At 71.0% G+C, this 57,671-nt stretch carries 49 protein-coding genes and 1 pseudogene (2 of these 50 only partly in view); 26 read left to right on the forward strand and 24 right to left on the reverse strand.

All coding sequences use genetic code 11. The features are described 5' to 3' along the window. Positions 1-1,108: the 5' portion of an ABC transporter substrate-binding protein gene (locus OG766_RS03795; protein ID WP_266378287.1), read on the reverse strand. Its footprint begins 185 nt before the window's first position; only the first 1,108 of its 1,293 coding nucleotides appear in the window; the start codon lies at positions 1,106-1,108; the stop codon falls past the left edge of the window. A gap of 281 nt (positions 1,109-1,389) precedes the next feature. Here OG766_RS03795 and OG766_RS03800 point away from each other — a divergent pair, with 281 nt between their 5' ends. Both OG766_RS03800 and OG766_RS03805 read left to right on the forward strand, forming a co-directional pair. Then, positions 1,390-3,441, forward strand: coding sequence for an NPCBM/NEW2 domain-containing protein (locus tag OG766_RS03800; RefSeq protein WP_328724557.1), 2,052 nt, complete (start codon positions 1,390-1,392; stop codon positions 3,439-3,441). Between the two features lie 338 nt (positions 3,442-3,779). Continuing rightward, positions 3,780-4,643 carry a DUF4394 domain-containing protein gene (locus OG766_RS03805; RefSeq protein WP_266376347.1) on the forward strand — a complete coding sequence of 288 codons (864 nt, stop codon included), beginning with the start codon at positions 3,780-3,782 and terminating at the stop codon, positions 4,641-4,643. Between the two features lie 201 nt (positions 4,644-4,844). Here the strand turns inward: OG766_RS03805 and OG766_RS03810 are convergent, their stop codons facing one another. After that, positions 4,845-5,804 carry an ROK family protein gene (locus OG766_RS03810; RefSeq protein WP_266376345.1) on the reverse strand — a complete coding sequence of 320 codons (960 nt, stop codon included), beginning with the start codon at positions 5,802-5,804 and terminating at the stop codon, positions 4,845-4,847. Between the two features lie 264 nt (positions 5,805-6,068). On the opposite strand from OG766_RS03810, the gene OG766_RS03815 reads away from it, so the two are divergent. Next, entirely contained in the window at positions 6,069-7,052 is a 984-nt protein-coding gene (locus OG766_RS03815; RefSeq protein ID WP_266378284.1) for a LacI family DNA-binding transcriptional regulator, read from the forward strand. Between the two features lie 285 nt (positions 7,053-7,337). Here the strand turns inward: OG766_RS03815 and OG766_RS36685 are convergent, their stop codons facing one another. The 7 genes and pseudogenes from OG766_RS36685 to OG766_RS03845 all read right to left on the reverse strand — a co-directional run bounded on the left by OG766_RS36685 (position 7,338) and on the right by OG766_RS03845 (position 12,711). Beyond that, a complete protein-coding gene (locus OG766_RS36685; protein WP_266376343.1) occupies positions 7,338-7,529 on the reverse strand; it encodes a hypothetical protein in 192 nt (63 codons plus the stop codon). Between the two features lie 158 nt (positions 7,530-7,687). Then, positions 7,688-8,050: pseudogene (locus tag OG766_RS36690) on the reverse strand (protein kinase domain-containing protein); the annotation flags it as partial. 74 nt (positions 8,051-8,124) lie between these two features. Then, on the reverse strand, positions 8,125-9,414 hold the full coding sequence (locus tag OG766_RS03825; RefSeq protein ID WP_328724558.1) for a DUF6986 family protein: 1,290 nt from the start codon (positions 9,412-9,414) through the stop codon (positions 8,125-8,127). Between the two features lie 152 nt (positions 9,415-9,566). Beyond that, on the reverse strand, positions 9,567-10,529 hold the full coding sequence (locus OG766_RS03830; RefSeq protein ID WP_266376339.1) for an electron transfer flavoprotein subunit alpha/FixB family protein: 963 nt from the start codon (positions 10,527-10,529) through the stop codon (positions 9,567-9,569). 58 nt (positions 10,530-10,587) lie between these two features. Next, entirely contained in the window at positions 10,588-11,373 is a 786-nt protein-coding gene (locus tag OG766_RS03835) for an electron transfer flavoprotein subunit beta/FixA family protein (RefSeq protein WP_266376336.1), read from the reverse strand. A 212-nt stretch (positions 11,374-11,585) separates the two neighbouring features. Continuing rightward, the gene (locus tag OG766_RS03840) at positions 11,586-12,092 is read right to left on the reverse strand and encodes a flavin reductase family protein (RefSeq protein ID WP_266376335.1); all 507 of its coding nucleotides are present in this window, start codon (positions 12,090-12,092) and stop codon (positions 11,586-11,588) included. A 205-nt stretch (positions 12,093-12,297) separates the two neighbouring features. Continuing rightward, positions 12,298-12,711 (reverse strand): TlpA family protein disulfide reductase, encoded by a 414-nt coding sequence (locus OG766_RS03845; protein ID WP_266376334.1) that lies wholly within the window; start codon positions 12,709-12,711, stop codon positions 12,298-12,300. A gap of 76 nt (positions 12,712-12,787) precedes the next feature. Here OG766_RS03845 and OG766_RS03850 point away from each other — a divergent pair, with 76 nt between their 5' ends. Both OG766_RS03850 and OG766_RS03855 read left to right on the forward strand, forming a co-directional pair. Beyond that, complete coding sequence (locus OG766_RS03850; RefSeq protein WP_266376333.1) at positions 12,788-13,204, forward strand: DUF4395 domain-containing protein; 417 nt, start codon at positions 12,788-12,790, stop codon at positions 13,202-13,204. 189 nt (positions 13,205-13,393) lie between these two features. After that, positions 13,394-14,116 carry a lysophospholipid acyltransferase family protein gene (locus tag OG766_RS03855; RefSeq protein ID WP_266376332.1) on the forward strand — a complete coding sequence of 241 codons (723 nt, stop codon included), beginning with the start codon at positions 13,394-13,396 and terminating at the stop codon, positions 14,114-14,116. Positions 14,117-14,144: 28 nt separating this feature from the next. On the opposite strand, the gene OG766_RS03860 is transcribed toward OG766_RS03855, so the two are convergent. The 5 genes from OG766_RS03860 to OG766_RS03880 form a co-directional block, all read right to left on the reverse strand. Continuing rightward, the gene (locus OG766_RS03860; RefSeq protein WP_266376331.1) at positions 14,145-14,837 is read right to left on the reverse strand and encodes a B3/B4 domain-containing protein; all 693 of its coding nucleotides are present in this window, start codon (positions 14,835-14,837) and stop codon (positions 14,145-14,147) included. A gap of 13 nt (positions 14,838-14,850) precedes the next feature. Next, a complete protein-coding gene (locus tag OG766_RS03865; protein ID WP_266376330.1) occupies positions 14,851-15,429 on the reverse strand; it encodes a transglutaminase-like domain-containing protein in 579 nt (192 codons plus the stop codon). Between the two features lie 78 nt (positions 15,430-15,507). After that, positions 15,508-16,587, reverse strand: coding sequence for a threonine aldolase family protein (locus OG766_RS03870; RefSeq protein WP_266376329.1), 1,080 nt, complete (start codon positions 16,585-16,587; stop codon positions 15,508-15,510). Then, on the reverse strand, positions 16,584-17,339 hold the full coding sequence (locus OG766_RS03875) for an SDR family NAD(P)-dependent oxidoreductase (protein WP_266378281.1): 756 nt from the start codon (positions 17,337-17,339) through the stop codon (positions 16,584-16,586). Before OG766_RS03875 ends, OG766_RS03870 begins: the two co-directional genes overlap by 4 nt. 26 nt (positions 17,340-17,365) lie before the next feature. Next, on the reverse strand, positions 17,366-18,763 hold the full coding sequence (locus tag OG766_RS03880) for a DUF6421 family protein (RefSeq protein ID WP_266376327.1): 1,398 nt from the start codon (positions 18,761-18,763) through the stop codon (positions 17,366-17,368). 396 nt (positions 18,764-19,159) lie between these two features. Here OG766_RS03880 and OG766_RS03885 point away from each other — a divergent pair, with 396 nt between their 5' ends. Next, positions 19,160-19,843, forward strand: a complete 684-nt coding sequence (locus tag OG766_RS03885) for a glycerophosphodiester phosphodiesterase (protein ID WP_266376325.1) — start codon at positions 19,160-19,162, stop codon at positions 19,841-19,843. Positions 19,844-19,847: 4 nt separating this feature from the next. Here the strand turns inward: OG766_RS03885 and OG766_RS03890 are convergent, their stop codons facing one another. Further along, a complete protein-coding gene (locus OG766_RS03890; RefSeq protein WP_266376323.1) occupies positions 19,848-20,414 on the reverse strand; it encodes a GNAT family N-acetyltransferase in 567 nt (188 codons plus the stop codon). A 162-nt stretch (positions 20,415-20,576) separates the two neighbouring features. Between OG766_RS03890 and OG766_RS03895 the strand changes: the two genes are divergently transcribed. The 6 genes from OG766_RS03895 (at position 20,577) to OG766_RS03920 (ending at position 25,044) form a co-directional block, all read left to right on the forward strand. Continuing rightward, a complete protein-coding gene (locus OG766_RS03895; protein ID WP_266376321.1) occupies positions 20,577-20,963 on the forward strand; it encodes a VOC family protein in 387 nt (128 codons plus the stop codon). Positions 20,964-21,068: 105 nt separating this feature from the next. Next, complete coding sequence (locus OG766_RS03900) at positions 21,069-21,638, forward strand: DUF5134 domain-containing protein (protein ID WP_266376319.1); 570 nt, start codon at positions 21,069-21,071, stop codon at positions 21,636-21,638. Between the two features lie 104 nt (positions 21,639-21,742). Further along, on the forward strand, positions 21,743-22,678 hold the full coding sequence (locus tag OG766_RS03905; RefSeq protein ID WP_266376317.1) for a M56 family metallopeptidase: 936 nt from the start codon (positions 21,743-21,745) through the stop codon (positions 22,676-22,678). Positions 22,679-22,711: 33 nt separating this feature from the next. After that, the gene (locus OG766_RS03910) at positions 22,712-23,422 is read left to right on the forward strand and encodes a phosphatase PAP2 family protein (RefSeq protein WP_266376315.1); all 711 of its coding nucleotides are present in this window, start codon (positions 22,712-22,714) and stop codon (positions 23,420-23,422) included. A gap of 18 nt (positions 23,423-23,440) precedes the next feature. Continuing rightward, positions 23,441-24,139, forward strand: a complete 699-nt coding sequence (locus tag OG766_RS03915; protein WP_328724559.1) for an HAD family hydrolase — start codon at positions 23,441-23,443, stop codon at positions 24,137-24,139. A gap of 248 nt (positions 24,140-24,387) precedes the next feature. Next, complete coding sequence (locus tag OG766_RS03920; protein ID WP_266376311.1) at positions 24,388-25,044, forward strand: TetR/AcrR family transcriptional regulator; 657 nt, start codon at positions 24,388-24,390, stop codon at positions 25,042-25,044. On the opposite strand, the gene OG766_RS03925 is transcribed toward OG766_RS03920, so the two are convergent. Continuing rightward, on the reverse strand, positions 25,017-26,531 hold the full coding sequence (locus tag OG766_RS03925; protein WP_266376309.1) for an LVIVD repeat-containing protein: 1,515 nt from the start codon (positions 26,529-26,531) through the stop codon (positions 25,017-25,019). The two genes, OG766_RS03920 and OG766_RS03925, sit on opposite strands and share 28 nt — an antisense overlap. 100 nt (positions 26,532-26,631) lie before the next feature. On the opposite strand from OG766_RS03925, the gene OG766_RS03930 reads away from it, so the two are divergent. Both OG766_RS03930 and OG766_RS03935 read left to right on the forward strand, forming a co-directional pair. Next, a complete protein-coding gene (locus tag OG766_RS03930) occupies positions 26,632-27,264 on the forward strand; it encodes a DUF305 domain-containing protein (RefSeq protein ID WP_266376307.1) in 633 nt (210 codons plus the stop codon). A gap of 61 nt (positions 27,265-27,325) precedes the next feature. Then, entirely contained in the window at positions 27,326-28,702 is a 1,377-nt protein-coding gene (locus OG766_RS03935; RefSeq protein WP_266376305.1) for an FAD-dependent oxidoreductase, read from the forward strand. 61 nt (positions 28,703-28,763) lie between these two features. On the opposite strand, the gene OG766_RS03940 is transcribed toward OG766_RS03935, so the two are convergent. Both OG766_RS03940 and OG766_RS03945 read right to left on the reverse strand, forming a co-directional pair. Further along, a complete protein-coding gene (locus tag OG766_RS03940; RefSeq protein WP_266376303.1) occupies positions 28,764-29,114 on the reverse strand; it encodes an ArsR/SmtB family transcription factor in 351 nt (116 codons plus the stop codon). A 213-nt stretch (positions 29,115-29,327) separates the two neighbouring features. Further along, entirely contained in the window at positions 29,328-29,741 is a 414-nt protein-coding gene (locus OG766_RS03945; RefSeq protein WP_323137260.1) for an organic hydroperoxide resistance protein, read from the reverse strand. 117 nt (positions 29,742-29,858) lie between these two features. Here OG766_RS03945 and OG766_RS03950 point away from each other — a divergent pair, with 117 nt between their 5' ends. The 3 genes from OG766_RS03950 (at position 29,859) to OG766_RS03960 (ending at position 32,809) form a co-directional block, all read left to right on the forward strand. Continuing rightward, positions 29,859-30,362, forward strand: a complete 504-nt coding sequence (locus OG766_RS03950) for a MarR family winged helix-turn-helix transcriptional regulator (RefSeq protein WP_266376299.1) — start codon at positions 29,859-29,861, stop codon at positions 30,360-30,362. A 125-nt stretch (positions 30,363-30,487) separates the two neighbouring features. Beyond that, the gene (locus OG766_RS03955; RefSeq protein ID WP_328724560.1) at positions 30,488-31,567 is read left to right on the forward strand and encodes an NADH:flavin oxidoreductase/NADH oxidase; all 1,080 of its coding nucleotides are present in this window, start codon (positions 30,488-30,490) and stop codon (positions 31,565-31,567) included. A gap of 156 nt (positions 31,568-31,723) precedes the next feature. Next, complete coding sequence (locus tag OG766_RS03960; RefSeq protein WP_328724561.1) at positions 31,724-32,809, forward strand: WD40/YVTN/BNR-like repeat-containing protein; 1,086 nt, start codon at positions 31,724-31,726, stop codon at positions 32,807-32,809. A 29-nt stretch (positions 32,810-32,838) separates the two neighbouring features. Here OG766_RS03960 and OG766_RS03965 read toward each other — a convergent pair whose 3' ends face one another. Beyond that, entirely contained in the window at positions 32,839-33,516 is a 678-nt protein-coding gene (locus tag OG766_RS03965; protein WP_328724562.1) for a uracil-DNA glycosylase, read from the reverse strand. Positions 33,517-33,624: 108 nt separating this feature from the next. Here OG766_RS03965 and OG766_RS03970 point away from each other — a divergent pair, with 108 nt between their 5' ends. Then, positions 33,625-34,704 (forward strand): N-acetylglucosamine kinase, encoded by a 1,080-nt coding sequence (locus tag OG766_RS03970; RefSeq protein WP_328724563.1) that lies wholly within the window; start codon positions 33,625-33,627, stop codon positions 34,702-34,704. A gap of 88 nt (positions 34,705-34,792) precedes the next feature. Next, positions 34,793-35,713, forward strand: coding sequence for a sirohydrochlorin chelatase (locus OG766_RS03975; RefSeq protein ID WP_266376289.1), 921 nt, complete (start codon positions 34,793-34,795; stop codon positions 35,711-35,713). A 78-nt stretch (positions 35,714-35,791) separates the two neighbouring features. On the opposite strand, the gene OG766_RS03980 is transcribed toward OG766_RS03975, so the two are convergent. The 4 genes from OG766_RS03980 to OG766_RS03995 all read right to left on the reverse strand — a co-directional run bounded on the left by OG766_RS03980 (position 35,792) and on the right by OG766_RS03995 (position 40,747). Continuing rightward, positions 35,792-36,844, reverse strand: coding sequence for a lactonase family protein (locus OG766_RS03980; protein ID WP_328724564.1), 1,053 nt, complete (start codon positions 36,842-36,844; stop codon positions 35,792-35,794). 75 nt (positions 36,845-36,919) lie between these two features. Next, positions 36,920-38,215, reverse strand: a complete 1,296-nt coding sequence (locus OG766_RS03985; RefSeq protein ID WP_266376285.1) for a nitric oxide synthase oxygenase — start codon at positions 38,213-38,215, stop codon at positions 36,920-36,922. Positions 38,216-38,439: 224 nt separating this feature from the next. Beyond that, entirely contained in the window at positions 38,440-39,957 is a 1,518-nt protein-coding gene (locus OG766_RS03990) for an FUSC family protein (protein ID WP_328724565.1), read from the reverse strand. A gap of 235 nt (positions 39,958-40,192) precedes the next feature. Continuing rightward, on the reverse strand, positions 40,193-40,747 hold the full coding sequence (locus tag OG766_RS03995; protein ID WP_328724566.1) for a DUF6328 family protein: 555 nt from the start codon (positions 40,745-40,747) through the stop codon (positions 40,193-40,195). Between the two features lie 126 nt (positions 40,748-40,873). On the opposite strand from OG766_RS03995, the gene OG766_RS04000 reads away from it, so the two are divergent. The 4 genes from OG766_RS04000 to OG766_RS04015 all read left to right on the forward strand — a co-directional run bounded on the left by OG766_RS04000 (position 40,874) and on the right by OG766_RS04015 (position 43,150). After that, positions 40,874-41,242: a low affinity iron permease family protein gene (locus OG766_RS04000; RefSeq protein ID WP_328724567.1), complete on the forward strand. Its 369-nt coding sequence runs from the start codon at positions 40,874-40,876 to the stop codon at positions 41,240-41,242. Positions 41,243-41,376: 134 nt separating this feature from the next. Beyond that, positions 41,377-41,859 carry an Lrp/AsnC family transcriptional regulator gene (locus OG766_RS04005; protein WP_328724568.1) on the forward strand — a complete coding sequence of 161 codons (483 nt, stop codon included), beginning with the start codon at positions 41,377-41,379 and terminating at the stop codon, positions 41,857-41,859. Between the two features lie 36 nt (positions 41,860-41,895). Next, positions 41,896-42,588, forward strand: coding sequence for an HAD family hydrolase (locus OG766_RS04010; RefSeq protein WP_328724569.1), 693 nt, complete (start codon positions 41,896-41,898; stop codon positions 42,586-42,588). Positions 42,589-43,012: 424 nt separating this feature from the next. Next, entirely contained in the window at positions 43,013-43,150 is a 138-nt protein-coding gene (locus OG766_RS04015; RefSeq protein ID WP_328724570.1) for a hypothetical protein, read from the forward strand. 5 nt (positions 43,151-43,155) lie between these two features. Here the strand turns inward: OG766_RS04015 and OG766_RS04020 are convergent, their stop codons facing one another. Continuing rightward, positions 43,156-44,094, reverse strand: coding sequence for an ADP-ribosylglycohydrolase family protein (locus OG766_RS04020; protein ID WP_328724571.1), 939 nt, complete (start codon positions 44,092-44,094; stop codon positions 43,156-43,158). Positions 44,095-44,707: 613 nt separating this feature from the next. Here OG766_RS04020 and OG766_RS04025 point away from each other — a divergent pair. The 3 genes in view from OG766_RS04025 to OG766_RS04035 are tightly spaced (at most 45 nt apart) and all read left to right on the forward strand, a layout consistent with a single transcriptional unit that may run on beyond the window. Further along, on the forward strand, positions 44,708-51,052 hold the full coding sequence (locus tag OG766_RS04025; protein WP_328724572.1) for a protein kinase domain-containing protein: 6,345 nt from the start codon (positions 44,708-44,710) through the stop codon (positions 51,050-51,052). A gap of 45 nt (positions 51,053-51,097) precedes the next feature. After that, a complete protein-coding gene (locus tag OG766_RS04030) occupies positions 51,098-54,055 on the forward strand; it encodes a DEAD/DEAH box helicase (protein ID WP_328724573.1) in 2,958 nt (985 codons plus the stop codon). Then, a protein-coding gene (locus OG766_RS04035; RefSeq protein ID WP_328724574.1) for an Eco57I restriction-modification methylase domain-containing protein crosses the window boundary here: on the forward strand, positions 54,055-57,671 show its 5' portion. The gene runs 508 nt beyond the window's last position; only the first 3,617 of its 4,125 coding nucleotides appear in the window; its start codon is at positions 54,055-54,057; its stop codon lies off the right edge, out of view. Before OG766_RS04030 ends, OG766_RS04035 begins: the two co-directional genes overlap by 1 nt.

Genomic DNA, 57,671 nt, shown 5'->3' on the forward strand with positions numbered 1-57,671 from the left:
TCTTCTGCAGCGGGGTGTACGCGGAGATGTCCGCCTCGTCGCTGACGGCGATGTTGTTCGGGTCGTGCTGGAGGTAGATGTCCTCGGCCCGGCCGGTGGCGAGCCACGTCAGCAGGTCCTTGGCGCTCTCCAGGGTCTTCTCGTTCTTGAGGTTCTTCGACTTCTTCGCGAGCAGATAGCCGTCGATGGGAGCCTCGACGGCGTCCTGCCCGTGCTCCGGGTTGATGACCGGGAACGGGAAGAAGTCCAGGTCCTGCTCCTCGTCGTCCGGGAACTGCGCACCGGGGTGGGGCAGTCCGAAGACGGCCATGCCCGCTTCGCGCTTCTGGAGGCTGGTCGCGGCCTCCTGCCAGGTGCGGCCGTTGGCGCCCTGCTGGCAGTAGGGGAGAAGCCGGCGCCAGGTGTCGAAGACCTCCTTGACCTGCTTGCCGTTCCAGGCTTCCTTCCCGGCCATCAGGTTCTTGTGGAACTCATAGCCGTTGGTGCGCATGTTGATGTAGTCGAAGGTGCCCATGGCGGGCCAGCCGTCCTTGTCGCAGAAGGCGATCGGGACGAGTTTGTCCTTCTGCATCCGCTTGGCCAGCGCCACGTACTCGTCGAGCGTCTTCGGGGCCTGGTAACCGCGTTCCTGGAAGAGGCTCTTCCGGTGGAAGACGGCCCACGGGTAGTAGTAATACGGCGTGAGGTACTGCTTGCCGTCCTCTCCCGTCGACTGGTCCTTGAGGGCCGGCGAGAAGCCCTTGAAGTCCGCCCAGAGGTCCGAAATGTCGTACAGCAGGCCCTTCTTGGCGAAGAACTGCATGCGGTAGCCGGCGAACCACATGAAGACATCGTCCGGCTTGCCCTGCAGATAGCGGTTGATGTTCTCCTGGAACGTGTTGTGGTCGACGGTGTTGACCTTGACCTTTCGGCCTTCCTTCGACTGCTTCTCGTACGCCGTGAACGCCTCGGCGAACGCTTTCCGGGGCACCGGGTCCGACGCGTTGGAGCCCAGCGTGACGGTCTTTCCGTCACCGCCCGGGCCGCCGCCGCAGGCGGTGAGCAGGGACGGCAGCGTGACCGCGCCCGCGCCAAGAGCCGCTCCACGCAGCACATTCCGCCGGGACATCCGATGACCGGCCACACTCCCTGGCACGGTTGATCCGTTGAACGATGACTGCGTCATGTCCCTCTCCTCCGGGGTGCAACCGGTTCAACCAAACACAACCCAACGCGAGGATTGGATCTCACTCTCCAGCTGGTGAGCCGTCAAGGGTTATGACAGGGGAACAGCCAACTGTTACCGCATCTCTTCCAACAGACTCCAACAAGCCCTACCGTAAACGCGCGCAGTTTCTGACACGAACACGACATGCCCTGACTCCGGCATGAGAACGGAGGAACGTCACGATGCGTCACCGTCTCATCCGCACAGACCGGCGAAGAGTGATCGGAGCAATGATCGGCGCCCTGCTCTGCACGACCGGGCTCGCCCCCGTCGCCGTCGCCACACCCGCAGTCGCCGCGCCCGCGCCCATACCCGCGCCCGCCACGGCATCGGCGCCGCAGGTCGACGACGGCCTCGCCCTCACCCCGCCCATGGGATTCAACAACTGGAATTCCACCCATTGCCGGGCGGACTTCAACGAGGCGATGGTCAAGGGCATCGCGGACATCTTCGTCGAGAAGGGCCTCAAGGACGCCGGCTATCAGTACGTCAATCTCGACGACTGCTGGGCACTTCCCCAGCGCGACGCGAACGGCAAACTCGTCCCCGATCCGGTGCGCTTCCCCAACGGCATCAAGGCCGTGGCCGACTATGTCCACTCCAAGGGGCTGAAATTCGGCATCTACACCAGCGCCGGAACGAAAACCTGCAACACCGCGGGATTCCCCGGCGGCCTCGGCCACGAGTACAGCGACGCGCAGCAGTTCGCCGACTGGGGCGTCGACTACCTCAAGTACGACAACTGCAACAACCTGGGCGTGGACGCCAGGCTGCGCTACAACACGATGCGCGACGCGCTCAGGACCACCGGCCGGCCCATCGTCTACAGCCTGTGCGAATGGGGCGAGAACAAGCCCTGGGAATGGGCGGCGGACACCGGCCATCTGTGGCGCACGACCGGTGACATCAGCGACAACTGGGGCTCCATGTTGTCGATCATGAAGCAGAATCTGCCGCTCGCGCCGTACGCCGGTCCCGGCCGGTGGAACGACCCCGACATGCTGGAGGTCGGCAACGGCGGGATGACGGACGTCGAGTACCGCAGCCACTTCTCGATGTGGTCGATCATGGCGGCGCCCCTGCTCATCGGATCCGACCTGCGCAAGGCGACCCCGGCGACGTTCGAGATCCTCGGCAACCGTGAGGTCATCGCCGTCGACCAGGACCCGTTGGGCAAGCAGGGCACGGTGATCTCGTCCGAGGCCGGACGCTGGGTGGTCGCCAAGGAGATGGCCGACGGCAGCCGCGCGGTGGCGCTGTTCAACGAGAGCGGCAGCCCGCAGCGCATCGCGACCACGGCCCGCGCGGTGGGGCTGCCGAACGCCGCGGGCTACCGGCTGCGTGACCTGTGGGCGCACACGAGCCACAACACCGCGGGCACCGTCTCCGCGACGGTCCCCGCCCATGGAACCGTCCTGTTCCGTGTCGCCGCCGACCGCGACTGGTCGCAGCTGCCGCCCGCCGTGGACGTCACCGCGGACGAGCGGCCGATGGCCGAGGCGGGCCGGACCGCAGAGCTGACCAGCACGGTCACCGACCTGGGCCGTACGCCCGCGCTGGACGTGTCGGTCGTGCTGACCGGCCCCCAGGGCTGGGCCGTCGAGGCGACGTCCGGCACCAGGACGCCGGTCCTGCCCAGCGGCAGGAAGCTCAGCACCGGCTGGCGGGTCACCGCACCGGCGGGTACGACGCCGGGAGCGTACGCGCTGACGCTGACGACGACATACGCCTCCCCCGCCGGGCAACGGCTCACCGTCACCGCACCGGTGGGCGTCCACGTCGTCACGCCGCCGCCCGCCGGCACCTCGTACCTCGGCGATCTCGGCCGGCTGAGCGAGGCGAACGGCTGGGGGCCGGTCGAGCAGGACCGCAGCAACGGCGAGAGCGCGGCCGGTGACGGCCAGCCGATCACCATCGGCGGCCAGGTCTTCGCCAAGGGGCTCGGGGTGCACGCGGCGAGCACGGTCGAGTACTACACCGGCGGCCGGTGCACCGGTGTGACCGCTCAGGTGGGCCTGGACGACGAGAAGGGCATCCGCGGCACGGTCACCTTCGAGATCTGGGCGGACGACACCAAGACCGCGTCGACGGGCGCCCTCACCAACGTCATGCCCGCGCATCCGCTCGCGGCGGACGTGACCGGCGCGCAGACGGTACGCCTCGTCGTCACGGACGCCGGCGACGGCATCGACTCCGACCACGCGGACTGGGCGGACCTCAAGCTGACGTGCTGACCCCGGAGCGATGACGGGCCCGGGAGCGGCGGCACGCAGCCGCTCCCGGGCCCGTCGGCGGGTGTCGGGACGGGACGGTCGCCGGGAGCGGCGCTGTCGGTGCGGTGACCCGGTCGGCCGGACAGCGCTTGCCGCTGGAGGGGCGTCGACGCGGCCACCGCACTCCGGGAGCGACGGGTGCGTGGTGGCCGTCCGTCGCTCCGCTCGTGTCCCTCACTCGGCGCAGTGGGTGACGCCTTATGGGTCATTTCATCGAGTCATACGGTGATTTACATGCTTATCGTCGGCGTGTTGACGCCTCATCGGATGGGGGCGTCCGAAGAGATCTCGGAGATCTAATGCGTGCAGCAGTAATCGCCCTCGCCCTCGCAGCCTCGATCGCCACGGCCGCGCCGGCGACCGCCGTAGGAATGGATGACGGAGGCGACGGAAGCGGCGGGAACAGTTTGAAGGTGATCGGCCTCACCAGTGATCAGCGGCTGGTCTCGTTCCGCGAGAACGAGCCCGGCGACGTCCGGTCGATCGGCGCCGTGACGGGGCTGACCGTGGACACCACGCTCGTGGGCATCGACTACCGGGTGCAGAACGGCCTGCTGTACGGGGTCGGCGACCAGGGCGGCGTCTACACCGTGAACCCGCAGACCGCACAGGCGACCAAGGTCCACCAGCTCACGGTCGCCCTGGCCGGCGCGCAGTTCAGCGTGGACTTCAACCCCGCCGCGAACCGCCTGCGGATCACCAGCGACACCGGTCAGAACCTCCGTCACAACATCGACGACCCGTCTGACCCGCTGACCACCGTCGTGGACACCGCGCTGACCAACACGACGCCGCCCGGAGCGGCGCTCGGGGGCACCGGCGCGGCCTACACCAACAACGACCTGGACGCCTCGACGGGCACGACCCTGTTCGTCATCGACACGGTCAACAACCGGGTCTCCATCCAGTCCCCGGCGAACGCGGGTGCCCTCGCCCCCACCGGCGACCTCGGTGTCGACGCGGGCCTGCCGGCCGGCTTCGACATCTACTCCTCGGCCAAGAACGGCACCAACCAGGGCTTCGCCGCCCTTACGGTGGGCGGCGTCGCCGGCTTCTACAAGGTCAACCTGCTGACCGGAGATGCCGCGAGCAAGGGCGCCTTCCCGGACGACGACCAAGTCGTCGACATCGCGCTGGCGCTGAGCCAGCAGCACAAGGACTGACCCCCACGGTCGGTCCGGGTCCTGGGACACACGTGCTGTGCCGGAGTGATGGCTCCGGCACAGCACGGCCGTGTGCGTACCGGGTGAGGGCCCCCTCGACGAGGCACGACGGTCGAGCGTCGCACCGTGCCGTCCGGTCCTGCCCGCGTCGCCCAGAGCTCAGAGCCCTTCAGCAGTTGCCCAGTTGAGCCGTTGAGCCGTTCAGCCGTTCAGCGTCGCCGCCGTCTCCCCGCGCAGGCCGGGCGACGCCGCGGCGGCCGCCCCCAGGAGGCCCGCGTCCGTGCCCGTGAGGGCCGGTGCCACGACGAGCCCCTGGACGAAGGAGAGCGTGGCGTAGTCGCGCAGCGCGCGGCGCAGCGGAGCGAAGAGGATCTCACCCGCGCCCGCAACTCCCCCGCCGATGACGGCGATACGGATCTCCACCAGAGTGGCGGTGGCCGCGATTCCGGCGGCGAGCGCCTGCGCGGCCCGCTCGAAGGAGGCGATCGCGACCGGGTCGCCGGCCGCTGCCGCCGCGGCCACGGCTGCCGCGGACGCGTCGCCGTCCGGACCGGGGCGCCAGCCGTGCTCGATCGCCCGGCGCGCGATGTTGGGACCACTGGCGATCCGCTCCACACAACCACGGGCGCCGCACGGGCAGGGATCGCCGTCGAGATCCACGCTGATGTGGCCGATGTGGCCGGCGTTACCGGTGGGTCCCGGGTGCAGCTTGCCGCCGAGGACGAGCCCGCCGCCGACTCCCGTGGAGACGACCATGCACAGCGCGTCGTCGTAACCGCGCGCGGCACCCTGCCAGTGCTCGGCCGCGGTCATCGCGACACCGTCGCCGACCAGTTCGACGGGAAGGCCGCCGGTGGCCGCTCGCACCCGGTCCACCAGCGGAAACCCGCGCCAGCCGGGGACGTTGACCGGGCTGACCGTACCGGCGGAGGCGTCCACCGGCCCCGCGCTGCCGATGCCGACCGCCGTGACGTGCAGCCACAGCGGTGAGCCGGCGAGTTCGCCGATGACCGACGCGACGGCGCGCATCACCGTCTCCCCGTCCTCGCGCGCCGGAGTCGGCCGCTGTGCCCGCAGGAGAATGCTGCCGCTGCCGTCCACCAGCGCTCCGGCGATCTTGGTACCGCCGATGTCGAGAGCGGCGACGAGGTCGTTATGCATCGGTGTGCGATCTCCCGGGGACTGGGGGTCCCCCCGCACCGGGGGGGTGCGGGGGGAGGACCTGCGGCTTCGGTGACCAGTCTCCATTCCCCTGACAACGTTGTCCAGGGCCTATGCTCGACGCCACAGCCTTGCACAGCGCCCGAGGCGCCCGCAGGCGACACCCGACATGTGCCCGAACGGGCGCCCCCGACGACGACAGGACAGCGCATCGTGGCCGAGTTCGCCCGCCGCTCCGAAACCCGCTACGGCAACCGGCCCACCATGAAGGACGTGGCCGCGCGTGCCGGAGTGGGGCTCAAGACGGTCTCGCGGGTGGTGAACGGCGAGGCGGGCGTCACCCCCGACACCGAGCGCCGAGTGCAGGAGGCCATCGAGGCACTGGGCTTCCGGCGCAACGACAGCGCGCGGGTCCTCCGCAAGGGCCGTACCGCCTCGATCGGGCTGGTCCTGGAGGATCTCGCCGACCCGTTCTACGGCCCGCTGAGCCGCGCGGTCGAGGAAGTCGCCCGGGCGCACGGTGCGCTGCTGATCAACGGTTCCAGCGCGGAGGACCCGGACCGCGAGCAGGAGCTGGTCCTCGCGCTGTGTGCCCGCCGGGTGGACGGGCTGATCGTGATCCCCGCCGGGCACGACCACCGCTATCTGGAGCCCGAGATCAAGGCGGGCATCGCGACCGTGTTCGTGGACCGGCCCGCCGGCCGCATCGACGCGGACGTCGTGCTGTCGGACAGCTTCGGCGGAGCGCGGGAGGGGGTCGCCCATCTGATCGCGCACGGGCACCGGCGGATCGCGTTCATCGGTGACCAGCCGCGCATCCACACCGCCGTGGAGCGGCTGCGGGGCTACCGGGCGGCGATGGAGGACGCCGGGCTTCCGGTGGACGAGCGCTGGGTGTCCCTCGGATCGACCGACCCGGCACGGGTCACCGCGGCGACGGAGGCGGTGCTCTCCGGCCCCGACCCGGTCACCGCCGTCTTCGCCGGCAACAACCGGGTGACCGTGACCGCGGTACGGCTGCTGGCGGGCCGCGAGACACCGGTCGCCCTGGTCGGGTTCGACGACATCGAGCTCGCCGATCTGCTCGGCATCACGGTCATCGCCCAGGACGCGGCCGCGCTCGGCCGTACGGCGGCCGAGCGGCTGTTCCGCCGGCTCGACGGGGTGTCGGACGAACCGGCGGGCGTGGAACTGACGACCAGGCTGATCGCCCGCGGCTCCGGCGAGATCCCTCCGCCCGCCCACTGACCGGGGCGGACGCCCGCGACCGCGCACCGTACGGCCTCACCCCCTGCGCGCGAACCGCACGGGGCGGGGCGCCGCCCGGGCACGCCCGCACGCGGCGGATCAGGACGTACGGACCCGAAGGCCCCCGACGTGGGAGGACGGCAAGCGCAGCGTGACGGGAGCCTCGGGCGGAGCCGCGTTGCGGGCTCCGCCGCGCCCGGGAGGATCATGGGGAACCCGGCCGGGACGCGGGCCGAGTGCCGCACGGCGGCGCCACCGGGGGCGGCGCGGGACCGTCGGTGGCTGTCAGCAGAGCGGAAGGCCGGGCACGGGTTGGTCGTTGTCGCCGCCCTTGACGTAGACGACGCTGACGTAGACGTCCGTGTTGCCGCTGTCGTCGTCCGTCCGCGCCCACCAGACGTTCGCCCAGCGGCCGTACGTCTCCCGGCGGCCCAGATCGACCTGGCAGTAGAAGTAGTTGGTGCCCGCGTTGAGCACGCCCTTCTCACTGCCCGACCGGCTGTACGACGTCGCGGTGCGCCAGACCTCGCAGTTGAACCTACCGCCGCCGACGGCGTGGCAGACCGGGGCCGGGGCTGGATCACCACCGCCTCCGGTGGCGCCGCCGCCGCCCGTGGTGGTCCCGCCCGCCGGTGGCCGATGCCCGCGGCCTCGCGCGGGTCGAGCACGCCGCGTTCGGAGAGCATGTCGTCGAGCGAGGGCCCGTCGACGAGTTCCATCACGATGACCGGGCGGCCCTCGTGCTCGGCCACGTCGTGGACGGCGACGACCCCGGCGTGGCGGACCCGGGCCGCCGCGCGTGCCTCGCGCTGCATCCGCAGCCGCAGATCGGCGAGTTCGGGTGCGGAGGAGTCCGTGTAGGTCCGCAGCTCCTTGACCGCGACCTCGCGGCCGAGCACTTCGTCGAGGGCGCGCCAGACGACACCCATGCCGCCGCGCCCGAGTTGTTCGATCAGCCGATAGCGGCCGGCCAGCCGCTCGTTCTCCCCCGAAGACACCGCTGCCCCGTTCCTCTGCTCGCCTGTGATGTGACGAACAGCGTACGGGGCAGCGTCGGTTGCCCTGTCCGGCGTTACGGGGCCGTGGCCGTGAGGTCGCCCCGGCGCGGCCGCGCGAAGGCCTCGAGCTCGGAGCGGTCGAGCCCGGTGAGACGGGTGACCTCGTCGTCGTCGAGGGCGCCGCAGTCCAGACCGCGCAGCAGATGGCCGCTGAGCGCCTTCGCGGTGGCGGGCTCGTCCATGATGTCGCCCTCGGTCCTGGCGACGTACGCGGCGAGCCGGGCGGCGGCGGCCTCCATGCCCTCGCGGTAGAAGGCGAAGACGGCGGCGTAGCGGGTCGGGAGGTGGCCGGGGTGCATGTCCCAGCCCTGGTAGTACGCGCGGGCCAACGCCCGCCGCGTGAGCCCGTAGTGGAGCCGCCACGCCTCGTGGACGTGGTCCGTGCCGCCGACCGGCAGGACGTTGGTGGAGCCGTCCGAGACCCGGACGCCCGTACCCGCGGCGGCGACCTGCATGATCGCCTTGGCGTGGTCGGCGGCCGGGTGGTCGCTCGCCTGGTAGGCGGCGCTGACGCCGAGGCAGGCGCTGTAGTCGAAGGTGCCGTAGTGCAGTCCGGTGGCGCGGCCCTCGGCGGCGTCGATCATCCGGGCGACGGTGGCGGTGCCGTCGGCGGCGAGGATGGCCTGGCTGGTCTCGATCTGGATCTCGAAGCCGATCCGGCCGGCGTCCTGCCCGTGGGTCTTCTCGAAGGCTTCGAGGAGCCGGACGAAGGCCGTGACCTGCTCGGGATAGGTGACCTTGGGGAGGGTGAGGACGAGGCCGCCCGGCAGGCCGCCGTGCTCCATGAGGCCGGTGAGGAAGACGTCGGTGGTGCGGATGCCGCGGTCGCGTACGGCGGCCTCCATGCACTTCATGCGGATGCCCATGTACGGGGCGGCGGTTCCCTTCGCGTACGCCTCGGAGATCAGCCGGGCGGCGCGGGCGGCGTCCGTGTCCTCGTCGCGGCCGTGGTAGCCGTCCTCGAAGTCGACCCGGAGGTCCTCGACGGGCTCGCGCTCCAGCTTGGCGCGTACCCGCGTGTACACGGGCTCGGCGAGTTCGTCGGAGAGGCCGAGGACGCGGGCCAGGGTCGTGGGGTCCGGGGCGTGCTCGTCGAGCGCGGCGAGGGCCTGGTCGCCCCAGGAGCGGATCGTTCCGGCGTCGAACGCGTCGCCCGGTACGTAGACGGTGTGGACGGGCTGGCGGGTGCCGGGGTCTCCCGGGTAGCGGCGGGCGAGCTCGGCGTCCACCGGTGCGAGGGAGGCGCTGATGTCCTCGCTGACCGCGCCGGCGAGGCTCGTCGCCACCTTCTCCTGCTGACCCATCGCTGCTCACCCTCCTGTTTTCCGCTGCACGGAATCAGTAATCCGTATGGTGAAGCTATCTGGGTGACTGACCTGCGTCAATGGTCCCCTGCAACGGCGCGGGGCCGCACGGTGAGGATCACCGGGCGGCCCCGTACGGATGCCTGTCGAGCTCAGCCCTTGCGGGTCTTGATCTCCTCGGTCAGCTGGGGGACGACCTCGAAGAGGTCGCCGACGACGCCGTAGTCGACGAGGTCGAAGATCGGGGCCTCGGCGTCCTTGTTGATGGCCACGATGGTCTTCGAGGTCTGCATGCCGGCCCGGTGCTGGATCGCGCCGGAGATGCCGGAGGCGATGTACAGCTGCGGGGACACGCTCTTGCCGGTCTGGCCGACCTGGTTGGAGTGCGGGTACCAGCCGGCGTCGACGGCGGCGCGGGAGGCGCCGACGGCGGCACCGAGGGAGTCGGCGAGCGCCTCGATCACCGAGAAGTTCTCGGCGCCGTTGACGCCACGGCCACCGGAGACCACGATCGCGGCCTCGGTCAGCTCGGGGCGGCCGGTCGACTCGCGCGGGGTGCGGGAGACGATCTTGGTGCCGGTGGCCGCGCTCCCGAAGGTGACCGCGAGGGCCTCGACGGCGCCGGCGGCCGGGGCGGCCTCGACCGGGGCGGAGTTCGGCTTCACGGTGATGACCGGGGTGCCCTTGGAGACACGGGACTTGGTGGTGAACGCGGCGGCGAACACGGACTGCGTGGCCACCGGGCCCTCGTCGCCGGCCTCCAGGTCGATGGCGTCGGTGATGATGCCGGAGCCGATGCGGACCGCGAGGCGCGCCGCGATCTCCTTGCCCTCGGCTGAGGACGGCACCAGCACGGCGGCGGGCGAGGTGGCCTCGTACGCGGCCTGCAGCGCGTCCACCTTCGGGACCACGAGGTAGTCGGCGAACTCGGGGGCGTCGGCGGTGAGCACCTTGACCGCGCCGTGCTCGGCGAGCGTGGCGGCGGTGGCCTCGGCGCCGGAGCCGAGCGCGACGGCGACCGGCTCGCCGATGCGGCGGGCCAGCGTCAGCAGCTCCAGGGTGGGCTTGCGGACGGCACCGTCCACGTGGTCGACGTAGACGAGAACTTCAGCCATGGGACGTCTTCTCTCCTGCTTGCGAAGTATGCGGGGCGGTAGGGGTGATGACCGAAGCTCAGATGAACTTCTGGCCGGCCAGGAACTCGGCCAGCTGCTTGCCGCCCTCGCCCTCGTCCTTGACGATGGTGCCCGCGGTACGGGCCGGACGCTCGGCCGCGGAGTCCACCGCGGTCCAGGAACCCTCCAGGCCGACCTCCTCCGCCTCGATGTCGAGGTCGGACAGGTCCAGGGACTCCACCGGCTTCTTCTTGGCGGCCATGATGCCCTTGAAGGACGGGTAGCGGGCCTCGCCCGACTGGTCCGTCACGGACACGACGGCCGGCAGCGACGCCTCCAGCTGCTCCGAAGCGGTGTCGCCGTCACGGCGGCCCTTGACGGTGCCGTCCTCGACGGAGACCTCGGAGAGCAGGGTGACCTGCGGAACGCCCAGCCGCTCGGCCAGGACCGCCGGCAGCACGCCCATGGTGCCGTCGGTCGAGGCCATACCGCAGATGACCAGGTCGTAGCCGGTCTTCTCGATCGCCTTCGCGAGCACCAGCGAGGTGCCCATGACGTCGGTGCCGTGCAGATCGTCGTCCTCGACGTGAACGGCCTTGTCGGCGCCCATGGACAGCGCCTTGCGCAGCGCGTCCTTGGCGTCCTCCGGGCCGACGGTCAGCACGGTGATCTCCGCGTCGTCCGCCTCGTCGGCGATCTGCAGCGCCTGCTCGACCGCGTACTCGTCGAGCTCCGACAGCAGGCCGTCGACATCGTCGCGGTCGACGGTCAGGTCATCGGCGAAGTGCCGGTCGCCGGTGGCGTCGGGCACGTACTTCACACAGACAACGATCCTCAAGCTCACGCCGGCTCTCCTACTGCATCGTCATTACTGAGCTGCCTTGTGCAGGCAGCATAGGCGCCTGAAGGCGGGGTTTCCGGTCAGGGCGACCGGGGTTCCGAACGTCATATTACTCGCCAGTACAACCAGATCTTTCCCACTGAGCAAGCGCTTGGAACTGTGACGTTGCCAACGCCACGGCCCTTCGCCGGCGCTGCTCGCCGCGCCCTGGATCCTCAGTCCCTGAGCGCATTGAAGCGGCCCTGATGGTAGAGGAGGGGGCGGCCGGCTCCCGCCGGATCACCGGCGACGACCTCGGCGAGGACGACGCGATGGTCCCCGGCGGGCACCCGGGCGACCACCCGGCAGACCAGCCAGGCCAGCACACCGTCGAGAAGCGGAACGCCTTCCGGGCCGATACGCCAACGGGTGGGCGGGCCGAAGCGGTCGGCGCCGCTGTGGGCGAACGTGGCGGCCAGCTCGCGCTGGTGCTCGCCGAGTATGTGGACCCCGACGTGTTCGGTCTCGGAGACGACCGGCCAGCTGGACGAGGTGGTGCCGATGCCGAACGAGATCAGCGGAGGCTCGGCGGCCACCGAGCTGAGTGACGTGGCGGTGAACCCGACAGGACGGTCACCGTGCGCGGTGACGACCGCGACGCCCGCCGCGTGCTGCCGGAAGACGGAACGCAGGAGATCGGGGGAAGCCGGCCGATGGGCGGCGAGGTCGGGCGTGGCCGTCAAGGAGTTGTCCTTCTGCGAGAGGTGCGACCGGGTCCGTGGTTGCTCAGACACCCGGACAGCACACGCTCGCGTCACGGGCCGGATCCACACGGGTCCGGCCGACAAGAAGGATTTCCGTTGGCACATCGTCAGACTGACGATTGTCGGCAGGCGCAGTCAAGTCGACCTGAACAGATGGGAGCTGTGTCACGGCGGCGCAGGCGCCTCAGACCGCCTCGCCGAGGGCCGCGATCACATCGGCCTTGCGGGGCTGCCCCGACGCCCTCCGTACGATCCGGCCCCGCGCGTCGAGCACCAGCACGGTCGGAGTGCGCAGGATGTCCAGTTCGCGCACCAGCGAGAGCTTTTCCTCCGCGTCGATCTCGACATGGGCGACGCCGTCGACCATGTCCACGACCTCGGTGAGGGTCCGCCGGGTCGCCCGGCACGGCTGGCAGAAGGCGCTGGAGAACTGCACGAGTGTCGCCCGCTCCCCCAACGGCACGCCCAACTCGGCCTCCCCGAGCCTGCGCTCCTCGTCCCGCCCGCGCACCTTCATCCTCCCGCTGGTCCGCCGGTGCAGCAGACCGAACACCCCCGCCACCGCGAGGACCGCCGCGCACACCATCACTCCTGTCATCTTCCCCTCCAGCGTTCACAGGACCGCAATGATTCCCGCCCCCGCTCTCCGCGCGCCCCGGGGGATGCTGGGCCTCATGGACATCGACGTCAGAGGGCCGCGTTTCGGCGCGGCCGTCACCACGGCCGTACTGGCCATCGTTCTCGTCACCTCCAGCGAGGTGCTGCTCGCCTGGCAGACCCTGTGTTTCGCCGTGGGTGCCGCGGCGGGGGCGCAGCACTCACCGTACGGCCTGCTGTTCCGCACCGTGGTGCGGCCGAGGATCGGTCCTGCCACGGAGGTCGAGTCACCCGCCCCGCCGCGTTTCGCGCAGGGGGTGGGGCTCGTCTTCGCGCTGGTCGGGCTGGTCGGCTACGGCTGGGGGCCCGAGTGGCTGGGAATGGCGGCCACCGGCTGCGCACTTGCCGCGGCGTTCCTGAACGCGGTCTTCTCGTACTGCCTCGGCTGCGAGGCCTATCTGCTGCTGCGCCGGGTCGCGCCGGCGCGCGGATGAGCCGGAGGAACCGCCATCGGCACCGCACCCCGTGACTCGACGTGATGAGAATCTCGCCGTGCGATGCCCCCAGGACTGGCCGTTACGCCGCACATGGGGCACGATCTGCCCAATGCCGAAAACCTACGGCTGCGTAACTTCCGCCGGGAGAACCCTCCCCGGGACAGAGAAGGAAGGGTCTCCCCCCAGATGGCAGAGCTCGTCTACCGGCCGGTCGTCGGCGCCGCACTCACCATGTTCAAGGCGCTCGACCTGAAGATCGACACCCAGGGGTCGGAGAACATTCCGCGCACGGGGGGCGCGGTGCTGGTGAGCAATCACATCAGCTACCTCGACTTCATCTTCTCCGGACTGGCGGCGCTGCCGCAGAAGCGTCTGGTGCGCTTCATGGCGAAGGACTCGGTGTTCCGGCACCGGATCTCGGGTCCGCTGATGCGAGGCATGAAGCACATCCCGGTGGACCGCACCCAGGGCGAGGCGGCGTACGCGCACGCGCTGGACTCGCTGCGCTCCGGCGAGGTGATCGGTGTCTTCCCGGAGGCGACGATCTCCCAGTCGTTCACGCTGAAGGGCTTCAAGTCCGGCGCGGCGCGCCTGGCTCAGGAGGCCGGTGTGCCGCTGGTCCCGATGGCGCTGTGGGGTACGCAGCGGCTGTGGACCAAAGGCCGGCAGAAGAACTTCAGGCGCAGCCACATCCCGGTGACGATCCGGGTCGGCGAGCCGGTGGAGGCGCCGACGGACCAGTACGCCGGGGCGATCACGCGTCGGCTGCGCGAGCGCGTGCAGGAGCTGCTCGAAGCGGCGCAGCGTGCCTACCCCGTGCGTCCCAAGGACGCGAACGACACCTGGTGGGTGCCCGCGCATCTCGGGGGCACCGCTCCGACTCCGGCCGAGGCCCGCGAGGCCGGCTGAGGCCACGGGGCAGGGCCCGGCGCTGTCGTCACTCCGGGGTACGGACGGTGATCCGTGCCCCGGGGCTGAGCTTCTCCAGTGACTCGGCGAGTTCGGCGCCCGCGCCCTCGAGTTCACCGGTCGTCATGGGCGCCAGTGACTCCAGCAGGAAGATCGCGTTCACCGATTCCTCGGTGAGCCGGGTACGTGGACCCTGGCGCCAGTTCCAGCGCCGGCAGGTGACGCCCGCGTCGTCGCACCAGACGATCTCGCCCGCCTCGGGGTGCTCCACGGTCTCCTCACCGCCCGCGACGGTGACGAACGGCTCCTCACCGGTGGCCCGCACCAGGCGCATCCCGCCCTGGATGCGGTCCAGGTCCTCGCCGCCGACCGGGATCAGATGCGCCACGCTGATCGCGTTGTAGGCGTCGACCAGCAGATTGATCCGGGGCAGCCCGGCGTCGGTCAGCGCGCGCCGGGCGAGCGCCTCGGCGGAGTTGCGGGTACGGGAGGGCTTGGCGCCGAAGGCGCCGTACGCCTCGCGCCAGGCGGCCATATGGGGGTCCTCGTGCGGCGCCCGGTCACCGAGCCGCTCCGCCAGGCGGCGCGCCGCCTCGTCGAGCAGCGCCGAACTCGCCTCGTCGCTCGGTCCGTTGACCAGACCATGGACCTCGACGACGAGATGGGTGAAGCCGGGGACGAGTTCGCGGACCTCGTCGGACACGGTGAGCGTGAGGGGCATCGGCATCCTTGCCTCAGAGTGCGGCGGGGAGGTTCTCCCAGAGGGCCGGCCGGTCCTGTGCCGACTGCAGAGCCTGCAGAACCGCCGAATGAGGTACAGCATACAGGACTGGATAGTCCATCTCATTGGACTCCGGATCAGGAGTGAAGGCCAGCCGCCCCTCGCTCAGCGAGAACTGGGCGTCCACTCCGGGCTTGTTGCCGCGCGGGTCCTGGCGATGCCAGGTGTCCGCGCCGGGCATCCGCACGGCGACCAGGCCGTGGACGACATCGAGCTTCTGGTAGCAGAGCGCGGCGGGAAGGCACCCGGCGCGCAGCAGCGCCGCGAGCGCGTGCGCCTTGGCGTAGCAGATGCCGGTGCGCTGCTCCAGCACGTCGGAGGCGCGCCAGGTGACCCGCGGATCGCCTGCGTCGTACGAGTGCGGGATGGCGTCGCGGACGAACTCGAACGCCGCCCGGGCGTATCCATATGCGTCATCCGTCCCGACGCGAAGACGCGCCGAGACCTCTCGGACCAGCGGGTGCTCATGGTCGATCACCTCGTCGGAGGCGAGATACGCGGAGAGTTCGGGAACCTGCTGAATCAGCTCCATGACGGCCGAGGATAGAAATGCGGCCGGCCGACAGTCAATCGACTTTCGACCGGCCGCATAATCATGCACACCGGGCGGCTAGCGAGCCATTTCTTCCTTCAGCGCGAGCACGAACGCGTCCACGTCGTCCTCGGTGGTGTCGAAGGAGCACATCCAGCGGACGTCACCGGCCGTCTCGTCCCAGAAGTAGAACCGGAAGCGCTTCTGCAGCCGCCTGGTCACATCCTGCGGGAGCCGCGCGAAGACCGCGTTCGCCTGGACCGGGTAGAGGATCTCGACGCCGTGCACCGCCCGTACGCCCTCGGCGAGCCGCTGGGCCATGGCGTTGGAGTGCCGGGCGTTGCGCAGCCACAGGTCCTTGGCGAGCAGCGCCTCCAGCTGCACGGAGACGAAGCGCATCTTGGAGGCGAGCTGCATGGACAGCTTGCGCAGATGCTTCATATGGCTCACGGCGTCCGGGTTCAGGACGACGACCGCCTCGCCGAAGAGCATCCCGTTCTTGGTGCCGCCGTACGACAGGACGTCCACGCCGACCGCATTGGTGAACGCACGCATCGGCACGTTCAGCGACGCGGCGGCGTTGGCTATTCGGGCCCCGTCGAGGTGGACCTTCATGCCGAGGCCGTGTGCGTGATCGACGATCGCGCGGATCTCGTCGACGCTGTAGACGGTGCCCAGCTCGGTGTTCTGGGTGATCGAGACGACCTGCGGCATGGCACGGTGCTCGTCGTCCCAGCCCCACGCCTGCCGGTCGATCAGCTCGGGGGTGAGCTTGCCGTCCGGTGTCGGTACGGTCAGCAGCTTCAGCCCGCCCATCCGCTCGGGCGCACCGCCCTCGTCCACGTTGATGTGCGCGGACTCGGCGCAGATCACCGCACCCCAGCGGTCGGTGAGCGCCTGGAGCGCGGTGACATTGGCTCCCGTGCCGTTGAAGACGGGGAACGCCTCGGCGGAGGAGCCGAAGTGGCTGTGCATGATCCGCTGGAGGTGGTCCGTGTACGCGTCCTCGCCGTAGGAGACCTGGTGGCCACCGTTGGCCAGGGCGAGGGCGGCCAGCACCTCCGGGTGCGCACCCGCGTAGTTGTCGCTGGCGAAGCCCCGGACGTCGGGGTCGTGGTGCCGGCGGGCATCCGTGCGGGCGGTCTTCGACGAGCTCACGGCTTGGGGGTCAGCCACAGGCGCTGTCCATTCACTTCCGGGGCGGGCCGGTCCCAGACTCCGGCGATGGCCTCGGCCAGTTCCTTGACGTCGGTGAAGCCCGCGAACTTCGCGTTCGGGCGCTCGGCGCGCATGGCGTCGTGCACCAGTGCCTTGATGATCAGGATGACAGCCGCGGTCTGCGGGCCCTCCTCGCCCCCCGCCTTGCGGAACGCGTCGGCGAGCGCCAGGGTCCATGCCTCGGCGGCCGCCTTGGACGCCGCGTACGCCGCGTTCCCCTCGGTCGGCCTGGCGGCGCCGGACTGGCTGACCAGCACGAAGCGGCCCCTGTCGCTGCGCTTGAGCGGCTCGTGGAACGCGAGGGAGGTGTGCTGGACCGTGCGGATCAGCAGCTTCTCCAGGAGTTGCCAGTCGGCCAGTTCGGTCTCGGCGAAGGTGGCACTGCCGCGCCAGCCGCCGACGAGATGCACCAGCCCGTCGATCCGGCCGAACTCCTTCTCGGTCTGGGCGGCCCAACTGCGGGTGGCGTCCGCGTCGAGCAGATCGACGGTGTCGCCGGTGACGGTCGCACCGCCGTGCGCGTACCGGGCCTCGTCGACCGCCTGGGCCAGCCGCTCGGTGTCCGCGTCCGAGGCCACGACGATCGCGCCGGCCTCCGCGAGGCGGAGCAGAGTGGCGCGGCCGGCCGGGCCCGCCGCTCCCGCCACCGCGATCACGGCACCGTCCAGGGTTCCGTTGCCGTTCGTGGTCATGGTGGTGGTCTCCTCCGTACGAGAACTCACGCGGCGACTCGCTCAGCGGTCTCGGCCGTGATGCCCTTCGTGGACGCGATCACGCCCTTCAGCTTCTTGGAGAGCGCCTCATAGAACATGCTGAGCGGAAACTCGTCAGGAAGCACGTCGTCCACGAGCTTGCGGGGCGGCTGGGTCAGGTCCAGGGCGTCCGGGCCCTTGGCCCAGCGGGAGCCCGGGTGCGGGGACAGGTACTCCGAGACGAGTTCGTACGCCTTGAACCAGTGGACGAGCTTCGGGCGGTCGATGCCGTCGCGGTACAGCTTCTCGATCTCGGCGCAGAGCTGGTTGGTGACCTGCGGGGCCCGGTCCCAGTCGATCTTCAGCGTGTTGTCCGTCCAGCGCACGACGTCGTGCTTGTGGAGGTACGCGAAGAGCAGCTGGCCGCCGAGACCGTCGTAGTTGCGCACACGGTCACCGGTGACCGGGAAGCGGAACATGCGGTCGAACAGCACCGCGTACTGCACGTCACGGCCGTGCTCGTTGCCCTCGGCCTCCAGCTTCACGGCCTCCTTGAAGGCGGTGAGGTCGCAGCGCAGCTCCTCCAGGCCGTACATCCAGAAGGGCTGACGCTGCTTGATCATGAAGGGGTCGAAGGGCAGGTCGCCGTGGCTGTGGGTGCGGTCGTGGACCATGTCCCAGAGGACGAAGGCCTTCTCGCAGCGCTCCTGGTCGTGGACCATCGAGGCGACGCTCTCGGGCAGGTCGATGCCGAGGATGTCCACGGCGGCCTCGGTGACCCGGCGGAAGCGGGCGGCCTCGCGGTCGCAGAAGATGCCGCCCCAGCTGAACCGCTCGGGGGCCTCGCGCACGGCTATGGTCTCAGGGAAGAGCACGGCCGAGTTGGTGTCGTACCCGGCGGTGAAGTCCTCGAAGGTGATGCCGCAGAAGAGCGGGTTGTCGTAGCGGGTCGCCTCCAGCTCGGCGAGCCACTCCGGCCACACCATGCGCAGGACGACCGCTTCGAGGTTGCGGTCCGGGTTGCCGTTCTGCGTGTACATGGGGAAGACGACCAGGTGCTGGAGACCGTCCAGACGGTTCGCGGCGGGCTGGAAGGCGAGCAGCGAGTCCAGGAAGTCCGGCACGTCGAAGGCGCTGTCCGCCCACTTCTGCAGGTCCGCGACGAGCGCGCGGTGGTACTCGGCGTCGTGCGGGAGCAGCGGGGAGAGCTCCAGGACCGCGGCGGTCAGACGCTCGACCGCGTACTCGGCGGCCGCGCGCACCGGTGCGCCGTCGGCATCGAAGTCGATCGAGCCGTCCTTGGACTGCCAGGGCCTGATCTCCTCGACGGCATCCTTGAGCGTCCGCCAGGCCGGATGCTCGACCACACGTGGGGCCGTAGCGGGGTCCGCACCGGCAGCGTTCTGCACAAGAATTTCCGTCATGTCACTTCCTCCACGGGAGAACCTCGCGTCAAGACACCGTATCCATGCACGGTTCTCCCGTACAAGTGGCGTCGTGGGAAATTATTCTGCCTGACCCCCATGGTCACCGCAGATTCTTCTGTGACATACGCCATCCGAGGCGATGGCTTCGGCAAACCCGCATGGACAGGGGTGCGTCAAGGCGCCCAGGACTCGCCCACTCGTGGGTGAGCCCGGCGTACGGGACAGCGCCGGAACGGCGCCTTCCCCCATGCCCGGAGCCTTATGCACGACCGGGTCCGACACCGTCCCCGGCCACTAGGCTGCGGCAGTGCCGCGCGGATCACCACCGGTGTCGCGCGCGGGAGCCGCACAAGAACGACCCGAGCCCGAAAAATCGACGGAAGCGAGAAGATCTTGAGTTTCCTGACCATCGGTCATCGCGGGGTCATGGGTGTCGAACCGGAGAACACCCTGCGTTCCTTCGTCCGGGCGGAGCGGGCGGGCATGGACGCCATCGAGCTGGACCTCCATCTCAGCAAGGACGGTTCGCTCGTCGTCATGCACGACGCCGACGTGGGCAGGACGACCGACGGCACCGGGCCGATCACGGAGAAGACCCTGGCCGAGCTGCGGGAGCTCGATGCCGGCCAGGGCGAGCGCATCCCCGTCTTCGAGGAGGTCCTGGAGGCCGTGAGCGCACCGCTCCAGGCCGAGATCAAGGATGTCGCGGCGGCCCGGGTGCTCGCCGATGTGATGATCAAGCGGGATCTGGTGGACCGGGTCGAGGTGACGTCGTTCCGGGACGAGGCGGTCGCGGAGATCGCCGCGCTGGTGCCCGGCGTACGCACGGGGCTGATCGCCAGCCGCTGGGGCAGCGACATCGTGGAGCGCGCGCAGGCGGTGGGTGCCGCGACGCTCGCGCTGAACATCCGCCGGCTGACCCTGGAGACCGTGGAGCACGCGCACGGCGAGGGCCTGAAGGTCATCGGCTGGGTCGTCAACACCCAGGACCACCTGCGGCTGGTGCGCGCCCTCGAACTCGACGGCGCGACCACCGACTTCCCCGAGATCCGCCGCACCGGCCGCTTCACGGCCTGACGGCTCACCCGCCGGCCGCTCCTCCCAGGGGCTTCACCAGCAGCTCGAACTGCAGGTCGTCGCGCTGTGGGACGCCGAAGCGCTCGTCGCCGTACGGGAACGGGGTCATCCGTCCCGTACGGCGGTAGCCGCGCCGTTCGTACCAGGCGATCAGCTCCTCGCGCACCGAGATCACGGTCATGTGCATCTCGCCGACGCCCCATGCCTCCCGCGCGGTGCGCTCGGCCTCGGCGAGGATCCGCTTGCCCAGGCCGCCGCCCTGGAGCCCGGGACGGACGGCGAACATGCCGAAGTACGCGGCGTCGCCTCGGTGTTCGAGCTGGCAGCAGGCGACGAGCTCGTCGTCGCGGTGCACCACGAGGAGCCGGCTGCCGGGCGCGCTGATGACCTGGCGCACACCGTCGGGATCGGTCCGCTGTCCGTCCAGGATGTCCGCCTCCGTGGTCCAGCCGGACCGGCTGGCGTCCCCTCGGTAGGCCGACTCGACCAGCTCCACGAGCGCGGGCACGTCGGCCTCGGTCGCATCGCGGTAGGACAGGCTGGTGGGGTCCTGGGGCGGGGCCGTCTCCATGGTGCGGTTCTCCGTATCTCCTCGTGCACGCGTCTCCTCGTGCACGCGTCTCCTCGTGCACGCGTCTCCTCGCGTACGCGCGCGGACGCGCCGTACAGACGACGTGGACGCGCGGGTCCGACGAGCCTAGCGCGGGCGCGTCCGAGGTCTACCGTGATGACCATGATGCATGTGCTGAGCAGCCGCATCCTGCTGCGGCCGACCGATCCCGAGCGGTCCCGGCGGTTCTACAAGGACATCCTGAATCTGCAGATCTACCGCGAGTTCGGCACCGGGCCCGACCGCGGCACGGTCTACTTCCTGGGCGGCGGCTTCCTGGAGCTCTCCGGGCGCTCGGAGACACCGCCGGCGCCCGGGATCTCGCTGTGGCTCCAGGTGTCGGACGCGAAGGCGGCGTACGGACACGTGGTGGCGCGGGGCGCGACGGTGGACAGGCCGCCGCAGCGGGAGCCCTGGGGGCTCGTCGAGATGTGGCTGACCGATCCGGACGGAGTGCGGATCGTGGTCGTCGAGGTGCCCGAGGACCATCCGCTGCGCCACCGGCCCTGACCGCCTGCGGCGACCGCGAGCGCCCCGTGTACACCCGTGCGCTCGTATGTGCCGGGCCGTGCCGGGGCATCACCTGCCCGACACCGTCGAGCGGGGAGGTGTGCCGTGCACGGACCGGCGGTGCCTGGCTGGCTGCTCGTCGCGCTGTGCGCGGCGTCGGGGGCGTACTGCCTGGTGCGGATGCGCAGCTGTGCCGGCGAGGCGGGCAGGGCGGCGGGCGGGGAAGCGGTGATGGGGTTCGGGATGGCCGCGATGGCCGTGCCCGCGGCCGTCGTCGCGCCACCGGCGTGGGCGTGGCTGGTGTATGCCGCGGTGTTCGGCGGTGCGGGGCTGCGTGTCCTGTGGGCCGCCCGTGCCTCGCCGGGCGGTGCGGGCGGTGCCCATCACCTGCACCATCTGATCGGCTCGCTGGCCATGGTGTACATGGCGTGGGCGATGTCCCCGCCGGCGCCGGGCGGTCACGGCGCACACTCCGGCGCGGGCGGAGTGCCGCTGCTGACGGGCGTGTTGCTCGTGTACTTCGCGGTGTTCGTGCTGCGCACGGGCTCCCGGCTGGTGCCGGTCCCGGCGGCCGCGGGCGGGCCCGCGCCGGCGTGGGGCGCGCGCCCGGAACTGGCCCTGGCCTGCCGGGTCTCGATGGGGGTGGCCATGCTGGCCATGCTCGTCACCGTCTGAGGCCCGTCGAGACCCGTGGAGACCCGGCACGGTCGACCGTGTCGTACGTCACTTGGCGCGCGAGGCCATACCCGTGGGTAGTGCCGCGCTCCTAGGCTGGGCCCATGTTGGTCTCCCTCGCGCTGCTGTCGCTCGGCGCACTGGCCGCCGTCGTGGCTCCGCGGCTGATGTCGCGGGCCGAGTGGCCGGAGCGCGAGCCGGTGGTGGCGTTGTGGGTGTGGCAGTGCGTGGTCTCGGCGGTGCTGCTGAGCTTCGCGCTCTCGATGACCTTCAGTGCGGCCACCGCCTGGCAGGCGGTACAGGGCCAGGTGTTCGCGCCCGCTCCGAGCGCCGTGGTCGAGGCGTACGCCCTGGGCGCGGGCGGCCCGTGGTCCGCGGTGCTGGCCGTCGTGCTGGCGTGCGGGGGCCTGTGGACCGGCGCGATGCTCACCCGTGAGATCCACCGTGCGCACACGCGACGCACCCGGCGCAGGGCCGAACTCCTCGTGCGCGCCCCCCTGTTGCCCGGGGAGGACCCGGGCAGTGATCCGCTGGTCCTGCTGGAGGGCGAGCGGCCCGACGCATGGTGGCTGCCGGGCGCCGCGCCGCAGCTGGTCATCACCACGGCCGCCCTGCGCCGCCTGAAGGGCCGTCAGCTCGATGCGGTGCTGGCCCATGAGCAGGGGCACGCGCGGGCTCGCCACGACTGGCTGCTGCACTGCTCGGGAGCGCTGGCGAACGGCTTTCCGCAGGTTCCGGTGTTCGCCGCGTTCCGTGACGAGATGCACCGGCTGGTCGAACTGGCCGCGGACGACGTGGCCTCCCGCCGGTTCGGCCGGCTCACCATCGCCCTGGCGCTGGTGGAACTGAACGAGCACCGGGGTGTGTTCGGCCCGTGCCCGGCTCCGGACGCACAGCTGCCGCAGCGGGTGAACCGGCTGCTGGCGCCGGTCCCCCGGCTCACCGCGGGCCGTAGGCTGCGACTCACCGCGGCGGCGGCGCTGGTCCCGGTCGTACCGCTGGTCGTGGCATTCATGCCCGGCCTGAGCGCGCTCGGATAGCACTCGACCCTGATCGTGGGCAGGATCGTGACCATGCGTACCCTCGCCCCTCCTCCGGAACCGCGCACGTCACTCCCCCTCCCCGGCGCCCGCACCGCCTCACTGACCGCCGTCCTCGTCGTTCTGCTGCTGGTGACGGTGGCCGTGGGCTGGGCCCCACTGCTGTCCTTCGACCACACGGTCGCGGTCGAACTGCATCGATCCGCGCGGGCCGAGCCGGGATTCACGCAGGTCAACCGGGTCTTCAGCGATTGGGTGTGGGACCCGTGGACGATGCGGATCCTGGTGGCCGTGGCCGTCGTCGTGCTGCTGTGGCACGGGAGGCGGCTGCTGGCACTGTGGGTGGCGGCGGCGAGCGTCCTCGGCTCGGGCCTGCAGCAGGCGCTGAAGTCGATGGTGGACCGGGCACGGCCGGTCTGGGCGGAACCGGTGGACACGGCGCAGTACGCCGCCTTTCCCTCCGGGCACGCGATGACGGCCACGGTCACCTGCGGGCTGCTGCTCTGGCTCCTGTCGCGGACCGGGGCGGGGCCCGGCCTCACACGGGCGGCGGCGCTGGTGGCCGCCGTGTCGGTGCTGGGTGTGGGCTTCACCCGGCTCTACCTCGGGGTGCACTGGTTCACGGACGTGGTGGGCGGCTGGCTGCTGGGGATCTGCCTGGTGGCGCTCACGGCATGGACGTACGACCGGCTGGCCTTGAACCGGGAGCCCTTGAACCAGGAGGCCTTGAACCGCGAGCCCTGAGCCCGCGAGGATCTCCGCATGGCGATCAAAGGCGTGCTCTTCGACTTCTCAGGAACGCTCTTCCGGATCGAACCCGTCACTTCCTGGCTGCGTGCCGCCCTCGACGAGACGGGCGTCTCGGTCGGCGAGGACGCGTTCCAGCGGTACGCCCGTGAGCTGGACGCGGCCGGGGCGCTGCCCGGCGGCTCGGTCCCGGACCGGATCCCCGAGGCGCTGGCCGACCTGTGGTCCACCCGTGACCAGGACGCCCGGCGGCACCGTGACGCCTATGTGGGGCTCGCCCGCCGGGTCGAACTGCCGGACCCGCGGCTGTACGACGTGCTCTACGAGCGGCACAAGACACCGACGGCGTGGCGTCCGTACCCGGACGCGGCCGAGGTGCTCGGCGAGCTGAGGCGGCGCGGCGCCGGGGTCGCGGTGGTCAGCAACATCGGCTGGGATCCGCGACCGGTGTTCCGGGCCCACGGGCTGGACGGGTTCGTGGACGCGTACGTGCTGTCCTACCGCCACGGCGTGCAGAAGCCGGACGCCCGGCTGTTCCGGGCGGGCTGCGAGGCGCTCGGGCAGGACCCGCGGGACGTGCTGATGGTCGGGGACGACCGGCACGCGGACGGCGGCGCGGCACGGCTGGGCTGTGCCGTGCACTTCGTGGATCACCTGCCGGTCGAGGAACGGCCGGCGGGCCTGCGTCCGGTACTCGGACTCGTGGATGTGTGAACCGGACCCGGGTCGCGGGAACCGCACCCGGAACCTGGGAATCGGGGGCGCGGAATCGGACAATGGAGACCAAGCCGCGGAATACGGTCGTCCGGATCCGGCCGGAGGTATGACGGAACCGACCGGGCCGGGCGATCCCCCGCGTCGCCCGGTCCGTCCGGCCAACCCCGCTGACCAGGCACGCAAGCGCCGTACAACGGGTCGCGCTGAGTATATTGGCTCGGAGCCAGTCAACGCAGGAGTTAAGCATGTCCCCGCGGAGCGCATCGGTCAATGAAGAGCTCCGTCGGCGTTCCCGGGATCGCCTGCTCCAGGCGACCGTGGACCTCGTCGGGGAGCGCGGTTACGAGGCGACGACCCTCGGGGACATCGCCGACCGGGCGGGATCGGCCCGCGGCCTGGTCTCGTACTACTTCTCGGGCAAGCGCCAGCTGTTCCAGTCGGCGGTGCACCGGCTGATGCACCTGACGCTGGAGGAGGCGCTGGAGCGTGCCCCCCGGACCACCGACGGGCGGGAGCGGCTGGCCCGCGCGATCGACGCGATCCTCGGGCTCGCGGTGGACCGGCCGGTGCTGATGCGGGCGCACATGGCGGGCATCCTGCAGGCCGAGGGGTTCGTCCAGTGCCCGGAGCAGCAGCGGCTGGCGTTCCTGCTGCGCGACACGGTGGAGCGCTACGGCTCACAGGACGTCGACGCCGACTATCCGCTGTTGCGCGCGCTGCTGATGGGCGCCGTCTTCGCGGTGGCGCTGCCCGGCGTGCCGATGCCGCTGGCACGGCTGCGGGCGGAGCTGTTCCAGCGGTACGGGCTGGACTGGGGGCTGGGCTTCCCGCCGGGCCAGGAACGGCCCGGCGGGAAGTCAGGCAACGGAACGGATCAGTCGTCCCAGCCGCGGTCGAAGTAGTCCGGCTGGGTCTGCACATTGAGCTCGTGCATCCGGACCCGCTTGGCCGCGTCCGTGCGACGGTCGTCGAGCTTCAGGACGTCGAAGCCCTTGGCCATGTCGTTCGAGTAGATGTAGCCGTTGTAGTAGTACGCCGACCACGAGCCGCCGGTGACCAGCTGGTCGGTGGAGATCGGGCCGCGCTCGAAGTAGGCGATCTCCCTCGGCTTGGAGGAGTTCGTGAACTCCCACACCGAGACGCCGCCCTGGTACCAGGCCTGGACCATGATGTCGCGGCCCTTGACCGGGATCAGCGAGCCGTTGTGGGCCACGCAGTTCTCGGTGTCCGCCTGGTGACGGTCGATCTTGTAGTAGCTGCGGAAGACCAGCTTGCGCTTGCTCCCCTTGCCGACGATGTCGTAGATGCCGTCGGCACCGCGGTCGGGGCCGACCGCCGCGTTGCAGGTGGCCGCGCCGCCACCGCCGAGCTCGTCGGTGAACACGACCTTGTTGGCGCTCTGGTTGAAGGTCGCCGAGTGCCAGAACGCGAAGTTCACGTTGTCCTGGACCTGGTCGATGACCTTGGGGCGCTCGGGGTCCCTGATGTCGAAGAGGATCCCGTCACCCATGCAGGCGCCGGCGGCGAGGTCCTTGGACGGCAGCACGGTGATGTCGTGGCAGCCGGTCGTCTTGGAGACACCCGGGTTCGTCGGAGAACCCGGGTTGCCGCCGCCGTCCGGGCCCTCACCCGGGAACAGCACCGGGAAGTTGACGATCGCGGCCTTCTGCGGGGCGTACCGCGGCACCTTGATGACGGAGATCCCGTCGTGCGGCGGCTGGCAGTCGGGGAACGTCGTGTTCGGCGAGTACGAGGAGACGTACACGTAGACGTTGCGGCCCTCGGGCACCAGCGTGTGGGTGTGCGAGCCGCACGCGGTCTCGACGGAGGCGACGTACTTCGGGTTGCGCTTGTCGCTGATGTCGAAGACCTTGATGCCCTCCCAGGAGGACTTCTCCGTGGCCGGCTGTGTGGTGCTGGCACAGGAGTTGTCGCTGCGCGAGGAGTCGGTGGACAGGAAGAGCAGGTTCCCGGAGACCGAGATGTCGTTCTGCGATCCGGGGCACAGGACCTGCGCGACGGTCTTCGGGGCCCGCGGGTTGCTGATGTCGAAGATGCGGAAGCCGTCGTAGTTGCCGGAGAAGGCGTACTTGCCCTGGAAGGCGAGGTCGGAGTTGGTGCCCGGCAGCGCTTCCTTGGGGATGTTGACGAGATGCTGGATGTTGTCGCTGTGGACGACCTCGTCCACACCGGGTATCTCGCCGCTGTTGGTGAGGGTTCTGGCGGCGGCCGCCTGTTCCGAGGAGACCTTCCCCTGGATCGGGGCGTCTCCGGGATCGGGCGTGGCGGTCGCGGGTCCGGCCGCCAGCAGTGTGGCCAACAGGCCTGCTGCGGCTGCCGCCACGGCGAGGCGTCTGCGCCGCACGCGGGTGGTGGGCAACGGGATCACCGTTTTCCTCCCCTGGTTTCCATCCGTAGTTGATCCATGGACTGACCACGGCAGTATCGTCCTCGCCATGCCCATATCAACAGATGGCAACAGAGACGTAATGAAAGTCTTCGTGGCGGTCGTGGCGGCCGTACTCGCCCTGGGCGCCTGCGAGTCGGGGTCCGACGGCAGGGACGAGGCCCGGCAGGAGCGCGGCCCCGGCGTGGTGGCACCCGGAAAGCCGGGCGAGCCCGCGAGGACGCTCTCGCCCGAGGAGGCCGCGAAGGCGCTCCCCGACGGAAGCCCCAACTCCGCGGACGTCGAGTACGCCCAGATGATGATCACCCACCACGGCCAGGCCCTGGAGATGACCGCGCTCGTCGCGGACCGGGCCGGGGGCGAACCGGTGAAACGGCTCGCCGCGCGGATCAGCGCCGCGCAGGAACCGGAGATCGGCGCCATGCGCGGATGGCTGAAGACCCATGGCAAGGACGAGCGGACGGACAGTCATGGCGCGCACGACCACGGTGCGATGCCCGGCATGGCCACCGAGGAGCAGCTGGCGCAGTTGCGCGCCGCGAAGGGCAAGGCCTTCGACGAGCTCTTCCTCAAGCTGATGATCACTCACCATCAGGGGGCGGTGACGATGGCGACCACCGTGCTCTCCGACGGGAACAACGTCCAGGTGGAGGAAATGGCAAATGATGTGATCGCGCAGCAGACGGCGGAGATCCACCGTATGCGCACGATGTGAGACTCCCCGGGCGACCGTCCTGGTGCCATGCTGGAAGCACCCTGCGGGAAGGAGCGCAGCCGTGCTTCGAGTCGCCGTCGTCGGTTCAGGCCCGAGCGGGGTGTACACCGCTCAGGCCCTTGTCCAGCAGTCCCTCGTGCCGGACGTCCATGTGGACGTCCTGGACCGGCTCCCCGCCCCCTACGGGCTGGTGCGGTACGGGGTCGCGCCCGACCACGAGAAGATCAAGTCCTTGCAGAACAACCTTCGGGCGGTCCTGGAGGACGAGCGGATCGGCTTCATCGGCAACGTCGAGATCGGCGTGCGCGGCATCGCGCCGGCACGGCTTCTGGAGCTGTACCACGCGGTCGTCTACTGCGTGGGGGCGGCGAAGGACCGCAGGCTCGGGCTGCCGGGAGAGGACCTTCCCGGCAGCTTCTCGGCCACCGACTTCGTCTCCTGGTACAGCGCCCACCCGGACGCCAGGGCCGGTGGCTTCGTGCTCGGCGCCCGGTCGGCGGTGGTCATCGGGGTCGGCAATGTCGCCGTCGACGTCACCCGGATCCTCGCCCGCGGCGCGGCGGAGCTGCGCCCGACCGACGTGCCGGACGACGTGCTCGGCGCCCTCGCCCGGAGCCGGGTGCGCGAGGTGCACATGGTGGGCCGGCGCGGCCCGTCCCAGGCGAAGTTCACCACGAAGGAGCTGCGCGAGCTCGGCTCTCTGCCCGACGCCGGGATCGGGGTCGAACCGTCCGACCTCGCCCTGGACCCCGGCTACGCGGACCCGTCGGAACTGCCCGCGGTGCACCGGCGCAACGTCGAGGTCGTACGTGGCTGGGCCGCCGCCGGTGAGGACGCCTCACGCGCGCAGGCACGCGGCATCCGGCTGCGCTTCTTCCTGCGCCCGGTGGAACTGCTCGCCGAGGACGGCAGGGTGGCGGCGGTGCGCTTCGAGCGGACCGTGCCCGACGGCTCGGGAGGCGTGCGCGGCACCGGGTCGTACGAGGAGATCGAGGCACAGCTGGTGCTGCGGGCGGTCGGCTATCGCGGAGTGCCCCTGGACGGGCTGCCGTTCGACGCCGACCGGGGCACGGTGCCGCACGAGGCCGGACGGGTGCTGCGGGAGGGTTCGCCGTCGCCCGGGGAGTACGTCGCGGGCTGGATCAAGCGCGGTCCCACAGGGGTCATCGGGACCAACAGGCCCTGCGCCAAGGAGACCGTGACCTCGCTCCTCGCGGACGCCGCCGCGCTGTCGGCGCGCCCGATCAGGGGCGAACCCCTCGCCGTACTGCGGGAGTCGGGGCTCCGGCCGGTTCAGTGGCCGGGATGGCTGGCGATCGAGGAGGCCGAAGCGGCACTGGGGCGCTCGCTGGGGCGTCGCTCGGTGAAGATCCCCGACTGGGCGGGACTGCTGCGGGCGGCGGGCGCCGACGACGCACCGCGGGTTCCCGCCGCGTAGTCCTGCGCCGCCGGGCCGTGGCGCGCCCCAGGAGGTCCGGCCGGCGGCGGGCGGGGCCGGATCAGGCGGTGCCGAGGCGGGACTCCTCGGCGGCAGCGGCCGTCAGCACGCTGTCGAGGAGACCGGGGAACAGGGCGTCCAGGTCCTTGCGGCGCAGCCCGTTCATCTTCGCCGTGCCCCGGTAGACCTGCTGGATCACACCGCTCTCGCGCAGGACTCGGAAGTGGTGCGTGGAGGTCGACTTGGTGACGGGCAGATCGAAGTACGAACAGGACAGCTCGTCCTCGGCCGTCGCGAGATCACGCACCACGCGCAGGCGCACCGGGTCCGAGAGCGCGTGCAGCACACCCTCCAGCCGGATCTCGTCGCGCACGGGATGGGCGAGTTCACGGGCGCTGGTCGCGGCGGTCACGGAGGCTCCACTTCGTCCGGGTTCATCCGGGGCTTCCATCGTACGAGAGTCATCGTAGTTTGACACATGCCGTACGAGGGGCCACGGCCCCGGCGCACGGGACGAGGCGATGCCCGGCGCGGGAGACGCGGCCGCGACGCCCGGTACGGAAGACGCGCGGCCGTGGCGCCCGGCAGCGGGCACCACGGCCTGACCCGTCCCCGGAACCGCCGGTTACTCGACGATCAGCTCGACCGGGATGTTGCCACGCGTCGCCTTGGAGTAGGGGCAGACCTGGTGGGCCTGCTTGACGAGCAGCTCGCCGGTCTCGCCCTCGAGCGCCGCCGGCAGCTCGACACGGAGCACCACCGCCAGGGAGAAGCCGCCGTCCTCGTCCTTGCCGATGCCGACCTCGGCGGTCACGGAGATCTCGCCGGTGTCGACCTTCGCCTGGCGGCCGACGAGGCCGAGGGCGCTCGCGAAGCACGCCGCGTAACCCGCCGCGAAGAGCTGCTCCGGGTTGGTGCCCTCGCCGTTGCCACCGAGGGCGGCGGGGGCGGCGAGCGGCAGGTCCAGGCGGCCGTCGGAGCTGACGGCGCGACCCTCGCGGCCGTTGGCGGTGGCTACGGCAGTGTACAGCGCGTTCATGGAAACCATCCCTTGGTCGTTGGGCCGGACCCCGTCGGGCGGCCGGACATCCACAACTACAGCACACAACTTAATTGTGCACAACTAAGTTGCCTGAGAGATAGGTACCCTGGAGCGATGAAGACGACACCGGACGCCACGCGGGACGCGGAGATCCTCCGCCTCGACCACCAGATCTGCTTTTCGCTGCACGCGGCCTCGCGCGCCTTCAACGGCGTCTACCGGGCGGTCCTGAAGGACCTGGGGCTCACCTACCCCCAGTACCTGGTGATGCTGGTGCTCTGGGAGCACGGCGAGCTGCCCGTGAAGACGATCGGCAGCCGCCTCCGGCTGGATTCCGGCACACTCTCGCCGCTGCTCAAGCGGCTGGAGACGCTCGGCTGCGTGGAGCGCCGGCGCAGCACCGAGGACGAGCGTTCGGTCACCGTGTGCGCGACGGAGAAGGGCACGGCACTCCGGGAGCAGGCCGTCCTCGTCCCCCACAGGATCGCCGCGGCCACCGGGCTGTCGCTGGACGAGATCGGCGACCTGCAGCAGCGACTGACGGCACTGACCGCCAAGCTCGACGGCGCCGACCTGGAGTACGACCCGACGGCGAACTGCGCCGGCGTCACGGACTGACCCCGGCGTCACGGACCGACCACGGCCGCAGCTTTGTACGAGAGGCTTCGTAGTTTGACAAACGCCGTACTACGATGAGTATCGTACGAGCATCGCCTTCGGCCCCGCCGTGAATGGAGTCCCCCGTGAGCGCACTGTTCGAGCCGTACACCCTTCGGTCCCTGACGATTCCCAACCGCGTCTGGATGGCACCGATGTGCCAGTACAGCGCCGAGGTCTTCGGGCCGAACGCCGGTGTCGCGAACGACTGGCACTTCACGCACTACGCGGCCCGCGCGGCCGGTGGTACCGGCCTGATCCTCGTCGAGGCCACGGCGGTCGCCCCCGAGGGCCGGATCAGTACGCACGACCTCGGCATCTGGAACGACACCCAGGTCGAGGCCTTCCGCCGGATCACCCGCTTCCTCACGTCCCAGGGAACCGTCCCGGGCATCCAGATCGGCCACGCCGGACGCAAGGCCTCGACCGACCGGCCCTGGAAGGGCGGCGGACCGGTGGGTCCCAACGCGCACGGCTGGCAGCCGCTCGCGCCCAGCCCCGTCGCGTTCGACGAGGGACATCCCGTGCCCGACGAGCTGACCACCCTTCAGATCGCCGAGATCACGGGCATGTTCGCCGACGCGGCGCGGCGTGCCCTGGACGCCGGCTTCAAGGTTCTCGAGGTGCACGGCGCGCACGGCTACCTGATCGGTGAGTTCCTCTCCCCGCACAGCAACCACCGCACCGACGAGTACGGCGGCACGTTCGAGAACCGCACCCGGTTCGCCCTCGAAGTCGTCGACGCCGTACGGGCGGTGTGGCTGGAGGAACTGCCGCTCTTCTTCCGGATCTCGGCCACGGACTGGCTCGACGAGAACGGCTGGACCGCCGACGACACCGTGCGCTTCGCGGCCCTGCTGAAGGAGCACGGCGTGGACCTCCTCGACGTCTCCTCCGGCGGCAACGCCGTGCGGGCGCGCATCCCCGTCGGACCCGGCTACCAGGTGCCGTTCGCCGCCCGGGTCAAGGCGGAGACCGGGCTGCCGGTGGCGGCCGTGGGACTGATCACCGAACCGTCACAGGCCGAGAAGGTCCTCTCCGACGGGGAGGCCGACGCCGTGCTCCTCGGCCGCGAGCTGCTGCGCAACCCTTCGTGGGCCCGCCGGGCAGCCCGCGAACTCGGCGGCGAGGTGCGGGTGCCCGACCAGTACCACCGCTCCGTCTGACGCCCTCCCCGCGCGGGACCGGCCCGCCCGGCAGGTTCACGGCAGGCCGGGCACGGCCGGGCCGACCTGCGGGAAGGAACACTCCGGGCGCCACTGTCGGTGCACGGGTGCAGACTGGCCCCTATCCGCGACAACGGCGTCCTGGAGGTGTCGGTGATGACCGAGGTGCTGCTGGCAGTGGGCACACGCAAAGGGCTCTTCATGGGCCGCAGGCGCGGCGGCCGCTGGGAGTTCGACGGCCCTCACTTCAACGCGCAGGCGGTGTATTCGATCGGGATCGACACGCGCCGTGGCACACCGCGGCTGCTCGCCGGCGGCGACAGCGCGCACTGGGGTCCCTCGGTGTTCCACTCAGACGACCTGGGCGCGACCTGGACCGAACCGGCACAGCCCGCCGTGAAGTTCCCCAAGGACACAGGCGCCTCCCTGGAGCGGGTCTGGCAGCTCCATCCCGCGGGCCCCGCCGCCCCGGACGTCGTCTACGCGGGTACGGAGCCGGCCGCACTGTTCCGTTCCGAGGACGCCGGAGAGACGTTCGAGCTGGTCCGGCCGCTCTGGGAGCACCCCACACGGTCCAGGTGGGTGCCGGGCGGCGGCGGTGAGGCCGTGCACACGGTGGTCACGGACCGCCGCGACGCGAACGCCGTGACCGTCGCCGTCTCCACGGCCGGCGTCTTCCGCAGCCTCGACGGCGGTGCCGGCTGGAATCCGTCCAACCAGGGCGTGTCGGCGGTCTTCCTGCCCGATCCGCACCCCGAGTTCGGCCAGTGCGTCCACAAGATCGCACAGGATGCGGGCGATCCGGACCGGCTCTACCTCCAGAACCACTGGGGTGTGTACCGGAGCGACGATGCGGGCGCCAAGTGGACGGACATCGGCGAGGGTCTTCCGTCCGACTTCGGTTTCGCCGTCGCCGCGCATCCGCACCGCGCCGACGTGGCCTATGTCTTCCCCATCAACGCCGACGCGGACCGCGTCCCGGCCGGCCGTCGCTGCCGGGTCTACCGCACGAGCGACGCGGGCGCGACCTGGGAGCCCCTGACGTACGGGCTTCCCGAGGGCGACCACTACGGCACGGTGCTGCGCGACGCGATGTGCACGGACGACGCCGACCCCGCCGGGGTCTACTTCGGCAACCGGAACGGGGAGTTGTACGCGAGCGCGGACGACGGGGACAGCTGGCAGCAGCTCGCCTCCCACCTGCCGGACGTGCTGTGTGTCCGGGCGGCGACGATCGGCTGAGGGCCAGGGCCCGATCCGCCGGACTCCCCCTAGGGGAGCCGCCAGTCCACCGGCTGGGCGCCCTGGTGAACCAGCAGGTCGTTCGTGCGGCTGAACGGCCGGGAACCGAAGAAGCCGCGGTCCGCCGACATCGGCGACGGATGCGCGGACTCGACCGCGGGCAGGTCGCCGAGGAAGGGGCGCAGATTGCGCGCGTCACGCCCCCAGAGCACCGACACGAGCGGCTTGCCACGGGTCACCAGCGCCCGGATGGCCTGCTCCGTGACCTCTTCCCAGCCCTTGCCACGATGCGCCCCCGGCTTGCGCGGCGCCGTGGTCAGCGCCCTGTTCAGCAGCAGCACCCCCTGGCGGGTCCAAGGGGTCAGATCACCGTTGGCGGGCCGGGGCAGCCCGAGGTCCGTGTGCAGCTCCCGGAAGATGTTCTCCAGACTGCCGGGCAGCTGACGAACCTCCGGCGCGACCGCGAAGCTGTGCCCGATGGCCATCCCCGGAGTCGGATAGGGATCCTGACCGACGATCAGCACCCGTACCTCGTCGAAGGGTTGCTGAAAAGCCCGCAGAACGTTCTGCCCCGCGGGCAGATAGGTACGGCCCGCCGCGATCTCCTCGCGCAGGAAGTCCCCCATCGCCGCGATGCGCCCGGCCACGGGACGCAGCGCCTCGGCCCAGCCGGGCTCCACCAGTTCACTCAACGGTCGTGCTGCCACAGTCCGTCACCCTACCGGCCCACACGGACGCTCCCGGACGGCCGGGGCGCTAGGCTCCTGCCGTCGACTTTGCCCCTGCGCCACTCCCCTTCCTCCTGGAGCCGGTCCATGACGTCACGCAGGCGTTCGTCCGTGACGTCCGCCGAGGCCTCGGGAGGACCGGGCCGACCTGGCGAACCGGGCGGACGGGGCGGACGGGTGCTGGGGATCGACTCCGGGGGCTCCGGCCTGCGGGTCGCCCTCGCCCTCGCCGCCGATCCGTCGTCCGCCGTGACGACCTCTTCCCGTGAGCCGGTCCGTACCGGGCCCGCCGGCATCGACGCCGCCCATCTGCTGGAGCAGCTGATGCCGATGGCGCGAGAGCTGCTGGACCGGGCGCCCGGCCCCGCACCCGCCGCCGTCGCCATCGGGGCCGCCGGAATGGCGACCCTCGGGGACGGGCTGCGGGCCGTGCTGCCCGGGGCACTGAAGGAGTCCCTCGGCGTGCGCAGGCTGGCGCTCGCCGCCGATGCGGTCACCGCCTACGCGGGGGCGCTCGGCCAGCACCCGGGCGCCGTCGTCGCGGCCGGTACCGGCATGATCGCGCTGGGCACGGACCTGAACAGCTGGCGCCGCGCGGACGGCTGGGGGCACCTCCTCGGCGACTGCGGCGGAGGCGCGTGGATCGGCCGGGCCGGTCTGGAGGCGGCGATGCGCGCCCACGACGGGCGCACGGGCGGCTCCGCGGCGCTGCTCGCCCGGCTGGAGGCGGTGTTCGGCCCGGCGGACGAGCTGCCGGGGCTGCTCTACCCGCGCACCGACCGGCCGGCCGTCCTGGCCTCCTTCGCCCCCGAGGTCGCCGGCTGCGCGGCGGACGATCCGGTCGCCGAGGGCATCCTCGTCACGGCGGCGGACCACATCGCGGCATCCGCCGCCGCGGTCTGCCCGCCACCCTCGACCGACGACTGCCAAGTCGCTCTGACCGGGGGCCTGTTGAAGATGGGCGACCCGCTCCTCGTACCCTTGCGGGACGCTCTCGCCAGACAACTGCCGCACGCCCGGCCGGTGTCCGCGGCGGGCGATCCGCTCGCCGGTTCACTGACCGTGGCCGCCGCGCTCGCCACCGGCACGCTGAGTCTGCCGCACGATCCGCGGCTGCTCACGGTCACCACCGAACCTGCGGATCAGACCGGGACAGGCGACCGTTAACGAACTCATCGGATAAAAACGGACAGAGGGAACTTCGTCGCACCCTCCCCGAACAGCCACGACGACAAAACCAGTAGCATGCGGCGCCATGAGCTCCCCCACTGGGCCCGCATCCGGCCTGCCTGTACGAATGCCGCGACCCCGCCAGTCCGGTCGGCACCGCCGCCCGGAACCCGTGGCGGCTCCCGAGGGCGCGCCGACCCTCGTCCTCGCGGTGCCCGGCACGCCTTCCTCCGCGATACGCAGTCTGGCCGAGGAAGTCGTCAGCATTGCCCGTTCCGAGCTGCCCGGCCTCGAGGCCGCGATCGGTTATCTCGACGGCGACGACGCCGAGTACCCCACGCTGGGGAGCGTGCTGGTGCAGGCGGCCGCGCTGCGCTCCGAGCGGTACGAGCTGGCCAAGGCCGCGGGCCGTGAGGTCGCCGAGCCCGAGGGCCCGGCGTCCGTCGTCGTGCCGCTGCTGGCCGGCCCCGACAGCGCCCTGACCCGGCGGATCCGCCAGGCGGTCATGGACAGCCGGACGACCGCGGAGCTGACCGACGTGCTCGGCCCGCACCCGCTGCTCGCCGAGGCCCTGCACGTGCGGCTGTCCGAGGCCGGCCTGGCGCGCGCCGACCGCGCCCGGCTGTTCACGGTCGCCACGGCCGCCGACGGCATCGTCCTGGCGACGGTGGGCGGCGAGGAGGCCGTCCAGGCCGCCGGTATCACCGGAATGCTGCTGGCCGCGCGGCTCGCCGTGCCGGTCATGGCCGCGGCCCTGGACCAGGACGGCGCGATCGCCGCGACCGCCGACGAACTGCGCGCTTCCGGCTCGGGCCAGCTCGCGCTCGCTCCGTATCTGGTCGGCCCCGAGCTGCCGGAGGGTCTGCTGGAGGCCGCCGCCGCGGAGGCCGGCTGCGCCTCGGCCGAGCCGCTGGGCGCGTACCCGGCGATCGGCAAGCTGGTGCTGTCCCAGTACACGACCGCGCTCGGCATCACCACGCTGCCGCAGAGCGCTCAGTCCCACTGACGCCGCCCGGTCGTCACGCACCTTCGGAAGGGCCCGCGCCGATTCGGCGCGGGCCCTTCCGATCGCCCTGCCCGATCGTCAGGCGAACACGACGCAGGACGCCGCGCGGACCGCGAGCGAGCCCGCGCGGCGCGGCACCCCGGTCTCGGCGTCGACGTCGAACCAGGTGACGTCCCCGGATCGCTCGTTGGCCACGTACAGCCGCGTCCCGGTGGGGTCGAGGGCGAGATCGCGCGGCCAGTGCCCGCCGCACGGCACGGTGGTCACGAGTTCGGCCTTCTCGCCGTCGCCATCGAGCCGGAAGACCGCGAGGGAGTCATGGCCCCGGTTGGCGGCCCACAGGAAGCGTCCGTCGTGGGCCGTGACGACCGCCGAGGCGTAGCTGGGCCCGTCGTGTCCGTCGTCCGGCAGCACGGGCACCTCGGTGAGCGGTTCGAGCCGCCCCGCCGCGGCGTCCCACCGGCAGACGGTGAGCACCGGCCGCAGCTCCCCCAGCACATACGCATGGCTTCCCGCCGGGTGGAAGGCGAGGTGCCGCGGCCCCGTGCCCGGGCCGACCGCGGTCTCCGTGTGCGGTGCCGGCACTCCGGTGGCCGGATCGAGGGCGTACACCCGTACGGAGTCGGTGCCCAGGTCGACACTGACGACCCAGCGCCCGGTGGGGTCCGGGAGCACCTGGTGGGCGTGGGGCTCGCGCTGACGCTCCGGGTCCGGGCCCCGGCCCTCGTGCCGCAGGACGCCGGACGCGGACCGCGGCTCGCCGTCCGGCCCGACCGGGAGCGCGCTGACGCTGCCGGAGCCGTAGTTGGCCGTCAGCAGATGGCCGGAGGCCAGGGAGAGATGGGTGGGTCCCGACCCGCTCACCGGGACCGGCGCGCCCATGAGACGGGGCTGCTCACCGCTGATGTCGAAGGCGGCGACGGCGCCTTCCGCCGTCTCGGAGACCGCGTAGAGGACCGGTCCGCCCTCCGCCGTGCCGACCGTCAGATACGACGGGTCCGGCACGGCGTCCGTCGCCCCGGTCCAGGTGAGGGCCCCCGTCGCCGCGTCCACGTCGGCCGTGACGATCCCGGGACCGCCCGCCGAGGTGAACGATCCGACGAACGCCCGAACGGAGCTCCTGTCGCCCACTGCGCCTCCCTGTCCGCTGTCCGGCGCCACCGCCGGCCGCTCGTGTGCCCTGCCCGGCCGACGGTAGCAGGCGGTCTAGACCAACCCGGGGCCCTGCGCGGGCTCCTCCCCCCGGGCGCGGGCGACCGCCTCCGCGTGGTGCACGAACGTCGGCCGCAACTCGATCGTGTCGTAGGTGCGGTGGAACACGGGCGTGGCGGCGCCGGACAGCGGCGGCACGATCCAGGACCAGTCGGCGCCCACCCGGCGCCCCCGGCCCTCCTCCTGCTCCAGGTGGGCGAGGAACCGGCGTGCCTCGGTGTGGTGGTCGGCGATGGTCACCCCGGCGCGGTCGAAGGAGTGCAGGACGGCCCTGTTGAGTTCGACGAGTGCGCGGTCCTTCCAGAGGGTGCGGTCGTTCGACGCGTCCAGGCCCAGGCGTTCGGCGACGACCGGCAGCAGGTCGTAGCGGTCCGTGTCGGCGAGGTTGCGGGCGCCGATCTCGGTGCCCATGTACCAGCCGTTGAACGGGGCGGCCGGGTAGCAGATCCCCCCGATCTCCAGGCACATGTTGGCGATGGCGGGTACGGCGTGCCAGCGCAGACCGAGGGAGGCGTGCCAGTCGTCGTCGGGGTGGCGCAGCGGGACCTCGAGGACGGCGCCGTCGGGCAGTGCGAACCAGCGGGGTTTGTCGTCACTGCCCTGGATCACCAGCGGAAGTACGTCGAAGGGCGTACCGGGTCCGCCGGGCCAGCCCAGACCCATGGCGTAGGTGGTGAGCCCGGCGTTGCGCGGATCGCCGGTGCACCGGCCGTCGCTTTCGGCGTAGCCCGCGTACCGCACGAGCTGCTCGTTCCAGATGCGCGGTCCGGGGCGGCCGGGGGCGTCGGGCGCGAAGACGGTGATCACCGGTCGGATCCGGCCGCCGTTGGTCGCCTCGCGCAGATGGGCTGCGGCCTCGACGGCGATGGTGTCGGCGTCGCGGACGTCACGGCGGTCCCGGACCCGCAGCGAGCGCCAGTAGAGGCGGCCGATGCAGCGGTTGCTGTTGCGCCAGGCGACGCGCGCCCCATGGGCGAGTTCGTCGGCGGTGTGCCGGTACGTCCCGGTCGCGTCGATCTCGGCGTGCACGGCCGCTATCCGGGCGGCGGGGTCGCCGTCTCCGCGCTCCTCCCGGTGGTAGAGCCGCAGGAACTCCTCGGCCTCCCGGCGCAGTTGTGCCGGGTCTGCAGGTCCGCCGTGGGGCGCGGGGTGGCCGGCGGCGTCCGAGTGCCCGGCCGGGCACTGCCCGGGCGGGGCGGGCTGCTCCGCCCGGCTGCGCGGCCCGCCTGTGGACTCGGGACGTGACGATCTGGACTTGCGGACGGCGGCTCTACGACGGAACTTCCGCATGGTGCGCACCCCGGGTGGTGAAGGCGACGATTGATGCCGCCCGACCTACCCCGATCGCGGACTGATCCACCCTGTAAGTGCCAGATGCACGTGCCCAGTTGGGAGCCGCGCCGGCAAGGGGACGCATGGTGCCTCGCGGCGGCCGCCGTGGCTGTTCGGGGAGCCGACGGGACCTCCCCGGGAGCCTTCGGGACGTCCCGGGGAGCGTGCGGAAGCGGAAGGAGTCAGACGGTGGCGAGCGGGGCGCGCGGAGAGGTGCGCAACGGAGTCGCGAGGCCCGCGAGCGCCCTCTCCAGTCCGTGCAGATGCGCCAGCGCGGCCTCGACCCCCGGATGGTGGTGGGCGGCGGCCGCGGAATCACCGGCGGCCGGCGCGTGGGCGGGCCCGGTGCCGGGCTCCAGGGCGTGCACGGCGGCCTCGACCCGCCAGCAGGCGGCGGCCAGCCGTGCGTCGTGCGAGGCGTACGGGTCCGCGGCGACGGCCGCCAGCCCACGCACCTCACGGGCGCAGTCGTCCAGCAGGACCAGCACCTGACGGGCACGTGCCTTGCGGGCGCGCAGCGGGCTCAGCGGGTGCACGAGGGGCGCGAGGGACATCCGTACCCGCCCGAGAAGCAGCTCCAGTTCGGCGGCGTGCGGTGCCGGGTCGGCGTCCTCGTCCCCGGCCAGCCTGCGCATCGCCACGGTGGTGCACTCGTGCACCGAGCGCACGGCCAGCCGGATCCAGGCGTTGGTCGCCGCGTGCGTCGTGACGGGCAGCACGAGCGTCACCGCCAGTGCCGCGCCGACGGCGCCGACGGCGGTCTCCGCGAGGCGCAGGGCGAGCAGAGCCGGTTCCAGCGCGCCGAGCAGCCCGTAGAGCAGAGAGACCATCAGCGTCACGGCGAACATCATCCAGCTGTACGAGACCGGGGCGGTGTAGAAGATCCCGAAGACGCACAGCATGACCAGGGCGGCGGTCGGGCCCATCGCGCCCTGCACGGGCAGGGCGACGAGCATCCCGGCGGCGATGCCCGTCATCGTGCCGAGGACCCGGCGGAAGCCGCGGACGAGGGTCTCACCGCGCGCGTTGGTGTTGACGAAGATCCACCAGGCCGCGCCGACGGCCCAGTACCAGCGCTCGTGCGAGAGCAGCTGGCCGGCGGCGAGGGCGAATGCCCCGGCGACGGTCACCTGGATCGCCTGGCGGGTCGTCGTCCGGGCGAGTCCCGAGCCGGCCGGCAGCGAGGGGACGGGGGACGGGGGCAGCCGGCGCTCGATGCACCAGACGCCGAAGCGGACCACCGAGGAGGCGAGGATGCCGAGCACGACGGCGGAGTACAGCTCGGGCAGCTGCGCCGGAACCGTGCGCAGGAACTGGGTCACGAAGAACGTCATGAAGGCGAAGACCCCGAGCGCGTGCCCGCGGGGCCCCCAGCGGCGCGCGTACACGGCCGCGCCGGCGACGGCGACGAAGGCCACGTCGCGCGCCCCCGGGGTGTCGTGCAGCACGGCCGCGAGGGCCAGCACGGGGAAGCCCACCGCGGGCAGCAGCGCGGTGGTGACGGCCTGGGCGCGAACCGTGGGGTCGACGACCGTGAAGAGGGCCAGGAGCGCGGCGAGCCCGCCGGTGATGACCGCGGTGAGCGTGTGGCCCGTCAGCGCGCACACGACCACGGCAAGGCCGACGCCGAGGACGGACCGCGTGGCGCTGCGCAGCCGCAGCCGCCCCGGATCCGGAGCCACGAACACCCTCTTCAGCACTGCTTCTCGCCCCTCGACGTCCTGGCATGAAAAAGGCGCCGCGGAATCCGCAGCGCCATCGACACCCTTATGAGACCATCCCGTGCCCCACTGGCTCAAGGCGGCCCCGTGGAGGTGAGCCGTTGGTACAGCTCCGGGTCAGGGTGAGACCGTCCGGCAGGACCAACGGACCACCCCGGGGCCGGATCAGCGTCTGCGGCTCGGGCCGGGTCAGGGCCCGCGGCTCGGGTCCGGGTCAGCGCCCGCGGCCCCGGTCAGTGTCCGGTCTCGACGTCGGCTTGCTGTCCGGCTCCGACGAGGACTCGTCGTCCCCGGTGATGTGCCGGTCCATGATCCAGGGCAGGAGACCCCACAACCCGGCGCAGACGAGCAGGGTCGCCGCGCCGGCGACGATCCCCTCGGGTGTGCCGTGGACGACGTCGACGACCAGAAGGACGGCGGAGGTCAGGGCCAGAGAGAGCACCGCCATGCCGATCCCGGAGAGACGGGAGGAGACGGCGACGATCTCCTTCTTGGCACCCTTGCGGAACAGTCCGCGGTGCACGGCCGCCGGGGCGGTGAACAGGGCCGCGGCGATCACGGCGAGCATCAGCGTCGTCACGTAGGTGCCGCGCTGGAACGAGTCGAGGGTCGGGAAGCGTGCCTGGAACGCGAGCGTCAGCAGGAAGGCGAAGAGGATCTGCACGCCCGTCTGGATGACGCGGAGCTCCTGGAGGAGTTCGGCGAAGTTGCGGTCCGCCCGCTCCAGCTCGGTCTCGTCCCGTGCGGCACGGGGGTCGTCGTCGGACATGGATGACGAGTAACCCGCACCGGATACCGAATAACCCGCACCGTCGGAAAACCCACCCATCGGGTTGCGGCAACCTCGGCCATGCTGTGCTGAGTGATGACGGCGGCGAGGAAGGCGACACGGACGATGGCCATTCAGCACCCCGCGGACCGCGGCGGCGACGGGCGAGGAAACTTCGAACGACTCGCGGAGGGAACCTCGCGCTTCACCAGCTCACCGGCGTTCTTCGGGCTCTGCCTGTTGCTCGTCGCCGGGGCCGTCGCCGTACATTTCGCCGGGTTGGACCTGAAGTGGCAGGTGCTCGCCGGGGACTGCATGACCGCGGTGACGCTGTTCCTCCTCGCCCTGCTGAAGAACTCGGAGCTGCGCGCCGAACGAGCGATCCAGCGCAAGCTGGACGCCATCGCCGCGGCCATTCTCGAAGCGCGGGAGGGCGTGCCCGGCAAGGCTCACGACGATCTCAGGGCCGCGATCCGTATGGAGGAGGAGACCTGACTCCACCACTACCCGAAGGGCGACGGGCTCTCACGGCGCCATGTGCGCACCGATGTCCGTCGCAGCGGACGGTGCACTGGGCCATTGGTACAGTCGTCGACGGGATCAACCGGCTGCGAGGAGGCCGACGGGCCATGGCGGTGGACGAGCTCGACACCCGCATCCTGAGGCTGCTGATCGAGCAGCCGCGCACCAGCGTGCGGGAGTACGCGCGCATCCTCGGCATCGCGCGGGGCACGCTCCAGGCCAGGATCGACCGGCTGGAGCGCGATGGCGTGATCACCGGCACCGGCCCGGTGCTGTCCCCGGTCGCGCTCGGTCATCCGGTGCTCGCGTTCGTGCACATCGAGGTCACGCAGGGGCATCTGGACGAGGTGGGCGACGAGCTGGCAGAGGTGCCGGAGATCGTCGAGGCGTTCTCGATCACCGGCGGCGGGGATCTGCTGACCAGGGTGGTCGCGCGGGACAACGGCCATCTGGAGGATGTGATCCAGCGCCTGATCAATCTGCCGGGCGTGGTCCGTACCCGGACGGAGATGGCCCTGCGCGAGCGCGTCCCGCACCGGATGCTGCCGCTGGTGGAGTCGGTCGGCAGGGGCGCACGCGCGGCGCGGTGACCACGCCCCCGAGGCCGGGTTGGCATCCTGGAGGGCATGAGCACTGCCTGTCCTTCGGTCATCTTCGATCTCGACGGAACGCTCGTGGACAGCGAGCCGAACTACTACGAAGCGGGGCGACAGGTCCTCGCCGGCTACGGCGTCACCGACTTCAGCTGGGAGCACCACACCCGCTTCATCGGCATCGGCACCCGCGAGACGCTGGAGCGGCTGAGCGAGGAGTACGGGCTCGACGCCCCGATCGAGGATCTGCTGGCCGGCAAGAACCGGACCTATCTGGAGCTGGCCCGCGCCGGGACCGAGGTCTACCCGGAGATGCGGAAGTTCGTGGAGTTGCTGCACGCGGCGGGCGTGCCGATGGCGGTGGCGTCGGGCTCCTCCCGCACGGCCATCGAGGCGGTGCTCGCCGGCACCGGGCTCGACGCGTTCCTCACCACGCTCGTGTCGGCCGAGGAGGTCGCGCACGGCAAACCGCGGCCCGATGTCTTCCTGGAAGCCGCCCGCCGGCTGGGCGCGGACCCGGCCGACTGTGTCGTGCTGGAGGACGCCCCGCCCGGAGCGGCGGCGGCGCATGCCGCGGGGATGCGCTGCATCGCCGTTCCCTACGTGGCCGAGACGGCCACCGACGAGGCGTTCCGCACGGCCGGGCTGATCTTCCCGGGCGGGCAGGCGGAGTTCACGGCGCAGGCGGCGTACGACTGGATCGGCCGGTTGGCTCCGACGCCGTGAGCGCTCCCAGCGGTGCGGGGACCGACCCTCAGAGCTGACGCAGGTACAAGCCGGTCACGTCGCGGGCGGCCCTGGAAGGCTTCGCGGACCTGGGCTCACTGCCGGACCTGCGGCACAGCTTCGGCGCCGGCGTCATTACGGCGCTGGTCCGGGTCGAGGGGGTCCGATGGGGCTGCTGGCCGGCGACCCCGGGCGCCGGGGCGGGGCGATCGACCGCGACGCGGCCGACACGGCGACCATCCTGCGACTCGCGCGGGTTCAGGGTGGGCCGGAACGCCGAACGGACCGCGACCGTACGCCATTTCGCCGTGCCCGCCCATCTGGGCGTGCTGATGTTGCCGTTGGTCCTCCGCGAGACGTACGGACTCGGCGTGACGGCTGTGACGGGAGCTCGATCCGCGCCCCACCACGGCCGCCTGGCCCGATGGAGAGCGGCAGGGGAACGATCGGCGAGCTGGAGCAGCAGGTTCTCGACCTCAGCACGGAGCCGGCGCAACGGCATGAAGACGTCGCCGCGGCACGCGTGGCCAGTCGTGAGCTCACGGCACAGCTCGACCGTTGAACGCCTCAGTCCGTGGCAGCCCCGAGTCGGTGCGCGAGATCGATCAGATCGGCCAGGCGCAGCACCCGTTCGCCGAACCCTGGAAGGGGGACATGCAACGGCTCGGTCCAGCGGGCAGGGATCGCGTCCAATCCGTGATATGCGCCCGCGAGACCTCCAGTGACCGCGGCGACAGTGTCTGTATCTCCGCCCACGTCAATCGCCGCGCGAATGGCGTCCTCGAAGCTCGTCGTGCTGCGCAGAGCCCAGACCGCCGAGCCCAGACAGGGCCAGACTGCGCCGTTGAACTCGGTTGCCTGGTCGGGATGCCAGTCAGCGGCAAGGACTGTTGCGTATCGCCGACGGTGGTCGGGATGGACGAACTCCAGAACGTCGGGAAGGGCGCGGAGGGGCTCGGCGCCCGCCAGGCTGAGGCGAATGAGTTCGTGGAATATGGCGGTGCCTTCCCAGGCGGCGCGGTCGCCGTGGGTAAGCGCGGCGAGGCGCCGGGCGGCATCCATCGTGGCCGACCGGCCGGCACGTGCAAAGTAGACAGCAGATGTCGACGCCCTCATCAACGAGCCGTTACCGGCTGCTCGCTGATTGACCTGGAAATGAGTCGCGGCGGCCAGATCCCACGGCATGCCGTTTGTCAGCACATCCTCGGTCTGCAGGCCGATGTCTTTGGGGTCGGCTGCCGCCCACCGCTGGAAGCGGGCAAAGATGTCCGGCAAGTCCAGTCCACCCCGCTGCAGTAGCGACTCCGCGACAAGAACAGCCATCTGTGTGTCGTCCGTGGCCTCGCCCGGTTCCCAACCGCCGCCGCCGCACATCTCGCCACCACTCCCGAGCATCGGGAACCGGGCAGAGAACGCGTCCGGAGGACCGAACTCGAAAGGGGCTCCCAGCGCGTCGCCCACCGCTGAGCCGACAACCGTCGCGAGGGCTCGCTCCATACGCTTCATCTGCGCAGGCTATCGGCGTGGCACGGCTGCCGCGCCGGCCCTTTCGGCTCAGGCCCCCGCCAAAGGGCAGGACTGGAAAGCCTCAGTGAGTCCCCCGATCACGTCGGTCACCGACGTTCGGTGCGACCGGACTTCAGACCTGCGTGCGGCACCCTCGTCTTGCAAGGAACGACAGCCGCACCTGCCGGTGCGCGTTGTCGAGACACGGAGCCGACTACAGTCGGCCGATCCAGGCGCCCCGTCTCCCTGACGGCCGCCAGACCCACACTCCTCCTCGCCCCCGGAAGGCCGCCTTGAGCTGGGATGTGCTCCTCTTCCGCCTGCCCGACGGTGTCACGTCAGTCCACAAGATCCCTGCCGACCGCACCTCACCATGTCGGCGAAGCGTAGACGGTTCCTGCCGAGGAACGGATGCAGCATGCGACGCCCGACGGGACATGACCGCCTGACGGCCCGCGATCAGCCGCCCGCGCGTTGATCACTCGCCCACACATCAAGCTGGAAGTCAGTTGACAGCGTCAACACGCGTGCGCGACTCTAGTCAACAGGCGAAGTGTACTCTCACTGCAGGGTGTACCCGTCTTGCACGCAATGGGTGAAACGGGGAGGGGTTGTGAGCCTGGAGACGGTCGACGGACGGTTCCGGATCACGGGGATCGTTGGGCGCGGGAACATGGGCGAGGTGCACCGGGCCGAAGACCTTCAGGCCGCCCCGGAGTCCCCGCACCGGGAGGTCGCGGTCAAGACCGTGTTGCGAGGCCGGACCGGAGTCGCGATTGACGCATCGGGGTCCGGCAAGGAGATCGACCGCTTCCGCCGCGAAGTGCGGATCATGCGCATGCTCTCCCAGGGCCACCCGAACCTCACCCTGCTGATCGATGGCGGCGTGGACGGGACACCGGACGGCAGCGGCCTGCCCTACCTGGCCATGGAGCTGCTGGACGGCCATCCGCTCGCGGACCTGATCGACGAGGAGCCCCAGCTCCCGGTCTCCTGGGTCGCCGCCGTCGGGGCGCAGATCGCCTCCGGTCTCGTCGCCGCGCACACCGCGGGTGTCGTCCACCGCGATCTGAAGCCGGCCAATGCGATGCTGACCCGCGACGGCAGCGTCAAGATCCTCGACTTCGGCATGGGCTCGGTGGTCGACGATCCCGACCAGACGCGACTGACCAGCACAGGCGTGAGTGTCGGCACCGCCCGCTATATGGCACCCGAGCAGTTCCGGGCGGAGCATGTCTCCGCTTCGGCCGACCTCTACGCGCTCGGCTGCATCCTGTACGAGCTGCTGCTCGGACGTCCGCCGTTCTCCGCCAGGACCCCTTACGAGCTGGCCGAACAGCACCAGCACGAGGACCCGCCGAAGCTGACCCTGGTGCGCCCCGACCTGCCCGCCGAACTGGTCCGGCTGGTGGACCGTCTCCTGGAGAAGGACGCCGAAAACCGGCCCGAGAACGCCGCCCAGGTCCGCGAGGCACTGATCCCGCTCGCACTCGCAGCGGACGACACAGCCGCCCTGCTGGCTCCTCACTGGCAGGCGATGGACCCGGTGGCACGGCTGCGTGCCCAACTCCCCGAGCCCGCGCCGACGGCTCCCGCACCAGTGCCGCGAAGAGAGCCACGACTGCCCGAGGCCATGGACGTCTTCGGCATTCATGCCGATCTGATCAGCGAGTACGAGGACTTCACCAAGAGCGCGACGGTGATCCGGGACGCCCGCATCGGCGGCTTCGTCGCGGACGACCTGGCGGCGAAGTCGCAGTGGCCCGACCCCTGGCTGTCCCTGAACCCGTTCTTCGCCGACGGCGGCCAGGTCACCGACCTCGTGCGGGACGGCGTGCTGCACCCGAAGTGCGCGGAGATCTTCCAGGCCGGCAAGAAGGAGAACTCGCCGCGCCCCGACGGCCGGCCGCTCACCTTCCACCTCCACCAGCGGCAGGCGATCGAGGCCGCGCAGGCGGGCGACTCCTATGTGCTCACCACGGGCACCGGTTCCGGCAAGTCGCTGTCGTACATCGTCCCGATCGTGCACCACGTGCTGAAGGAGCGTCAGGCGGCTGGTCCTGACGCGGGTGGCCGGGTGCGGGCGATCATCGTCTACCCAATGAACGCACTGGCCAACTCACAGGTGGAGGAGCTGAAGAAGTACCTGCAGAACGGCTTCGGGAAGGGCCGTGAGCCGGTCACCTTCGCCCGCTACACCGGCCAGGAGTCCCAGGAGGAGCGCCGCGAGCTGCGCAAGAACCCTCCGGACATCCTGCTGACCAACTACGTGATGCTGGAGCTGATGCTGACCCGGCCGGACGACCGGTCCAGCCTGATCCGCATGGCAGAGGGGCTCCAGTTCCTCGTCTTCGACGAGTTGCACACCTACCGGGGCCGACAGGGCGCGGACGTGGCATTCCTCATCCGCCGGGTGCGTGAGGCCTGCCGCGCGTCCGCCACCCTTCAGTGCATCGGCACCTCGGCGACCATGTCCACCGAGGGCTCTTGGGAGGACCAGCGGCGTGAGGTGGCCAGGGTCGCCGGCCGGCTGTTCGGTACGACCGTGCTGCCTAAGCGAGTCATCGGCGAGACCCTGGTCCGGGCGACCGAGGAAGCCCCGGACTCCGTGCCCGCCGAACGGCTGCGGGTCCCGGCGGCGCCCCGCTCGTACGAGGCGCTCACGAAGGACCCGCTGGCCCGCTGGGTGGAGTCCCGGTTCGGTCTGGAGCGCGAGAAGGACACGGGGCGGCTGCGCCGGTGCGCGCCTGGCACCGTGGAGGAAGCGGCCAGAGAGTTGGCCGCCGAGGCGGGGGTGGCCGAGGAGAGTGTGCGCGAGGCGATCCGGACGACCCTGGAGGCAGGTGCGCAGGCCAAGCATCCGGTGACGGAACGGCCCCTGTTCGCGTTTCGGCTGCACCAGTTCCTCTCCAAGGGCGACACCGTCTACACGACGCTCGAGGACCCGCTCACCCGGCCGCTGACCCGCACCTATCAGCTGGAGCAGCCGGACAGCGACGGCAAGCCGCTGTTCCCGCTGGCTTTCTGCCGCGAGTGCGGCCAGGAGTATCTGACCGTCTGGCGCGCCGAGGACGGCGGTTCGTTCCGGTACGAGCCGCGCCGGGACACCTCTGCCTCAGGGGGCCGCGAGGGCGAGGGCTACCTCTACCTGGGCATGCCCGGGGAGGACTACGAGTGGCCGGCCGATCCGCAGAAGGCCGTGGACGACCGGCGGTTGCCGGAGTCGTGGCTGGAGCGGGACGCGCAGGATGTGACGGTCGTCAAGAAGTCGTACAGGGCCCGGTTGCCGAAGCGTGTCGTCGTGGACGCCCACGGGAACGAGTCGGGCGAGGGGCTGGTGGCGGCGTTCGTCCCGGCACCGTTCCTGTTCTGCGTGCACTGTCAGGTCTCCTACGAGCAGACCCGCGGCCGGGACTTCGCCAAGCTGGCCACCCTGGACCAAGAAGGACGTTCCTCGGCGACCTCGCTGATCTCGGCGTCAATCGTGAAGTCCCTGCGGGCGGTGCCGGAGGACAGCCTGGGCAAGGAGGCGCGCAAACTCCTCACCTTCGTCGACAACCGGCAGGACGCCTCGCTCCAGGCGGGGCATTTCAACGACTTCGCTCAGGTGACCCAGTTGCGTGGTGCCCTGTACCAGGCCGCGGTGCGCGCCGGTGAGGAGGGGCTGAGCCACGACGATCTCGCCGAGGCCGTCACCGAGGTGATGGGCCTGACGCCCCGCGAGTTCGCTGCCGGCGCCAAGCTGCCTCCGTCCATGGAACGCCGGGCCGTGAAGGCCTTCCGTGATGTGGTGGGATATCGCCTCTACCGCGACCTGGAGCGCGGCTGGCGCATCACTATGCCGAACCTGGAGCAGACGGGCCTGCTGCGGATCGACTACGAGGACCTGGGCGTCATCGCCGCCGACCTCGAACGATGGCAGTCAGCGCACGCCGCACTGCGCGACGCCGATCCGGCGCTGCGCGAGGAGGTCGCCCGGACGCTGCTCGACTTCATGCGACGCGCCCTCGCCATCGATGTGCAGTACTTCCGCGACGACTTCGACACGTTGCAGCGGGCGAGCGAGGAGCGTCTGACCGGCCCGTGGGTGCTCGGCGAGAGCGATCGGCCCGCGGTCGGCACCGCCTACCCGTACGGCTCACGGCCCGGTATGGAGCGGACCGCCCAGTTCCTGTCGGCCCGGGGCAAGTTCGGCAAGTATCTGCGGCGCAACATGCCCGAGCTGCGCGACGTCCACCTCGATGACGTCCAGAAGGTCATCGAGGACCTGCTGACCGTGCTGCGCGACGCGTACCTGGTGTGCGAGGTGGACGCAACGCCCGAGCAGTCCGGTCCGGCCTACCGCCGCCGCGCGGGTCAGAAGCGCACCGGTTACCGGGTGTCGGCCGCCGCGCTGATCTGGCGGGCCGGGAACGGCGAGCGGGGTGCGGTCGACCCGCTGGCACGCACGTACAACAGCGGCGAGGGCCCGCGCGTCAACCCGTTCTTCCGCGACCTGTACCGGACCGCGGCCGCCGAGCTGGCCGGCCTGTTCGCCCGGGAGCACACCGCGCAGGTCACTCCGGAGGACCGGCTGGAGCGCGAGCGGCTGTTCCGGGACGCCGACCTGCCCCTGCTGTACTGCTCGCCGACGATGGAACTGGGCGTGGACATCTCCTCGCTCAACGCCGTGCTGATGCGCAACGTGCCGCCGACCCCGGCGAACTACGCGCAGCGCTCGGGCCGGGCGGGCCGTTCCGGTCAGCCCGCGCTGGTGACGACGTACTGCGCGACGGGCAACAGCCACGACCAGTACTACTTCCGCCGCTCCCAGGACATGGTGTCGGGCCAGGTGGCTCCGCCGCGTCTGGACCTGGCCAACGAAGACCTGGTCCGCTCCCATCTGCAGGGCATCTGGCTTGCGGAGACCGGCATGAAGCTCGGCACCGCGATCCCTGACGTCGTCGACGTCGCCTACGACCCCGAAGGCGACGACCGCCCCGACCCGCAGATGCCGCTGCCGCTCCGCTCCGAGTTCCTCAGCCGCTCCCTGGACGAGGACGCCCGCAGGCGCGCGGCCGCCACCGCACGTACCGTCCTCGCCCCGCTCATCGCGGACTTCGAGTCGACCACCTGGTGGTACGACGAGTGGATCGAGGACCGGATCGAGCGTGCCCCGCAGGAGTTCGACGCGGCTTTCGAGCGGTGGCGTGCCCTGTTCCGGGCCGCCGTCATCGACCAGTACGAGCAGAACAAGCGAGTTGTCGACCACACCCTCTCCCCCGGTGAGCAGAGCCGGGCCCGCTCCCGCCGCCGGGAGGCGGAGACGCAGACGAACCTGCTGCTGAACCGCTCAGTGGACAGCAAGTCGGTGATGAGCGACTTCAATCCGTACCGCTATCTGGCGTCCGAGGGGTTCCTGCCCGGCTACAGCTTCCCCCGGCTGCCGCTGGCCGCGTACATCCCGCGCTCCGGCAACCGCCGCAACGCCGACGGCGACTACCTCCAGCGTCCCCGGTTCCTCGCGATCCGCGAGTTCGGCCCGGGCGCACTCATCTACCACGAGGGCGCCCGCTACCAGGTCACCCGGGTGCAGCTGCCGCCGGACGCCTCGGGCGACCTGGCGACGGCGGAGGCCAGGCGCTGTGACGGCTGCGGCTACCACTACGCCGTCAAGCCGGGCGCCGACAAGTGCACGATGTGCGGGGCGGAACTGGGCAGCAAGCGCACCGGACTGCTCCATCTGCACACGGTGTACACCACGCCGCGCGAGCGGATCTCTTCCGACGAGGAGGAGCGCCGCAGGGCCGGTTTCCGCCTGGAGACCTCCTACGCGTTCCAGGACCACGGCGCCCGCAAGGGCCGCCTCACCTCCCATGTCACCGACACCGGCGGGGCGCCCGTTCTCAGTCTGGACTACGGCGACTCCGCGACCGTCCGGATCACCAACCTCGGCCGGGTGCGCGACAAGGGCGACCACGACGGCTACTGGCTGGACCTGGGTGACGGCCGCTGGCTCAACGACCGGGCCGCCGCGGACGCCATCGAGGGCACCGGTATGCCGGTGGTCGACGAGGACGGCAACGAGAAGCGCCGCAAGAAGCGGGTCCTGCCCTTCGTGGAGGACCGGCGCAACATCCTCGTGGTCACCCTGGAGGAGCCGCTGCCCGAGCCGGTCGCCCTGTCGTTCCTGTACGCGCTGGAGCGGGGCATCGAGGCGGCGTTTGAGCTGGAGGACTCCGAGCTGACCGCGGAGCTGCTGCCGCCGGACGAGGGTCCGCGCCGCCACATGCTGTTCACGGAGGCCGCCGAGGGCGGTGCCGGTGTGCTGCGCCGGATCCAGCACGAGAAGGACGCCCTCGGCAGGGCTGCCCGGACCGCGCTGGAGATCTGCCACTTCGACCCGGACACCGGGGACGACCTGGGCGGTCCGGCGGACGGCGAGCGGTGCGCCCGCGGCTGCTACGCCTGCCTGTTGACGTACGGCAACCAGACGCACCACCGCCAGCTGAGCCGGCTCGCCGCCCGCCCGCTGCTGCTGCGCCTGGCCGGCGCCCGCACCGAGCGGGAGGACCGCGGGGAGTCCCGCAGCGAGGCGTTCCGCAGGCTCGCCCCGGCGGCCGGCAGTGCGCCCGAGGGTGCTCCGGCGTCCGCGCCAACCCCGGTGGAGACGGACCTGGCGGCCCTCGTCGCGCGGGGCGACCTGCTCGGCTGGCTGAGGGCGAAGGGCTACCGGCTGCCGGACGAGGTCGACGTCTTCGTCGGCACGGCGGCGGCCCGCCCCAACCTGGTCTTCCGCCTGGACGGCGTCAGCCTCGCCGTGTTCGTCGATGTCCCCGGCCGCCCGGCCGACTCCACCCGTGACGTCGAGGCCGGCTACCGCCTGGAGGAGGCCGGCTGGGACGTCGTGCGCTTCCCGGCGGACGCGGACTGGGACGCCGTCGTCGACCACCACGCCGGTTACTTCCACCTTCGCTGACCGCCTCACCCCTTCTCGACCTCTAGCTAGGAACTGAGACATCTCATGAGCCTCACGTACACAGCCGGCTCGCTGGTCGCCGCCCGTGGCCGGGAATGGGTGGTGCTGCCCGAGAGCGCCCCCGACATGCTGGTGCTGCGCCCCCTGGGTGGGAGCGAGGACGACATCGCGGCCGTCTTCCCCTCGTTCGAGGAGGTGCGCCCCGCCGAGTTCGCCGCGCCGAGCCCGGACGACCTGGGCGACCAGCGCGCCGCCGGTCTGCTGCGCACGGCGCTGCGCATCGGGTTCCGGTCGGGCGCGGGCCCGTTCCGCTCGCTGGCGTCGATCGCCGTCGAGCCCCGCGCCTACCAGCTGGTGCCGCTGCTGATGGCGCTGCGGCAGCGCACGGTACGGCTGCTCATCTCGGACGACGTCGGCATCGGCAAGACCATCGAGGCGGGCCTGATCGCCAAGGAGCTGCTGGCGCAGGGCGAGGCGACCCGCTTGGCGGTGCTGTGCTCCCCCGCGCTGGCCGAGCAGTGGCAGGGCGAGCTGCGGGAGAAGTTCGGCATCGACGCCGAACTGGTGCTGGCGTCCACGGTGTCGCGCCTGGAGCGCAACCTGGAGCTGGGCCAGTCGCTGTTCGACCGGCATCCGTTCACGATCATCTCCACGGACTTCATCAAGTCGACCCGCCACCGCGAGGACTTCGTCAAGCACTGCCCCGACCTGGTGATCGTCGACGAGGCCCACACCTGCGTGGCCGCCGACGATCCCGCGCAGGGCGGCGCGTCGTCCGCGACGAACCAGCTCCGCTACGAGCTGCTGCGAAAGGTCTCCGCCGACGCCGACCGCCACCTGCTGCTGCTGACGGCGACCCCGCACTCCGGCAAGGAGTCCGCGTTCCGCAACCTGCTCGGCCTGGTGCGGCCCGAGCTGGCGACGCTGGACCTGGAGACGCCGGCGGGACGGGCCAAACTCGCCGAGCACTTCGTGGCCCGCAAGCGCGCCGACGTCCGCGACTACCTCACCAAGGAGGACGGCCTCGCCGACGACTCCCTGGCCGAGCGGACCGCGTTCCCGTCCGACCGCTGGACGAAGGACGAGCCCTACAAGCTGACCCCCGCCTACCGCGCGCTCCTCGACGATGCCATCGCCTACGCGCGGGACCGCGTCGAGGCGGCGGGCGAGCAAGGCAAGCGGGAGGCCCGGATCGCCTGGTGGTCGGTGATCGCGCTGCTGCGCTCCATGGTGTCCTCCCCGGCCGCCGCCGCGCAGACCTTGAAGACCCGCTCCGAGTCCGCCACCGCCCGCACCGCGCAGGAGGCGGACGTGCTGGGCGCCCCGGTGGCCGCCGACTCCGCCGACAACGACCGCCTTGAGGGCATGGATGTCGCGCCGGGCGCCGCCGAGTCGGAGGACGCGGGCGCGCGGCTGCTCGAACTCGCCCAGCGAGCGGAGCAGTTGGTGGGTCCGGCGGAGGACGCGAAGCTGAAGGCGCTGACCCGGCACCTGAAGGGCCTGATCGCCGACGGCTACCACCCGATCGTCTTCTGCCGCTACATCCCCACCGCCGACTACCTCGCCGAGCAGCTGGACGGCAAGCTCGGCAAGAAGACGAAGATCGCCGCCGTGACCGGCACCCTCTCCCCGCAGCAGCGCCTGGAGCGGATCGAGCAGCTCGCCGCCGAGGCCGCCGAGGCGGGCGACGACCCGGCCGTACGCCGCGTGCTGATCGCCACCGACTGCCTCTCCGAGGGCGTGAACCTCCAGCACCACTTCGACGCCGTCGTCCACTACGACCTGGCCTGGAACCCGACCCGCCACGACCAGCGCGAGGGCCGCGTCGACCGCTACGGACAGAAACGCGACCAGGTCCGCGTCATCACCATGTACGGCGAGGACAACGGCATCGACGGCAAGGTCCTGGACGTGCTGTTCAAGAAGCACCGCCAGATCAAGAAGGACCTCGGCATCTCCGTGTCCGTCCCCGACGAGACCGCCTCCGGCGTCACCGACGCCGTGGTGGAGTGGCTGCTGCTGCACGGACGGCAGGGCAGCCAGGAGAGCCTGTTCGAGATGGACGGCCACCAGGAGTCCTTCGACCGTATCGAGCGGGAGTGGAGTTCGGCCGCCGAGCGGGAGAAGACCTCCCGTTCCAAGTACGCCCAGCGTGCCATCCACCCGGAGGAGGTGGCCCGCGAGGTCGCCACCGTACGGGCCGCGCTCGGCGGCGCGGAGGAAGTGCGCGAGTTCGCCCTGGAGGCGCTGCGGGACCTGGACGCACTGGTCCGCGACCCACGTGACGGCAGCGGCGACTTCACCGCCCAGGTCGGCGGCACCCCGGCCGGACTGCGCGACGCGCTCGCGGCCACGCTGGGCAACCGGCTGGTCGAGGAGGACCGGGAGATCCCGTTCCGCACGACGCCGGCGATCGGGCGCGGCGAGGCCGCCCTGGTGCGCACCGATCCGGCGATCGGGGCCGTCGCCTCGTACGTCCTGGACTCGGCGCTCGACGCGAAGGCGCTGGGTCCGCGTCCGGCCCGCCGCTGCGGTGTGGTGACGACGGACGCGGTCACCGTCCGCACCACGCTGCTCCTGGTCCGCTACCGCTTCCACCTCACCCTGCCGTCCCGCACGGGTGAACGGCAGGTGGTCGCCGAGGACGCGCGGCTGCTGGCCTACGAGGGTCTGCCGCAGCGCGCCCGCTGGCTGGACGACGACGCGGCCGCCGCGCTGCTGGGGGCCCGCGCCACCGCCAACACGCACGAGCTGGCCGCCCGCAACGCCATCACCCGCGCCCTGGAGGGCCTGCCGGGCCTCGACGATCACCTCACCGAGTACGGCACCCGCCTGGCCGCCGAACTCGATGCCTCACACCGCCGGGTGCGCAAGGCCAACGAGGAGATCGTCCGCGGCCTGAAGGTCGTCCCGCAGGAGCCCGCCGACGTCCTCGGCGTGTACGTCTACCTGCCGCAGCAGCCCGCCGCGCCCGCCACCACCGTCCCCGGAGCCGAAGCCTGATGTCCGCCGCCGCCACCCGCACCGCCCTGGCCTTCACCGCCGTCACCACGGTCGGCGGACTCCTCCCTGCCGACATGCTGCTGCGCATCGCCGAGGCGCGGAACCTGCCGGGCACCAAGCCCGCCGACTACGGCCTGCCCGCGTCCGTGCCCGTGCGGGACGAGGCCGAGCGCGCCTGGGAATACCTCAAGCCGCTCTGGCGCGACCTGCGCACCGCCCTGCCCTCCGACCCGGTCACGGGCATGCCCTCCGCCGACCCGACGGGCCGGGCCGGCACGGACTGGCTCGCCCAGGTCTTCCGCAAGCTGGACTTCGGTGCGCTGACGGAGGTCGGCGCGGCGGGCATCGCTGCCGACTCCGACCCGGAGAAGCGGTTCCTAATCTCCCACCGCCACGGCCCGGCCCTCGTCCACCTCATCCCGTGGAACCAGGACCTGGACAAGCGCCCGGCCGCTGGCCAGGTCCCGGCCCAGTCGATGCTCCAGGACTGCCTCAACCGGACCGAGGCCCACCTGTGGGCGGTCCTCACCAACGGCCGCCGCCTGCGCCTGCTACGCGACTCGTCGTCCTTCGCCACCGCCGCGTACGTCGAGTTCGACCTGGAAGCCATCTTCGACGGCGAGCTGTTCAGCGAGTTCGTGCTGCTGTACAGCCTGCTGCACGCGTCGCGGTTCGCGGTGGCGGAGGGGGCTGCGGCTTCGGGGTGCTGGCTGGAGAAGTGGCGTGCGGAGGCCGTCACTTCGGGGGCGCGAGCGCTGGATCAGCTGCGGCTGGGGGTGCAGAACGCGCTGACGGTGCTTGGTACCGGGTTCCTGCGGCATCCGGAGAATGTCCGGCTGCGGGAGGACGTGGACCCGAAGGCGCTGCGGGATGCGTTGCTGCGGTTGGTGTACCGGCTGCTGTTCGTCTTCGTCGCCGAGGACCGCGAGGCCCTGCTCGACCCGGAGGCCGGTGAGCGGCACCGGGAGGCGTATGAGCGGTACTTCTCGTCGGCGCGGTTGCGGGAGCGGGCCCGGCGGCGCCAGGGCACGGCCCACGGGGACCAGTACGAGGCGCTGCGCATCGTCCTCGATGCGCTGGGCACCGAGGGTGGCCGCCCCGAGCTCGGCCTGCCCGGCCTCGGCGGCCTGTTCTCCCACACGGAGGCCGACGCGCCCCTCGACGGCCTGAAGCTGTCCAACGAGTCGCTGCTCGCCGCCGTACGTCACTTGGCCCAGGTGCGCGACCCGGGCGCCCGCCGCTGGCGCCCCGTCGACTACCGCCACCTGGACGCCGAGGAGCTGGGCTCGGTCTACGAGTCGCTGCTGGAACTGGAGCCGAAGCACTCCGCGACGGACCGCTCCTTCGAGCTGATCGAGGTCGCGGGCAACAGCCGCAAAACGACGGGGAGTTACTACACCCCGTCCTCGCTGATCGAGTGCCTGCTGGATACGACTCTCGACCCGGTGATAGACGACGCTGTGAAACGGGGCGAGCAGCGTGCCACAGAGGCCGGCCGTCCTGACCCGGCCGACGACATCGTCGACGAGCTGCTGTCGCTTACGGTGTGCGACCCGGCTTGTGGGTCCGGCCACTTCCTCGTTGCTTCGGCGCGGCGCATCGCCAAGCGTGTCGCGTCCGTGCGGGAGCGCAACCCGGAGCCGACGGTCGATGCGATGCGGCATGCCTTGCACGAGGTCGTCGCGCGCTGCATTTACGGCGTCGACCTCAACCCGATGGCCGTGGAGCTGGCGAAGGTCTCTCTGTGGCTGGAGGCCCTGGAGCCAGGCAAGCCGCTCGGCTTCCTGGACGCGCATGTGAAGCACGGGAACGGTCTGATCGGGGCGACGCCGAAGCTGTTGGCGGACGGGGTTCCGGACGACGCCTTCAAGCCGATCGAGGGGGACGATCGGAAGTACGCGGCCGGACTCGTCAAGCGGAACAGGGTCCAGCGGGGCGGCCAGGACGAGCTGCTGTTCGACGCCGAGCCCCTGCCGGGGAACGAGCGGTACGCCGCCGAGCTTGCCCGCATCACCGCCGCCCCCGCCGACTCCCTGGAGCAGGTGCGGGCGCAGGAGTCCGCGTACCGGGCGTACTCGGAGTCTGCCGCATATGTGCACGACCTGCACGCCGCTGACGCGTGGTGTGCGGCGTTCGTGTGGCCCAAGCAGAAGGGTGCACCGGAGGCTCCTACCGACCAGGTGTTCCGGGCACTGCGGGGGCGGGACCAGTCGGCTGTGCCGGACGGCACGCACGAGGAGATTCTGCGGCTGCGGAATCAGTACAGCTTCTTTCACTGGCACTTGGAGTTTCCGGAGGTGTTCGCGGTCCCGGAGTCGGGGGCGGGCGTGCAGGCAGGGACGAGGTGGGTCGGGGGTTTCGATGCGGTGGTGGGGAATCCGCCGTGGGAACGTGTGAAGCTCCAGGAACAGGAGTTCTTCGCACAGCGGGACCCGCGTATCGCGGAAGCGAAGAACGCGGCGGCGCGAAAGCGGCTCATCGCGGAGTTGCGGGATAACCGCGATGGCGAGCGTCTGTACGCGGAGTTCGAGGCCGCCAAGCGACGCTCGGAGGGCGAAAAGCACTTCCTGCGGGCCAGCGATCGGTTCCCGCTGACGGGGCGGGGTGACATCAACACGTACGCCGTGTTCACGGAGAGCGACCGCGCGCTGACGGGGCCTCGGGGGCGGACGGGAGTGATCGTGCCGACGGGGATCGCTACGGACGCGACGACGCAGTTCTTCTTCAAGGACATCGTTACGAAGGGGCAGCTTGCCGCCCTCTACGACTTCGAGAACGAGGACAAGGTCTTCCCCGAGGTCCACAACCAGATGAGGTTCTGCCTGTTCATGCTGCGCGGCTCAGGCAGCTTTCACGAGCCGATCCGGATGGTGTTCAAAGTACGTCAGCCCGAGCAGATCGCCGATCGGAGCTATCTGCTGGCGGCTGAGGACATCCTGACCATGAACCCGAACTCCGGCACATGCCCGGTCTTCCAGAGCCGCCGGGACGCCGAGATCGCGCTGGGGATCTACCACCGGGTGCCGGTGCTGATCGACGAGACGAAGACGGTAGGCGGGAACCCTTGGGACATCTCGCTCATGCGCATGTTCCACATGTCGGACGACTCCCATCTGTTCCGCCCCTCGGCCCAAAACGCCGAGACGCTCGACGACCTCCTCAAGACCGGCTGGACCCTCGACGGCAACGTGCTCGTCCGCGGCGAGGAGCGCCTACTCCCACTGTACGAGGCGAAGATGCTGCACCACTACGACCACCGCTTCTCCACGTACGAGAACGCCACGGAGAAGCAGCTCAACAAGGGCACCCTCCCGCGCTTCACCGTGGAGCAGCATCAGGACGCCGCCGCTGTACCGCTGCCGCGCTACTGGATGCCGGAGCAGGATGTTCCGACCGGGGAGGTCGACAAAGACGGCGAGCCGATCGTAGAGCTGAGCGTCCGCAGCCGTCTAACGGCCAGGGGGTGGGACCGGGGCTGGCTGATGGGGTGGCGAGACATCACTAACAAGAGTAACGAGCGCACGTTGATCAGCACTCTTTCGCCTGCCCACAGCTTCGGCCACCCCTACCCCTTGGCCCTCCCTGCTTCGCCGGACCACGCTCCTCTGCTCTCCGC

Source organism: Streptomyces sp. NBC_00259, assembly GCF_036181745.1.
GTDB classification, from domain to species: Bacteria; Actinomycetota; Actinomycetes; order Streptomycetales; family Streptomycetaceae; genus Streptomyces; species Streptomyces pratisoli.

Coding starts and splice junctions, on each gene's coding strand:
- OG766_RS03800 (WP_328724557.1), top strand. CDS start 1,390: ATGCGTCACCGTCTCATCCGCACAGACCGGCGAAGAGTGATCGGAGCA.
- OG766_RS03805 (WP_266376347.1), top strand. CDS start 3,780: ATGCGTGCAGCAGTAATCGCCCTCGCCCTCGCAGCCTCGATCGCCACG.
- OG766_RS03810 (WP_266376345.1), bottom strand. CDS start 5,804: ATGCATAACGACCTCGTCGCCGCTCTCGACATCGGCGGTACCAAGATC.
- OG766_RS03815 (WP_266378284.1), top strand. CDS start 6,069: ATGAAGGACGTGGCCGCGCGTGCCGGAGTGGGGCTCAAGACGGTCTCG.
- OG766_RS03825 (WP_328724558.1), bottom strand. CDS start 9,414: ATGGGTCAGCAGGAGAAGGTGGCGACGAGCCTCGCCGGCGCGGTCAGC.
- OG766_RS03830 (WP_266376339.1), bottom strand. CDS start 10,529: ATGGCTGAAGTTCTCGTCTACGTCGACCACGTGGACGGTGCCGTCCGC.
- OG766_RS03845 (WP_266376334.1), bottom strand. CDS start 12,711: ATGACAGGAGTGATGGTGTGCGCGGCGGTCCTCGCGGTGGCGGGGGTG.
- OG766_RS03850 (WP_266376333.1), top strand. CDS start 12,788: ATGGACATCGACGTCAGAGGGCCGCGTTTCGGCGCGGCCGTCACCACG.
- OG766_RS03855 (WP_266376332.1), top strand. CDS start 13,394: ATGGCAGAGCTCGTCTACCGGCCGGTCGTCGGCGCCGCACTCACCATG.
- OG766_RS03860 (WP_266376331.1), bottom strand. CDS start 14,837: ATGCCCCTCACGCTCACCGTGTCCGACGAGGTCCGCGAACTCGTCCCC.
- OG766_RS03865 (WP_266376330.1), bottom strand. CDS start 15,429: ATGGAGCTGATTCAGCAGGTTCCCGAACTCTCCGCGTATCTCGCCTCC.
- OG766_RS03875 (WP_266378281.1), bottom strand. CDS start 17,339: ATGACCACGAACGGCAACGGAACCCTGGACGGTGCCGTGATCGCGGTG.
- OG766_RS03880 (WP_266376327.1), bottom strand. CDS start 18,763: ATGACGGAAATTCTTGTGCAGAACGCTGCCGGTGCGGACCCCGCTACG.
- OG766_RS03890 (WP_266376323.1), bottom strand. CDS start 20,414: ATGGAGACGGCCCCGCCCCAGGACCCCACCAGCCTGTCCTACCGCGAT.
- OG766_RS03895 (WP_266376321.1), top strand. CDS start 20,577: ATGATGCATGTGCTGAGCAGCCGCATCCTGCTGCGGCCGACCGATCCC.
- OG766_RS03905 (WP_266376317.1), top strand. CDS start 21,743: ATGTTGGTCTCCCTCGCGCTGCTGTCGCTCGGCGCACTGGCCGCCGTC.
- OG766_RS03910 (WP_266376315.1), top strand. CDS start 22,712: ATGCGTACCCTCGCCCCTCCTCCGGAACCGCGCACGTCACTCCCCCTC.
- OG766_RS03915 (WP_328724559.1), top strand. CDS start 23,441: ATGGCGATCAAAGGCGTGCTCTTCGACTTCTCAGGAACGCTCTTCCGG.
- OG766_RS03920 (WP_266376311.1), top strand. CDS start 24,388: ATGTCCCCGCGGAGCGCATCGGTCAATGAAGAGCTCCGTCGGCGTTCC.
- OG766_RS03930 (WP_266376307.1), top strand. CDS start 26,632: ATGAAAGTCTTCGTGGCGGTCGTGGCGGCCGTACTCGCCCTGGGCGCC.
- OG766_RS03945 (WP_323137260.1), bottom strand. CDS start 29,741: ATGAACGCGCTGTACACTGCCGTAGCCACCGCCAACGGCCGCGAGGGT.
- OG766_RS03950 (WP_266376299.1), top strand. CDS start 29,859: ATGAAGACGACACCGGACGCCACGCGGGACGCGGAGATCCTCCGCCTC.
- OG766_RS03960 (WP_328724561.1), top strand. CDS start 31,724: ATGACCGAGGTGCTGCTGGCAGTGGGCACACGCAAAGGGCTCTTCATG.
- OG766_RS03970 (WP_328724563.1), top strand. CDS start 33,625: ATGACGTCACGCAGGCGTTCGTCCGTGACGTCCGCCGAGGCCTCGGGA.
- OG766_RS03975 (WP_266376289.1), top strand. CDS start 34,793: ATGAGCTCCCCCACTGGGCCCGCATCCGGCCTGCCTGTACGAATGCCG.
- OG766_RS03985 (WP_266376285.1), bottom strand. CDS start 38,215: ATGCGGAAGTTCCGTCGTAGAGCCGCCGTCCGCAAGTCCAGATCGTCA.
- OG766_RS03995 (WP_328724566.1), bottom strand. CDS start 40,747: ATGTCCGACGACGACCCCCGTGCCGCACGGGACGAGACCGAGCTGGAG.
- OG766_RS04000 (WP_328724567.1), top strand. CDS start 40,874: ATGGCCATTCAGCACCCCGCGGACCGCGGCGGCGACGGGCGAGGAAAC.
- OG766_RS04005 (WP_328724568.1), top strand. CDS start 41,377: ATGGCGGTGGACGAGCTCGACACCCGCATCCTGAGGCTGCTGATCGAG.
- OG766_RS04010 (WP_328724569.1), top strand. CDS start 41,896: ATGAGCACTGCCTGTCCTTCGGTCATCTTCGATCTCGACGGAACGCTC.
- OG766_RS04015 (WP_328724570.1), top strand. CDS start 43,013: ATGGAGAGCGGCAGGGGAACGATCGGCGAGCTGGAGCAGCAGGTTCTC.
- OG766_RS04020 (WP_328724571.1), bottom strand. CDS start 44,094: ATGAAGCGTATGGAGCGAGCCCTCGCGACGGTTGTCGGCTCAGCGGTG.
- OG766_RS04030 (WP_328724573.1), top strand. CDS start 51,098: ATGAGCCTCACGTACACAGCCGGCTCGCTGGTCGCCGCCCGTGGCCGG.